6 protein-coding genes and 1 pseudogene (2 of these 7 cut by a window edge) are annotated in these 57,671 nt (G+C 75.1%); 6 read left to right on the plus strand and 1 reads right to left on the minus strand.

Translation table 11 applies throughout. From position 1 onward, the window contains the following. The 5 genes and pseudogenes from ACLJQM_RS37460 to ACLJQM_RS37480 form a co-directional block, all read left to right on the plus strand. Positions 1–5,890, plus strand: the 3' end of a protein-coding gene (locus ACLJQM_RS37460) for a type I polyketide synthase (protein WP_410635052.1). The gene continues 14,147 nt to the left of window position 1, outside the view; 5,890 of the gene's 20,037 nt are visible here — the last part of the coding sequence; the start codon falls outside the window, past its left edge; its stop codon occupies positions 5,888–5,890. A gap of 201 nt (positions 5,891–6,091) precedes the next feature. Beyond that, positions 6,092–25,660, plus strand: coding sequence for a type I polyketide synthase (locus ACLJQM_RS37465; protein ID WP_410635067.1), 19,569 nt, complete (start codon positions 6,092–6,094; stop codon positions 25,658–25,660). Positions 25,661–25,669: 9 nt separating this feature from the next. Further along, a pseudogene (locus tag ACLJQM_RS37470) lies at positions 25,670–31,789 on the plus strand (type I polyketide synthase); the annotation flags it as partial. 10 nt (positions 31,790–31,799) lie between these two features. After that, positions 31,800–32,210 carry a DUF6892 domain-containing protein gene (locus ACLJQM_RS37475; protein WP_410635054.1) on the plus strand — a complete coding sequence of 137 codons (411 nt, stop codon included), beginning with the start codon at positions 31,800–31,802 and terminating at the stop codon, positions 32,208–32,210. Position 32,211: 1 nt separating this feature from the next. Then, a complete protein-coding gene (locus tag ACLJQM_RS37480) occupies positions 32,212–32,619 on the plus strand; it encodes a hypothetical protein (protein ID WP_360784272.1) in 408 nt (135 codons plus the stop codon). A 69-nt stretch (positions 32,620–32,688) separates the two neighbouring features. On the opposite strand, the gene ACLJQM_RS37485 is transcribed toward ACLJQM_RS37480, so the two are convergent. Next, positions 32,689–33,513, minus strand: coding sequence for a DUF2306 domain-containing protein (locus tag ACLJQM_RS37485; RefSeq protein WP_247024792.1), 825 nt, complete (start codon positions 33,511–33,513; stop codon positions 32,689–32,691). 338 nt (positions 33,514–33,851) lie between these two features. Here ACLJQM_RS37485 and ACLJQM_RS37490 point away from each other — a divergent pair, with 338 nt between their 5' ends. After that, positions 33,852–57,671: the 5' portion of an SDR family NAD(P)-dependent oxidoreductase gene (locus ACLJQM_RS37490; protein WP_410635056.1), read on the plus strand. 3,657 nt of this gene lie beyond the right edge of the window; only the first 23,820 of its 27,477 coding nucleotides appear in the window; its start codon is at positions 33,852–33,854; the stop codon falls past the right edge of the window.

The raw sequence follows: 57,671 nt of genomic DNA on the forward strand, positions 1-57,671 counted from the left end.
CGAAGCACGTGAATTCGGCGACCCCGAGGGCACCGTCCTCATCACCGGCGGCACCGGCGGCCTCGGCGCGGTCTTCGCCCGCCACCTCGCCGCCGAGCACGGGATGCGGCGGCTGCTGCTGGTCAGCCGCAGCGGGGGAGACCCCGCCGAAGTCGCCACCCTCGTCGCCGAACTCGCCGCGCACGGCACCGAAGTCACCACCGCCGCCTGCGACGTCGCCGACCGGGACGCGCTGCGGGCCCTCATCGACGGGCTCGAGCACCCGCTGACCGCCGTCGTGCACAGCGCCGGTGTCCTCGACGACGGCGTCCTGGCTTCCCAGACGCCGGACAGCCTCGGCCGCGTCCTCACCCCGAAGGCCGCCGGCGCCTGGAACCTGCACGAACTGACCCGCGACCTCCGGTCGTTCGTCGTGTTCTCCTCGGTCGCCGGCACCGTCGGCACCGCGGGCCAGGCCAACTACGCCGCCGCCAACGCGTTCCTCGACGCCCTGGCGCGGCATCGCCACGCCGAAGGCCTGCCCGCCACCTCGCTCGGCTGGGGTCCGTGGGCGACCGGCAGCGGCATGACCAGCGACCTGTCCGACGCCGACCTCGCCCGGATGGCCCGCGCCGGCACCCCGGCCATCCCCGCCGAACTGGGCACGAGCCTGTTCGACGCCGCGCTCGCCGCGGGCGTCCCCGACGTCGCGCCGGTCCGGCTCGACCTGCCGGTCCTGCGGGCGATGGGCGACGTCCCACCGGTGCTGCGCGGCCTCATCCGCGTCCCGCTCAAGCGGTCCGCGGCGGGTGCCGAAGCGGCCGTCGGGCTGGTCCAGCGGCTCGGCGCGCTCGACGCCGCCGGGCGCACCCGCGCCGTCCGCGAGCTGATCACCACCCAGGTCGCGCAGGTGCTCGGGCACGCCGACGGCGGCGCGATCGACGCCGGCCAGACGTTCCAGCAGCTCGGGTTCGACTCCCTGACCGCCCTCGAACTGCGCAACCGGCTCGACGGCGCGACCGGCGTCCGGCTCGGCGCCACCGCCGTGTTCGACTACCCGACCGTCGCCGCGCTGGGCGAGCACCTCCTGGAGGCGCTGCTCGGCTCCGGCGCGGTCGCCGACGCGGCCCCGACGCCCGCCGCGGTGGCCGGCGACCCGATCGTCATCGTCGGCATGAGCTGCCGCTTCCCGGGCGGCGTGGCGTCGCCCGAGGACCTCTGGCGGCTGCTCACCGAGGAACGCGACGCCATCACGGCGTTCCCGGCCAACCGCGGCTGGGACGTCGCCTCGCTCTACCACCCGGACCCGGACCACCCGGGCACGACCTACACCCGCGAAGGCGGTTTCCTGCACGACGCGGGCGAGTTCGACCCCGAGTTCTTCGGGATGAACCCGCGCGAAGCCCTCGCCACCGACGCCCAGCAGCGCCTCCTGCTGGAGACCGGCTGGGAGGCCGTCGAGCGCGCCGGGATCGACCCGGTGAGCCTGCGCGGCAGCCGCACCGGCGTGTACGTCGGCGTGATGTACAACGACTACGGCCTGACGCTCAACCACCTCGCCGACACCGACGGCTACGAGAGCAACGGCAGCTCCCCGAGCGTCGCCTCGGGCCGCGTCGCCTACACCTTCGGCTTCGAAGGCCCGACGCTGACCGTCGACACGGCGTGCTCGTCGTCGCTGGTCACCCTGCACCTGGCCGCGCAGGCGCTGCGCAGCGGGGAATGCGAGCTGGCACTGGCCGGCGGCGCGACCGTGATGGCCACGCCGGGCACCTTCATCGGCTTCAGCCGCCAGCGCGGGCTCGCCGCGGACGGGCGCTGCAAGGCGTTCTCCGACGACGCCGACGGGCTGGGCTTCGCCGAGGGCGTCGGCATGCTGGTGCTGGAACGGCAGTCCGACGCGATCCGCAACGGCCACGAGATCCTCGCCGTCGTGCGCGGTTCCGCGGTCAACTCCGACGGCGCGTCCAACGGCCTGACCGCGCCGAACGGCCCGTCGCAGCAACGCGTGATCCGCCAGGCCCTCGCCGCGTCCGGACTGTCCACGAAGGACATCGACGCGGTCGAGGCGCACGGCACCGGCACCGCGCTCGGCGACCCGATCGAAGCGCAAGCCCTCATCGCCACCTACGGCCGCGACCGCGGCGCCCCGCTGCCGATCGGCTCGGTCAAGTCCAACATCGGGCACACCCAGGCCGCCGCGGGCGTCGCCGGGATCATCAAGATGGTCCTCGCGATGCGCCACGGCGTGCTGCCCCGGTCGCTGCACACGGAAACGCGATCGTCCCACGTGGATTGGGACGACAGCGGCGTCGAGGTGCTGGCGAACGCCCGCCCGTGGCCGGAAACCGGTCGCGTGCGGCGGGCCGCGGTGTCGTCGTTCGGCATCAGCGGCACCAACGCCCACGCCGTGCTCGAAGCCGGCCCGGCACCGGTGCCCGCGCCCGAACCGGCGCAGCCGCCGTCGATCGTGCCGTGGGTGCTGTCCGGCCGGACCGCCGGCGCCCTGCGCGGCCAGGCCGAACGGCTGCTGACGCACCTCGACGGCCAGGACGTTCCCGCCGTCGGCCGCGCGCTGGCGGGCCGGACCTCGTTCGCGCACCGGGCCGTCGTCGTCGGCGAGGACCGGGCCGGGCTCACCGCCGCGCTCACCGCGGTCGCGGCGGGCGAGGCCGCCCCGGACGTCGTGACCGGCCGGGCGTTCGGCACGCGCACCCCGGCGTTCGTCTTCCCCGGCCAGGGTTCGCAGTGGGCCGGCATGGCCAAGGACCTCCTGGCCGCGTCCCCGGTGTTCGCCGCGACGATGGCCGAGTGCGCCGCCGCGCTGAGCGAGTTCGTCGACTGGTCCCTCTTCGACGTCCTCGACGACGCCGAAGCCCTCGAAGAGGTCGACATCGTCCAGCCCGCGCTGTGGGCGGTGATGGTGTCGCTCGCCGCGCTGTGGCGGGAGTTCGGCGTCGAACCGGCCGCGGTCGCCGGGCATTCGCAGGGCGAGATCGCCGCCGCGTGCGTCGCGGGTGGACTGTCCCTTCAGGACGGTGCCCGGGTGGTCGCGTTGCGCAGCCGCCTGATCCGGCAGAAGCTGGCCCGCACCGGCGTGATGCTGTCGGTGGTGGCGCCGGTCGACGACGTCCGCGCGCTCGTCGGCGACGACGTCTCGATCGCCGCGGTGAACGGGCCCAAGCTGGTCACCGTCTCCGCCGACGAAACCGCCATGGCGAAGCTGGAAAAGCGGCTCTCGGCGGCAGGCATGATGCGCTGGCGCCTGGCCGGGGTGAACTTCGCCGCGCACTCGCCGCAGGTCGAGCTCCTCGAGGACGACCTCCTGGAGCTGCTCGCCCCGGTGTCCCCGCGCAGTTCGGCGGTGCCGTTCTACTCGTCGGTGACCGGCGGGCTGCTCGATACCGCGGAGCTGGACGCCGCGTACTGGTACCGGAACCTGCGCCAGACCGTGCTGTTCGGCGAAGCGGCCGACGCGATGGTGGCCGGCGGCGCGAGCGCGTTCGTCGAACCCAGCCCGAACCCGGTGCTGAAGATGGCCCTCGAACAGACCATGGACCGCACCGGCGAACCCCTGGTGTTCCAGGAAACGCTGCACACCGGCGAAGGAGACTGGCGCCGGGTGGTCACCGCGGTCGCCGGGGCGCACGCCCAGGGCGTCACGATCGACTGGACCGCCTTCTACGAGCGGGCCGGCGTCACGGCGCGGGTGCCGCTGCCGACGTACGCCTTCCAGCGCAAGAACTACTGGCCCGAGCCGGCCCCGCAGGCCGTCTCCGCGGGCGGCGAGAGCACGGCGGACGCGCGGCTGTGGGGCATGGTCGCGGCGACCGACGGCGGGGTACTGGCCTCGGCGCTGGAAGTCGACCGGGCCGCGCTGGACGCCGTCCTGCCCGCGCTGACGTCGTGGCGGGAGAAGCTGCGCACCGAGGCCGCCGTCGACCGCTGGTGGTACCGCATCGACTGGACGCCGCTGAAGCCCCCGGCGGGGGCCGCCGGGCCGGGCCGCTGGCTGGCCGTCGTCCCCGAGGACACCGGCGACTGGGGCACCCGGGTGCTGGGCGCGCTGCCCGGCGACGTCACCGTCGTCACGGTGACCGACCCCGACCCGGCCGCCCTCGCCGCCCGGCTCGGCGAGCTGCCGGGGACGTTCGACGCCGTCGTCTCGCTGCTCGCGCTGAGCACGCGGCCGATCGACGCGGCCCCGACCGCGCCGCCGGGCGTCGTGCTCACCGCGGTGCTGGTCCAGGCCCTCGCCCGGGCCGAGGTCGAAGCCAAGCTGTGGTGCCTGACCCGCGAAGCGCTGCCGGTCGAGGGCAAGCACGCGGCCGTGGACACGGTCGGCCAGGCGGCGGTCTGGGGCTTCGGCCGCACGGTGGCGCTGGAACGCGCGGCGGCCTGGGGTGGCCTGGTCGAGCTGCCCGCCGAACCCGGCGAAGCCGACCTGCGGAACCTGCCGCACGTGCTGGCCGGGCTCGGCGGCGAAGACCAGATCGCCCTGCGCGACGGCCGACTGCTGGGCCGCCGCCTGCGGCGCACCACGGCGGCGGAGACGCCGTCGGTCACCCCGGCGCTGGCCGGGCCGGGCACGGTGCTCATCACCGGCGGCACGGGCGCGCTCGGCGTCGAGACGGCCCGCTGGCTGGCCGACGCCGGCGTCCGGCGGCTGGTGCTGACCAGTCGCCGCGGCCCCGACGCGCCGGGCGCGGCCGAGCTGGCCGAGGAGCTGACCGGGCGCGGGGCCGAGGTGTCGGTGGTGGCGTGCGACGTCGCCGACCGCGCCCAGCTGGCCGCGGTGCTGGCGGCCATCCCGGCGTCGGATCCGCTGCGCGGGGTCGTCCACGCCGCCGGCGTCGCCCAGGACGGCGCCGACGTCGTCGCGCTGACCCTGGAGGAGGTCGAAGGCGTCCTGCGGTCCAAAGTGGAGGGTGCGCGGCACCTGGACGAGCTCGTCGGCGACCGGCAGCTGGACTTCTTCGTGCTGTACTCGTCGGTGTCGGGCATGCTCGGCAGCGGCAAGCTCAGCGCGTACGCGGCCGCGAACGCCTACCTGAACGCGCTGGCCGAGGACCGCGAACGCCGCGGCCTGGTGGGCGTGTCGATCGGCTGGGGCGTGTGGGGCGAGGCCGGCATGGCCCTGCAGGGCGACATGCTCGAACACATGCAGCGCCACGGCCTGGTGCCGCTGGTCCCGGAAGAGGCGATGGTGGCGTTCGGGCGCGCCCTCGGCGTCCGCGGCTCGGTGCTCGCGGCGGACTTCGACTGGAACCGCTTCGCGCAGACGTTCACGCTGCCCCGCGAAAGCCCGCTGCTCAGCGAGCTGCCGGAGGTCCGCCAAGCGCTGTCGGCGGCGGACACCGAACGCGACGCGGTGGTGGCCGAGGCGACCCTGCACGAGGAACTGGCCGGCTTGGACCCGGCGGAGCGGCGCGACGCGCTGCTCGAGCTGGTCCGCACGGTGGCGGCCGAGCTCCTCGGCTACGGCGAACCGGGCGACATCGAGCCGTCCCAGGCGTTCCGCGACATGGGCGTGGACTCCCTGGCCGCGGTCGAGGTCCGCAACGTCCTGGGCGAGCGCACGGGCCTGCGGCTGCCGTCGACCCTGGTGTTCGACCACCCGACGTCCCAGGCGGTGGCGGCCCACCTGCACCGCGAGCTGTTCGGCGCCGAGGACGACGTCCCGGCGTCGGCGGAGGAGGCCAGGGTCCGGAAGTTCCTGGCGTCGGTGTCGTTCGACCAGCTGCGTTCGCTGGGCCTGATGGACCTGCTCTCGGAGGCGGCGGAACGTTCGGAGCGCCCGGGAGCGCCCGGAGGAGTCCCGGGCGGAGGAGGACGGCGACGTGGGCGACATGGACGCGGACGACCTGGTCCGCTTCGTCCTGGGCGGCGACCAGGACTGACCCGCGCCTGACCGAGGCGACCGGAGGCGGCACTTTCCCTACGAAAGTGCCGCCTCCGGCATGCCCCCGATGTGGCGCTCGGGGCGGGGGCAAGTCTGGGGGTTTCCGGGCTGGGCGTGCGGTTGACTCCCCGGCAAGTGGACGTTCGCTCGGCGCCGGTCCGGAGAGGAACGCCGTCGCGGTGGCGTCACCCGGGTAAGAAAACGCTCACCCTGGAGATGTCTATGCCGGCCGGGTCGGATCGAGTCGTCGAAGCACTGCGCGTCGCCGTGCAGGAGAACAAGCAGCTGCGGCGGCAGAACACCACGCTGCTCGCCGCGGCGGCCGAGCCCGTCGCGGTCGTCGCCATGAGCTGCCGGTACCCGGGTGGCGTGCAGTCGCCCGAGGACCTCTGGCAGCTCGTCGCCGACGGGGTGGACGCGGTCACCGGGTTCCCCGAGGGCCGCGGCTGGCCGGAATCGCGGCACCAGGGCGGGTTCCTGCACCGCGCCGGGGACTTCGACCCCGCCTTCTTCGGGATCTCGCCGCGCGAAGCGCTGGCCATGGACCCGCAGCAGCGGATCGTCCTCGAGCTGGCCTGGGAGGCCTTCGAACGCGCGGGCATCGACCCGCGCGAGGTCGAGGGCGGCACCGGCGGGGTCTTCGTCGGGGCCGGGTCCATGGGGTACGGCCGCGGGCTCGCCGCGCTGCCCGACGGCGTCGAGGGCTACCTCGTCACCGGCACCGAATCCTCGGTCATCTCCGGCCGGATCGCCTACTTCTACGGCCTGGAAGGGCCCGCCGTCACCGTCGACACGGCGTGCTCGTCGTCGCTGGTCGCGCTGCACTGGGCCGCCCGCTCGCTGCGGGCCCGTGAGTGCTCCTTCGCCCTCGCCGGCGGCGTCGCCGTGATGGCCACCCCCGGCCTCTACGGCGAGTTCGACCGCCAAGGCGGCCTGGCCTCCGACGGCCGCTGCAAGTCCTTCGCCGAGGCCGCCGACGGTGCCGGGTTCTCCGAAGGCGCCGGGCTCCTGCTGCTGGAACGGCTCTCCGACGCGCGCCGCAACGGCCACGAGGTGCTCGCCGTCATCCGCGGCTCCGCGGTCAACTCCGACGGCGCCTCCAACGGCCTCACCGCGCCCAACGGGCCGTCCCAGCAGCGCGTGATCCGCCAGGCCCTCGAGAACGCCGGGCTGACCACCGACGACATCGACACCGTCGAGGCCCACGGCACCGGCACCGTGCTGGGCGACCCCATCGAAGCCCAGGCGCTGCTGGCCACCTACGGCCGCGAGCGCACGGGCGACCCGCTGTGGCTCGGGTCGTTCAAGTCGAACGTCGGGCACACGCAGTCCGCCGCCGGCGTCGGCGGCGTCATCAAGACCATCCAGGCCATGCGCCACGGCGTCCTCCCGCGGACCCTGCACGTCGACGCGCCGACGTCCCACGTGGACTGGACCGCCGGCCGCGTCTCGCTGCTGACCGAGCCGCGTCCGTGGCCGGACACCGGGAAACCGCGCCGCGCCGCCGTTTCGTCGTTCGGCATCAGCGGCACCAACGCGCACCTGATCCTCGAACAGCCGATCCCCGAACCGGTCGAAGCCGCCGGGCGCCGTGAGCCCGCCGGGTACCTCTGGCCGGTGTCCGGCCGCACCCCGGACGCGCTGCGCGAGCAGGCCGCCCGCCTGCTCGCCCACCTCGACGCCCGCCCGGAGCACACCCCGCTCGACGTCGCGCACTCCCTCGCGAGCACGCGCGTCGCCTTCCCGCACCGGGCCGTCGTCACCGGCGCCGGCCGCGACGAGCTGCTGGCCGCCCTGCACGCGCTCGCCACCTCGGCCGCCGCACCCGGCGTGCACACCGGCTCGGCCGGGCACCCCGGCGCGTCGGCGTTCCTGTTCACCGGCCAGGGTTCCCAGCGCGCCGACATGGGGCGGACACTGGCCTTCCCGGCTTTCGTGCGGGCCCGGGACGAGATCCTCGCGCTGCTCGACCTGCCCGAAGACGCCACTGTGGACGAAACCGGCGTCGCGCAGCCCGCGTTGTTCGCCTTCGAAGTCGCGCTCTTCCGCCTCCTCGAATCCCTGGGCGTGCGCCCGGACTTCGTCGCCGGGCACTCCGTCGGCGAGATCGCCGCGGCCCACGTGGCCGGGGTGCTGTCGCTGGCGGACGCGGTCAAGCTCGTCGAGGCCCGCGGCCGCCTGATGCAGGCGCTGCCCGCCGGGGGCGCGATGGTCGCGATCCAGGCGACCGAGGCCGAGCTCCTCCCGCTGCTCACCGAAGACGTCTCGATCGCCGCCGTCAACGGCCCGGCCGCCGTCGTCGTGTCCGGCGCCGAAGACGCGGTGCTCGCCATCGCCGCGCGGTTCGAGAAGACCAAGCGGCTCACCGTGAGCCACGCGTTCCACTCGCCGCTGATGGACCCGATGCTCGACGACTTCCGCGCGGTGCTGGACACCCTGACCTTCGCCGAGCCCTCGATCCCGGTCGTCGCGGCCGGTGACGTGTCCACTGTGGACTACTGGGTGCGGCACGTGCGCGACGCCGTCCGGTACGCCGACACCGTCGCCGACCTGGTTTCCCGCGGGGTCACCACGTTCCTCGAAGTCGGCCCGGACGCCACGCTCTCGGCGATGACCGCCGAGCTGACCGGCCCGGACAGCGACTGCATCCCCACCGCCCGCCGCGGCCGCGACGAGACCACGACCCTGCTCTCGGCGCTCGCCCGCTGGCAGGTCCGCGGCGGCGGCTTCGACTGGACGGCCTGGCACGAGGGCACCGGCGCCCGCGTCGTCGACCTGCCCACCTACGCCTTCCAGCGCCGCACCTACTGGCTCGACGGCGGCACCGGCGGCGACCTCGGCCAGGTCGGCCTCGACCCGGCCGGGCACCCGCTGCTCGGCGCGGCCGTCGAACTGCCCGAATCCGGCGGCTTCCTGTTCGCCGGCGAGCTGTCCGTGCGCCGGCAGGCCTGGCTCGGCCAGCACGAGATCCTCGGCACCAAACTCCTGCCCGGCACGGCGTTCCTCGAACTGGCCGGCCGCGCGGGGGCGCAGGTCGGCTGCGCCCGCGTCGACGAACTGACGTTCGCCGCGCCGCTCGTGCTGCCCGCCTCCGGTGGCGTGCGCGTGCAGGTCGTCGCCGGTCCGGCCGCCGAAGACGGCAGCCGCTCGGTCAGCGTCTACTCCCAGCAGGACGACACCTGGGTGCGGCACGCCTTCGGCCGCCTCGCCGTCGGCGGCGCACCCGCCGCCGTCCTGCCGGGGGAGTGGCCGCCCGCCGGCGCCGAACCCCTGGACCTGGACGGTTTCTACGAGGGCCTGGCCGGGCAAGGACTCGGCTACGGCCCGGCGTTCCAGGGGCTGCGCGCGGCCTGGCGGCTCGGCGACGAGGTGCTGGCCGAAGTCGCGCTGCCGCCCGAGCACGAGACCGAAGCCGCGTCGTTCGGCCTGCACCCGGCGCTGCTCGACGCCGTCCTGCACGCCTCGGCGCACGTCGAGGGCCGCGAGGGCCTGCCGTTCTCGTGGGCCGGCGTCGGCGTCCAGCCCACGCACGCGACGACCCTGCGCGCCCGGCTCAGCCCGGTGGGGGACAACGCCGTCGCCCTCGCCGTCACCGACCCCGCGGGCACGCCGGTGCTGGCCGCCGACGCGCTGACGTTCCGCCCGGTCGCCGCCGGGGACCTGCGCGCGAGCAGGCACGAGTCGCTGTTCCGTCCCGTGTGGACACCCGCACCCGCGGTTTCCGTCACGCAGCCCGCCGACGATGCGGACTGGGTCGTCCTCGGCACCGGGCTCGGGTTCGCCACCCCGGCGGTCTTCCCCGACCTCGCGACCGTCCGGATCGGCGGGGTCCCCTCCGTCGTCCTCGCCCCGGTGCCGCCGGGCGCGGGCGACGCGGCAGCCGCGCACACGGCCACCTCGTGGGCGCTCGAACTGCTGCAGACCTGGGTCGCCGAGCCGGAGTTCGCCCGGTCGCGCCTGGTCTTCGTCACCTCGCACGCCGTCCCGGCCGCCGAGGGCGACCTCGTCGACCCGGCCGCCGCCGCGGTCTGGGGTCTCGTCCGCTCCGCGCAGGCCGAGCACCCCGATCGGTTCGTGCTCGTCGACGTCGACGAGCCCGAGAGCCTCACCGCGCCACTGCAGCGCGTCCTCGACGCCGGGGAAGCCCAGGCCGCCGTGCGCGACGGCGGGATCGTCCTGCCGCGGCTGGCGCGCCTCCCGGTCGGCGACGGCCCGGCCGCGCACTTCCCCGACGGCGCGACCGTCCTGGTCACCGGCGGCACCGGCGGGCTCGGTGGCCTGGTCGCGAAGCACCTGGTCACCACGCACGGCGTCCGGAAGCTGCTGCTGGCCGGCCGCCGCGGTCCCGGCGCCCCCGGCGCGCCCGAACTCCGCGAGGAGCTGGCCGCGCTCGGCGCCGACGTCACCATCGCCGCGTGCGACGCCGCCGACCGCGACGCCCTCGCCGCGCTGCTGGCCGAGCACCCGGTCGGTGCCGTCGTGCACGCCGCCGGTGTCCTCGACGACGGCGTCGTCGAAACCCTGACGCCCGACCGCATCGCGACCGTGTTCCGCGCGAAGGCCGACGCGGCCTGGAACCTGCACGAGCTGACCGGCGACCTCGGTGCGTTCGTCCTGTTCTCCTCGGCCGCCGGCGTGCTCGGCAGCCCCGGGCAGGCCAACTACGCCGCCGCCAACGCCTTCCTCGACGCGCTCGCCCAGCGCCGGCGGGCCGAGGGCCTGCCCGGCCAGTCCCTGGCCTGGGGTGCCTGGGCCGGCGACGCCGGGATGGCGGCCCGGCTGTCCGACGCCGACCACCGCCGGCTCGCCGCGGCCGGTCTGCCCCCGCTCGACCCGGCCGAAGGCCTGGCGCTGTTCGACGCCGCGCTGGCCGAGGCCGAACCGGCTGTCCTGCCGATGCGCCTGGACGCCGGCGCGCTGCGCGGCCGCCCGGGCGTGCCCGCGCTGCTGCGCTCGCTCGTGCCCGGGGGTGCCGCGCCGGGCACGAGCCGCCCCGCGTCCGCGCTGGCCGACCGGCTCGGTGGGCTCACCGAGGCCGACCGCGCCCGGGCGCTCGAGGACCTGGTGCGCACCGAGGCCGGGCTCGTGCTCGGCTACGCGGCCACCGACACCGTCGACGGCCGGAGCGCGTTCAAGGACCTCGGCTTCGACTCGCTGACCGCCGTCGAACTGCGCAACCGGCTCGACGCGACGACCGGCCTGCGCCTGCCCGCCACGCTCGTCTTCGACTACCCGACCCCGGAAGCGCTCGCCGCGCACCTCGGCCGCGAGCTGTCCGGCGCGGCCGCCGACGAGACCCCGGTGACCGCGCGCCCGGTGTCCGACGACCCGATCGTCATCGTCGGCATGGGCTGCCGCTACCCGGGCGGCGTCGGCTCGCCCGAAGACCTGTGGAACCTGGTCGATTCCGGCGTCGACGCGGTGTCCGGCTTCCCGGTCAACCGCGGCTGGGACGTCGAGAACCTGTACCACCCGGACCCCGACCACCCCGGCACGTCGTACACGCGCCACGGCGGGTTCCTGCACGAGGCGGGCGAGTTCGACCCGGCGTTCTTCGGGATGAGCCCGCGCGAAGCACTGGCCACCGACTCCCAGCAGCGGTTGCTGCTCGAAGTGTCGTGGGAAGCGGTGGAGCGCGCGGGCGTCGACCCGGTGTCGCTGCGCGGCTCCCGGACCGGCGTGTTCGTCGGCGTGATGTACTCCGACTACGGGATGCTGCTGCAGGGCAGCCCGGAAGCCGAGGCCTACCAGGGCAACGGCAGCGCGCCGAGTGTCGCTTCCGGACGGATCGCCTACACGATGGGCCTCGAAGGCCCGACCGTCACCGTCGACACCGCGTGCTCGTCGTCGCTGGTCGCGTTGCACTGGGCGGCGCAGGCGCTGCGGCAGGGGGAGTGCTCGCTGGCGCTGGCCGGCGGTGTCACGGTCATGTCGACGCCCGGCTCGTTCGTCGCCTCCAGCCGCCAGCGCGGCATCGCCGCAGACGGCCGCTGCAAGTCCTTTTCGGACACCGCAGACGGCGTCGGCTGGTCCGAAGGCGCCGGGATCCTGGTCCTGGAACGGATGTCGGACGCCCGCCGCAACGGCCACGAGATCCTCGCCGTGCTGCGCGGGTCCGCCGTCAACTCCGACGGCGCGTCGAACGGCCTCACCGCGCCGAACGGCCCCTCGCAGCAGCGCGTGATCCGCCAGGCCCTCGCCGCGTCCGGACTGTCCACTTCGGACGTCGACGTCGTCGAGGCGCACGGCACCGGGACCACCCTCGGGGACCCGATCGAAGCCCAGGCGCTGCTCGCCACCTACGGCCAGGACCGTTCGACGCCGTTGCTGCTCGGGTCGATCAAGTCGAACATCGGGCACGCGCAGGCCGCGGCCGGGGTCGCCGGGATCATCAAGGTCGTCCAGGCGATGCGCAACGGCACCCTGCCGCGCACGCTGCACGTCACCGAGCCGTCGACGCACGTCGAGTGGGCCGCCGGGAACGTCGAGCTGCTCACCGACGCGCGGCCGTGGCCTGCGGAGGCCGGCCGCCCGCGCCGAGCGGGCGTGTCGTCGTTCGGTATCAGCGGCACCAACGCCCACGCGATCATCGAGGAACCGCCCGTCGTCATCCGCGCCCGGGACGAGGCCGAGCGCGAACTGCCGTGCGTCCCGCTGGTGCTCAGCGGCCGCACGCCGGAAGCCTTGCGCGACCAGGCCGCCCGGCTCCGGGACACCACCGCGGACCTGCTCGACCTCGGGTATTCGCTGGCCACGACGCGCTCGACGTTCGACCACCGCGCCGTCGTCCGCACCACCGAAGGGCTGGCCACGCTCGCCGAGGGCCGTCCGTCGCCGCTGGTCACCACCGGCGAGGCGAAGGGCGCGCCGAAGGTCGCGTTCGTCTTCACCGGCCAGGGTGCGCAGCGGCCCGGGATGACCCGCGGCCTCTACGACAGCTTCCCGGCGTTCGCCACCGCGCTCGACGCCGTGCTCGACCGCCTCGACCCGCAGGTGCGCGAAGTCCTGTGGGGCGACGACGCCGAAGCGTTGTCCCGCACCGGGTTCGCGCAGCCGGCGTTGTTCGCGGTCGAGGTCGCGCTCGTGCGGCTGCTGTCCGCGTGGGGCGTCCGGCCGGACTTCGTCGGCGGCCACTCGGTCGGCGAGATCGCCGCCGCGCACGTCGCCGGGGTGCTGTCCCTGGACGACGCGTGCGCGCTGGTCACGGCCCGCGCGTCGCTGATGCAGGACCTCGAGCCGGGTGGCGCGATGGTCGCCGTCCGCGCCACCGAAGCCGAGGTCGCGCCCCACCTGAGCGACGAAGTGGCGCTCGCCGCGGTCAACGGCCCGGCGTCGGTCGTGCTGTCCGGGGTGGAGTCCGCGGTGCTCGCCGCGGCGGGCCACTTCGCCGACACCAAGCGGCTCACGGTGTCGCACGCGTTCCACTCGCCGCTGATGGACCCGATGCTGCCCGCGTTCCGGGACGCCATCGCCGGGCTCGCCTTCGAAGCGCCCGCCGTGCCGATGGTCGCCGAGGGTGACGTCACCGACCCGGACCGCTGGGTCGCCCACGTCCGGGAACCGGTCCGGTTCGCCGGCACCGCCGAGCAGCTGCGGGAAGCCGGCCTGGTCGTCGAGATCGGCCCGGACGCGGTCCTGTCCGCGATGACCGACGGCATCCCGCTGGCCCGCCGCGGCCGCGACGACGTCGAGACCCTGGTCGGCGCCCTCGGGCAGCTGCACGTGTCCGGCGTCCGGATCGACTGGTCCGCGTTCTTCGCCGGGACCGGCGCCCGCCGGGTGGCCTTGCCCACGTACGCGTTCCAGCACGAGTGGTTCTGGCCCTCCGCCGCGGCCCCCGCCGCGAACACGGCCGACGCGGAGTTCTGGGCCGCTGTCGACCGGGGTGACGCCGCCGGCCTGGCCGCCCGCCTCGACGTCGACGACGCGACCCTCGGGGCGCTCTTGCCCGCGCTGTCGTCGTACCGCCGTTCGCGCCACGAAGAGTCCGTTGTGGACAGATGGCGCTACAAGGCGACCTGGGTCCCGGTCACCGCGGCCCGCCCCGGCACCGGCTCCTGGCTCGTGGTCGTCCCGGCCGCTCTGGCCGACGACCCGTGGGTCACCACGGTCGCCGGGTACTTCGACGGCGAGCCCGTGGTCTTCGACGACACCATCGCCGACCGCCTGCGCGACCGCGAGTTCGACCACGTGCTTTCCCTGCTGGCCCTGGACGAAACCGGCTTCCCGGGCGTCCCGGCCGGGCTCACCGCCACGGCCACCCTGCTGCAGACCCTCGGCGACACGCCGCTGTGGTGCGTGACCCGCGAAGCCGTGGCGGTCGCCCCGGGCGACCCGGTAGCGCGGCCCGCGCAGGCCGCCGTGTGGGGCCTCGGCCGCGCCGCGGCGCTGGAACAGCCGCAGCGCTGGGGCGGTCTCGTCGACCTGCCCGCCGACCTGGACGCCGAAGTGCCGCGACGGCTCGCCGCCGCGCTCACCGGCGCCGACGGAGAAGACCAGCTGGCGATCCGCGCGGCGGGGCTGTTCGGCCGCCGGATCATCGCCGCGTCCCCGACGCGGACCCGCGCCCCCGAGCCCGGCGACGGAACCACCCTCATCACCGGCGGCACCGGCGCCCTCGGCGCCGAAATCGCCCGTCGGCTCGCGAAGACCGGGCGCAGCCTGGTGCTCGTCAGCCGCCGCGGTCCCGATGCCCCCGGCGCGCCCGGACTCCGCGAAGAACTCACCGCCCTCGGCGCCGACGTCACGATCACCGCGTGCGACGTCGCCGACCGGGACGCCCTCGCCGCCGTGCTGGCCGGGATCCCCGACCTCACCGAGGTCGTGCACACCGCCGGCGTCCTCGACGACGGCGTCCTCGAAAGCCTCACCCCCGACCGCTTCGATGCCGGCTACCGCGCCAAGGCCGAAGCCGCGTGGAACCTGCACGAACTGACCGCCGACCTGCGGAACTTCGTCCTGTTCTCGTCCGTCGCGGGCACCTTCGGCTCGGCCGGTCAAGCCGCCTACGGGGCGGCGAACGCCACCCTCGACGCCCTCGCCGAGCACCGTCGTGGCCTCGGCCTGCCCGCGACGTCCATCGCCTGGGGCCCGTGGGCGGGCGGCGGCATGCTCGCCGCCGACGCCACCGTCGCCGACCGGGCTCGCCGCGGCGGCCTGAATCCCCTCGACCCCGAGCGGGCGAGCGCCGCGCTGGAGCGGGCACTGGCCGACACCACCGTCGTCGTCGCCGACATCGACTGGACCCGCTACCCGCACGTCCTGCGCCCGAGCCCGCTGCTCAGCGGCATCCCCGCCGCCGCGCGCGCCGAGGCCCCGCGCGGCGACGAGGAACTGCGCGCCCGGCTCGCCGCCGTCCCCGAGGACGACCGGTTCGACTTCCTGCTCGGACTGCTGCTGGAGCAGGTCGCCCTCGTCCTCGGCCACAGCGGCACCGGGGGAGTGGCCCCCGACCGCGCGTTCCGCGACCTCGGCTTCGACTCGCTCACCGCCGTCGAACTGCGCAACGTCGTCGCGCTGGCGACCGGGCTCGACCTGCCGCCGTCGCTGGTGTTCGACCACCCGACGCCGGAGATCCTCACCCGCCACCTGCTCGGCGAACTCGCCGGCACCCTGGCCGAGACCGCCGCGCCGGCCCGCGCGGCCGCCGACGACGACCCGATCGTCATCGTCGGCATCGGCTGCCGGTTCCCCGGCGGCGTCCGCGGCCCCGAAGACTTCTGGCGCCTGCTCGCGGGCGGCGAAGACGGCATCACCGGCTTCCCCGAAGACCGCGGCTGGGACCTCGCGACCCTCGCCTCGGGCTACGAATACGCGCTCACCGGCGGTTTCCTCGACGGCGTCACCGACTTCGACGCCGACTTCTTCGGCATCTCGCCCCGCGAGGCGATGGCCATGGACCCGCAGCAGCGCCTGCTGCTCGAAGTGTCCTGGGAAGCCCTCGAACGCGCGGGGATCGACCCGGCGACGCTGCACGGCGGCGACACCGGCGTCTTCGTCGGCACCAACGGCCAGGACTACGTGAACCTCCTCGCCACCTCCGGTGAGGACGTCCAGGGCCACTTGGCCACCGGCACCACCGCCAGTGTCCTTTCCGGACGGTTGTCCTACACGCTCGGGCTGGAAGGCCCGTCGGTCACCGTCGACACCGCGTGCTCGTCGTCGATGGTCGCACTGCACTGGGCCGCGCAGGCCCTGCGCCGCGGCGAGTGCACGACCGCGCTCGCCGGCGGCGTCACGATCATGACCACGCCCAGCTCCTTCGCCGAGTTCGCCCGCCAGGGCGGCCTCGCCGCCGACGGCCGCTGCAAGCCCTTCGCCGACGGTGCCGACGGCACCGGCTGGTCCGAAGGCGCCGGCGTCCTCGTCGTCGAGCGGCTTTCGACCGCCCGCGAGCAGGGCCACCCGGTGCTCGCCGTGGTCCGCGGCACCGCCGTCAACTCCGACGGCGCGTCCAACGGCCTCACCGCTCCCAACGGCCCCGCCCAGCAACGCGTGATCCGCCAGGCACTCGCGGACGCCGGACTGTCCACAACGGACGTCGACGCCGTGGAGGCGCACGGCACCGGCACCGTCCTGGGCGACCCGATCGAAGCCCAGGCCCTGCTGGCCACCTACGGCCGCGACCGCGAAGAGCCGCTGTGGCTCGGCGCCGTCAAGTCCAACCTCGGGCACACCCAGGCCGCCGCCGGCGTCGCCGGGATCATCAAGATGGTCCTCGCCCTGCGCCACGGCGAGCTGCCGAAGACCCTGCACGTCGACGAGCCGTCGAGCCGCGTCGACTGGACCGCGGGCGACGTCCGCGTCGTCACCGAGCACCGCGCCTGGCCGGAGTCCGGGCGGCCGCGCCGAGCCGGTGTCTCGTCGTTCGGGCTGTCCGGCACCAACGCGCACGCGATCCTCGAGCAGGCACCGGTTTTCGACGACGTCGTCGCCGACGAGCCGCCGGTCGCGCCGCTGCTGCTGTCCGCGCGCACCCCGCAGGCGCTGTCGGCGCAGGCCGCTCAGCTGCACGCGCTGCTGTCCGACCGCGCGCCCGCCGGCGTCGCCCGGGCGCTCGCCACCACGCGCACGGCGTTCCCGTACCGCGCGGCCCTCGTCGGCGACCCCCTCGGACAACTCGCCGCGCTCGCCGAAACACCCGTCGCGACCCCGGCGCGGACCCGCGCCAGGAGCGCGTTCGTCTTCGCCGGGCAGGGCGCGCAACGGCCGGGCATGGGCGCCGGGCTGTACCGGCGCTTCCCCGTCTTCGCCGAAGCTTTCGACGCTGTGTGCGCGCACCTCGGCGAGGAGCTGCGGGACGTCGTCTTCGCCGAATCCGGCACGCTGCTGGACCGCACCGACCGGACGCAACCGGCGACCTTCGCGCTGGGTGTCGCGCAGTACCGGCTGCTGGAGTCCTTCGGGGTCAAGCCGTCCTGGCTCGCCGGGCACTCGGTCGGCGAGATCGCCGCCGCGCACGTCGCCGGAGTGCTGTCCCTCGAGGACGCGTGCACGCTCGTCGCCGCCCGCGGCCGCCTGATGGCCGCGCTCCCGGCCGGCGGCGCGATGGCCGCGGTCCGTGCCCCCGAAGCCGAAGTCCGCGGCTTCCTCGTGGACGGCGTGACGATCGCCGCGGTCAACGGGCCCGCCGCGGTCGTGGTCGCCGGCCCCGAAGCCGCCGTCACCCGGACCACCGACGCGCTGGCCGCGGCCGGGCACCACGTCCGGCGCCTCGCGGTCAGCCACGCGTTCCACTCGCCGCTGATGGACCCGGTGCTCGACGACTTCGCCGAAGTCCTGGCGGGCCTGGAGTTCGGCGAAGCCCGGCTGCCCATCGTGTCCACCGTGACCGGTGAGCTCGCCGGCCTGAACACGCCGGAGTACTGGGTCGCGCACGTCCGCGAGCCGGTCCGCTTCGCCGACGCCGTGCGCGTGCTCGGCGAGCAGGGTGCCGCCGCCGTCGTCGAACTGGGCCCGGACGGGTCCCTGTCCGCCGCCGCGAGCGAAGTCCTCGGTTCCGACGTCGCCTGCGTCCCGCTGCTGCGCCGCGACCAGGCCGAGGAGACCGCGTTCGTGACGGCGCTGGGCCGCCTGCACGTCGCCGGGGTGCGGGTCGGCTGGCCCGTGTTCTTCGGCCCGGCCGGCGGCCCCGGCCCGGCCCTGCCGACCTACCCGTTCCAACGCGAACGCCACTGGCCGCGCACCTCCGGCGCGGTTCCCGGCGACCTCGGTTCCGTGGGTCTCGACGCCGCCCGGCACCCGCTGCTCGGCGCGGGCGTCGAACTCCCGGACTCCGGCGGGTTCCTGTTCACCGCCCAGCTTTCGCTGCGCACGCAGCCGTGGCTGGCCGACCACTTCGTGCTCGGCGCGGCCCTGCTGCCCGGCACCGCCTACCTCGACCTCGCGATTCGCGCCGCCGACCGGGCGGGCTGCGACCGCGTCGACGAGCTGACCCTCGAAGTCCCGCTGGTCCTGCCGCCCGGGAGCGCGGTCCGGCTGCAGGTCGTCGTCGGCCCGGCCGGTCCCGCGGGCGAGCGCGCCCTGGCCGTGTACTCCAGCCCGGCCGGGGGCGGCGAGCAGCCGTGGACGCGGCACGCGAGCGGCCGCCTCGGCACCGGCACGGCCACTCCGGACGACTCGGCCGCCTGGCCGCCGCCGGAAGCCGAAGCCGTTGCCCTGGAAGGGTTCTACGAGCGGCTCGCCTCGGGCGGGTTCGGCTACGGGCCGCTGTTCCGCGGGCTCAAGGCTGTCTGGCGCACCCCCGAGGCGGTGTACGCCGACGTCGTGCTGCCGGAAGAGGCCGAGCGGGACGCGGCCGCGTTCGGGCTGCACCCGGCGCTGCTGGACGCGGTCCTGCACGCCGCCGAACACGCCGGGCTGACCGAGGTGGACGGGGGACGGCTCCCGTTCGCCTGGAGCGGCGTCACGCTGCACGCGGGTGGCGCGGCGGTCGTGCGGGCCAAGCTGACCCGCCTCGGCGAGGACTCCGTCGCCATCGAGCTGCGCGACGCGGCCGGCGACCCGGTCGCGTCGGTCGGCTCGCTCGTGCTGCGGCCCGCCGCCCCGGCCCGGACCCAGCCCGTCGACTCGCTCTACCACCTGGACTGGGTCCCGGTCCCGCGGCCGGCCGGGGAAGCCGAGTTCGTCGTCCACCACGTCACGACGGGCGACCCCGATCTCGGCGGGGTGCGCGCCGCGGCCGCCGACGCGCTCGCCGTGCTGCAGTCCGCGGAGGACTCCCGGCTGGTGTTCGTCACGTCCGGAATGGACGATCCCGCCGCCGCGGCCGTCTGGGGCCTCGTGCGCTCGGCGCAGCGCGAACACCCGGGCCGGTTCTTCCTGTCCGATGTGGACGATCACCCCGAGTCCCTCGCCGCGCTGCCCGCCGTCGTGGCGTCCGGCGAACCGCAGACGATCGTGCGCGGCGGCGAGATCAGCGTCGCCCGGATCGCCCGCGTGCCCTACACCGACGACGTCGTCCCGCCGAGGTGGGACGAGGGCACCGTGCTGATCACCGGCGGCACCGGCGGGCTCGGCGCCACGCTCGCCCGCCACCTCGTGACCACCCACGGCGCCCGGCGGCTCCTGCTGGTCAGCCGCCGCGGTCCCGACGCCCCCGGCGCGGACGAGCTGGTCGCCGACCTGACCGCGGCCGGTGCCGAGGTCGACGTCGTGGCGGCCGACGTCGCCGACCGCGCCGAACTGGCCCGCGTGCTGGACGGCGCCGACCTGTCCGCCGTCGTGCACACCGCCGGTGTCCTCGACGACGGCGTCCTCGGCTCGCTCACCCCCGAGCGGCTCGACACCGTGCTGGCGCCCAAGTTCGACGCCGCCTGGCACCTCGACGAGCTGACCCGCCACCTCGACCTGGCCGCGTTCGTCGTCTACTCCTCGGTCGCGGGCACCTTCGGCGCGGCCGGGCAGGCCAACTACTCCGCGGCCAACGCGGCCGCCGACGCGCTCGTCCGGCGCCGCCGGGCCCGCGGGCAGCAGGCGCTTTCCCTCGGCTGGGGCGCGTGGTCGCGGGCCGGCGGCATGACCGCCACCCTCACCGACGCCGACCTGCGGCGGATGGCCGCCACCGGCATGCCCGCGCTCGAGCCGGACCACGCCCTCGCACTGTTCGACGCGGCCTGCGCCGCCGGCCTCGACACCGTCCTGCCGGTCCGCCTCGACTTCGCCGCGCTCAGCACGCAGCCCGAGGTCACGCACCTGCTGCGCGGCCTGGTCCGCACCCCCGTCCGGCAGGCGGCGGCCCACCTGCCGCGCCTGGACGGCCCGCTCCTCGGCCTCACCGGGGCCGAGCGGTCCCGCGCGGTGCTCGACCTCGTCCGCGCGCAGGTCGCCGCGGTGCTCGGGCACACCGGCACCGCGGGGGTCGCCGCCGACCGGCCGTTCCGCGAGCTGGGCTTCGACTCGCTCACCGCGGTCGAGCTGCGCAACCGGCTCGACGCGGCGACCGGGCTGCGGCTGCCCGCCACCCTCACGTTCGACTACCCGACCCCGGCCGAGCTGGCCGCGTTCCTGCTCGGCGAGGTCGACGTCCCCGAGCCGGTCACCCCGGCGGCCGCGGTGGACGGCGACCCGATCGTCATCGTCGGCATGGGCTGCCGCTACCCCGGCGGCGTCGGCTCGCCGGAAGACCTCTGGACCCTCGTCGAGCAGGGCGTGGACGCGGTCACCGACTTCCCGGCCAACCGCGGCTGGGACGTCGACGGCCTCTACCACCCGGACCCCGACCACCCGGGCACGTCGTACACGCGCAGCGGCGGTTTCCTGCACGAGGCCGGCGAATTCGACCCGGCGTTCTTCGGGATGAGCCCCCGCGAGGCCCTCGCGACCGACTCCCAGCAGCGGCTGCTGCTGGAGGTCTCCTGGGAAGCCGTCGAGCGGACCGGCGTCGACCCGCGCTCGCTGCGCGGCTCCCGCACCGGCGTGTTCGTCGGCGTCATGTACTCCGACTACGGCCTGCTGCTGCAGGGCAGCCCGGACACCGAGGGCTACCAGGGCAACGGCAGCGCCCCGAGCGTCGCCTCCGGCCGCGTCGCCTACGCGTTCGGGCTGGAAGGCCCGACGCTGACCGTCGACACGGCGTGCTCGTCCTCGCTCGTCGCCCTGCACCTGGCGGCCCGTGCCCTGCAGAACGGGGAGTGCTCGCTCGCGCTCGCCGGCGGCGTCACGGTGATGTCCACGCCCAGCACGTTCATCGGCTTCAGCCGCCAGCGCGGCCTGTCCGCCGACGGCCGCTGCAAGTCCTTTTCGGACACCGCCGACGGCGTCGGCTGGTCCGAAGGCGCCGGGATCCTCGTGCTGGAACGGATGTCCGACGCGAAGCGCAACGGCCACGAGATCCTCGCCGTGGTCCGCGGCAGCGCGGTGAACTCCGACGGCGCGTCCAACGGCCTCACGGCACCGAACGGGCCGGCCCAGCAACGCGTGATCCGCCAGGCGCTCGCCGCGTCCGGACTGTCCACTGAGGACATCGACGTCGTCGAGGCGCACGGCACCGGCACCACCCTCGGCGACCCGATCGAAGCCCAGGCGCTGCTGGCCACCTACGGCCGCGACCGGGAAACCCCGCTGCTGCTCGGGTCGATCAAGTCGAACCTCGGCCACACCCAGGCCGCCTCCGGCGTCGCCGGGATCATCAAGATGGTGCAGGCCATGCGGACCGGCACCGTGCCGCGCACCCTGCACGTCACCGAGCCGTCCACGCACGTCGACTGGTCGGGCGGCGCGATCGAGCTGCTCACCGAACCGCGGGCCTGGCCCGACCACGGCCGCCCGCGCCGCGCCGCGGTGTCGTCGTTCGGCATCAGCGGCACCAACGCCCACACCGTGCTCGAAGCGCCGCCGGTCGTCCCGGAGCCGCCGCGAGCGGAGCCGGCGCCGTCGCTGGTGGCCTGGCCGCTGTCCGGCCGCACGCCGGAAGCGTTGCGGGAGCAGGCTTCCCGGCTGCTCGCGCACCTCGCCGGGCACCGCGACGCGAGCGCGGCCGACATCGGCTTCGCGCTGGCCACCACCCGGACGCAGTTCACCGAACGCGCGGTCGTCACCGGCGGGACCCGGACCGACCTCGAGACCCGCCTGGAGGTGCTGGCCCGCGGTGGCAGCGTCGCCGGGCTGGTCACCGGCACGGCGGGGGAGCAGGTGCCCGCGTTCCTCTTCGCCGGGCAGGGCAGCCAGCGCGCCGGCATGGGCCGTGACCTCGCCGAGCGCTTCCCGGTCTTCGCCGAAGCACTCGACACCGTGCTCGCGCGGCTCGACCGGGAACTGGACCGCCCGCTGCGTGAACTGCTCTTCGCCGAGGAGGCTGGCGCGCTCGACGAGACGCAGTACGCGCAGCCCGCGCTGTTCGCGTTCGAAGTCGCGCTGTACCACCTGGTCCGGTCGTGGGGGCTCACGCCGGAGTACCTGGCCGGGCACTCGATCGGCGAGATCGCCGCCGCGCACGTCGCCGGGGTGCTCACCCTCGACGACGCCTGCACGCTGGTCGCGGCGCGCGGCCGGCTCATGCAGCAGCTGCCCGAGGGCGGCGCGATGATCGCCGTGCAGGCCACCGAAGCCGAGGTCCGGCCGCTGCTGGCGGGCCGCGAGGACGAGGTCGCGCTGGCCGCGGTCAACGGCCCGGCCTCGGTCGTCGTGTCCGGCGCCGCCGGCCGCGTCGAGGAGATCGCCGCGCACTTCGCCGCCGACGGCCGCAAGACCCGGCGGCTGCGCGTCAGCCACGCCTTCCACTCGCCGCTGATGACGCCGATGCTCGACGACTTCCGCAAGGTCGTCGCCGGGATCACCTTCTCGGCGCCGTCGCTGCCGATCGTCTCGACCGTCACCGGCGAGCTGGTCACCGCCGAAACCCTGGCTTCGGCCGAGCACTGGGCCGAGCAGGTCTGGCGGCCCGTGCTGTTCGGTCCGGCCGTGCGGCGGCTGGCCGAGCTGGGCGTCACCGCGTTCGCCGAGATCGGCCCGGACGCCACGGTGTCGGCGATGGCGGCGGAATCCCTCGACGCCGGCCGGGTCGCCGTCCCGTTCCTGCGCCGCGACCGGGCCGAAGCCGACGCCGTCGTCGAAGCCCTCGGCCGGCTGCACGTGGCCGGGGTCGCCCTCGACTGGCCGGCGGTGGCCGGGCCGGGTGCCCGGGTCGTGCCGCTGCCCACCTACGCCTTCCAGCACCAGTGGATCTGGCCGGGCGGCGGCCTTTCCCAGGCCGGCGACGTCTCCGCGGCCGGGCTCTGGGCGGCCGGGCACCCGCTGGTCGGCGCCGCGGTCGAGCTGCCGGACTCCGGTGGCCTGCTCTTCACCGGACGCCTTTCGCTCGCCGCGCAGCCGTGGCTGGCCGGGCACACCGTCGGTGGCGCCGTGGTGGTCCCCGGCACCGCGCTGCTGGAGCTGGCCGTGCGCGCCGGCGACCAGGCCGGCTGCCCGCGCGTCGACGAACTCACCCTCGAAGCCCCGCTGGTCGTCCCGGACGGCGGCCGGGTCGTCGTCCAGGTCGCCGTCAGCGGCGCCGACGACAACGGTGCCCGGACCCTGCGCGTCTACTCGCGCGACGACGGCGAACCGGGCGCGGCCTGGACCCGCAACGCGAGCGGCACGCTCGTGCCCGCCGTGGACGAACCGGCCGGCACCTGGTCCGAGTGGCCGCCCGCCGGGGCGGAAGCCCTTGCACTGGAGGGCTTCTACGACTCGATGGCCGACCGCGGCCTCGGGTACGGCCCGATGTTCCAGGGCCTGACCCGGGCCTGGCGGCTCGGCGACGACGTCTACGCCGAGGTCGCACTGGCCGAGGACGACCACGAAGCCGCCGCGCAGTTCGTCGTGCACCCCGCGCTGCTCGATGCGGCGCTGCACGCGGCGTCGCTGCTGGAAATCGGCGGCGGGCTGCCGTTCAGCTGGTCGGGCACCTCGTTCCTGGCCGCCGGGGCGACGAGCCTGCGGGTCCGGCTCACCCCGGTCGACGGCGCGGTCGAGGTCACCGCGACCACACCGGACGGCACCCCGGTCGTCTCGGTCCGCTCGCTCGCGCTGCGGGCGGTGCCCACGCTGACCACCCCGGCCCCGACCGGCTACCGGCTCACGTGGCCGGCGCTGCCCGAAGCCTCCGCGATCCCGGACGCACCACCGGTCACCCTCCTCCGGGTGCCGTCCGCGCCGGGACCGGTCCCGGCCGCCGTCCGCGAGGTGACCGCCCGGGTGCTGGCGGACGTCCAGCGCGGGCTCGCCGAGGAGCCCACCCTCGTCGTGGTCACCCGCCACGGCGTCGCCGTCGAGCCCGCCGACCACGTCGACCTCGCCCACGCGGCCGTCTGGGGCCTGCTGCGCGCGGCCCAGCTGGAGAACCCGGGCCGGATCGTCCTCGTCGACTCCGACGAAGACGACGTCCCGGAGACGGCCGTCGCGGGCGCCCTCGCAGCCGGCGAACCCCAGGTCGCCCTGCGCGCCGGCCACCTCCACACCGCCCGCCTGACCCCCGCACTTTCACGTGAAAGTGCCCACCAGGGGCCCGCACTTTCACGTGAAAGTGCGGACTGGGGGGATTCCGTGCTCATCACCGGTGGCACCGGGGGGCTGGGTGCCACCTTCGCCCGGCACCTGGCCGGGCGCGGGGTGCGGCACCTGCTGCTGCTCGGGCGCCGCGGCGAGGACACGCCCGGTGTCGGTGACCTCGTCGCCGAGCTGGCCGAGCTGGGCGCGGAAGCCCAGGTCGTCGCCTGCGACGTCAGCGACCGCGACGCACTCGTCAAGGTGCTGGCAGAGGTCGAACTGACCGCCGTCGTGCACGCGGCGGGTGTGCTCGACGACGGCGTCCTCGGGGCCCTGACCCCGGACCGCCTCGACACCGTCTTCGCGCCCAAGGTCGACGCCGCCTGGCACCTGCACGAACTCACCGCACCCGGCACCCGGCTGGTCTTCTTCTCCTCGATCGCGGGCACCCTCGGGGCGGCCGGGCAGGCCAACTACGCCGCCGCCAACGCCTTCCTCGACGCGCTCGCCCACCAGCGAGCCGCCGAGGGCAAGGCCGGGGTCTCGATCGCCTGGGGCGCCTGGAACGCCGGCAGCGGCATGACCGGCACGCTCTCCGACGCCGAACTGGCCCGGATGCACCGTTCCGGCTTGCCCCCGCTGTCCACAGAGGACGGTGTCGCGCTGTTCGACGCCGCGCTGGACGCCGGCTCGCCCGCGGTCGCGGCCCTGCGGCTCGACCTCGCCGTGCTGCGCGGCCAGGACCCGCTCCTGCCCGCTCTGCGCGGCCTGGTCACCGCGGCGCCGAAGCGGGCCGCGGCCGTCGAACCCGGGGGCGACCTGGCCGCCCGGCTGGCGCCGCTGCCGTCCGAAGAACGGCTGCCCGTCACGATCGCCCTGGTCGGCAAGCAGGTCGAGGCCGTGCTCGGGCACGACGGCGCGGTCGGGCCCGCCGTCAGCTTCACCGACCTCGGCTTCGACTCGCTGACCTCGGTCGAGCTGCGCAACCGCCTGGAAGCCCGCACCGGCTTGCGGCTGCCGGCGACGCTGGTCTTCGACCACCCGACGATCACCCGGGTCGCCGAATTCCTCGTCGCCGCCGCGCTCGGGGACGGCGCCGCCGCCCGCCCGGCGCTGGCCGAGATCGAGAAGCTGGAAAGCCTGCTGTCCGCCGTCGCCGCCGCCGACGACGCCCGCGCCGCGATCACCGTGCGGCTGCAAGCCCTGCTCGTCAAGTGGACCGGCCCCGGCGACCCGGGGGAGACCCCGGCCGCCGGCGCGCTGGGCGCCGACGAGCTCCTCGCGTTCATCGACAACGATCTGGGGGTGAAGTGACCCGTGGCGACCGAAGCCGAGCTGCTCGACTACCTCCGCCGGGTGACCGCCGACCTGCAGCGCACCCGCGAGCGCCTGGTCGCCGCGGAGTCCGCGGGTGACGAGCCGATCGCCGTGGTCGGCATGAGCTGCCGCTACCCCGGCGACGTCGACACCCCCGAAGCCCTGTGGCGGCTGGTCGACGACGGCACCGACGCGATCTCCGGCTTCCCGGACGACCGCGGCTGGCCCTTGGCCGACCTGCTCGGCGACGTCGGCGGGCCCGGCACGTCGGCGACCGCCGAGGGCGGCTTCCTGCACGGCGCGGGCGGGTTCGACGCCGCGTTCTTCGGGATGAGCCCGCGCGAGGCGCTGGCCACCGACCCGCAACAGCGGCTGCTGCTCGAAACCGCATGGGAGGCCTGCGAAAGCGCGGGCATCGACCCGCTTTCCCTGCGCGGCAGCGACACCGGCGTGTTCGTCGGCGTGATGTACAACGACTACGCGATCGCGTTGCAGGGCGTCACCGAGGACCTGGAGGGCTACCAGAGCAACGGCAGCGCCGGCAGTGTCGCTTCGGGACGCATCTCCTACACCTTCGGCTTCGAAGGCCCGACCGTCAGCGTCGACACGGCCTGCTCGTCGTCGCTGGTCACGATGCACCTCGCCGCACAGGCCCTGCGCCGCGGCGAATGTTCGCTCGCGCTCGCCGGCGGGGTCGCGATCATGTCGACGCCGATGGTGTTCATCGAGTACAGCCGTCAGGGCGCGCTCTCGCCGACCGGCCGCTCGCGCGCGTTCGCCGAGGGTGCCGACGGCACCGGCTGGTCCGAGGGCGTCGGCATGCTGGCGCTGGAAAAGCTGTCCGACGCGCGGCGCAACGGCCACGAGGTCCTCGCCGTGCTGCGCGGGTCCGCGGTCAACTCCGACGGCGCGTCCAACGGCCTCACCGCGCCCAACGGCCCGTCGCAGCAACGCGTGATCCGCGCCGCGCTGGCCGACGCGAAACTCTCACCGTCCGATGTGGACGTCGTGGAGGCGCACGGCACCGGCACGTCGCTCGGTGACCCGATCGAAGCACAGGCGCTGATCTCGGTGTACGGCCAGGACCGGCCCGAGCACCGTCCACTGTGGCTCGGCTCGCTGAAGTCGAACATCGGGCACACCCAGGCCGCGGCCGGCGTCGGCGGGGTGCTGAAGATGATCCTCGCCATGCGCAACGGCGTCCTGCCGCGCACCCTGCACGCCGACCAGCCGTCCACCAAGATCGACTGGACGGCCGGCGACGTCGAGCTGCTCACCGAACCCCGGCCGTGGCCGCGGACCGGGGCGCCGCGCCGGGCCGCCGTCTCGTCGTTCGGCGTCAGCGGGACCAACGCGCACGTCGTCCTCGAACAGGCCCCGCCCGCCGAGCCCGCCCCGGCGGGCGCGGAACCGGCCGCGATCCCGTGGGTGCTGTCGGCGAAGTCGCCGGAAGCCCTGGCCGCACAGGCGTCCCGGTTGCTGGCGCACCTCGACGAGCACCCTGCCCAGCCGCTGTCCGGCATCGCCCGCGCGTTGCTGGCCCGCAGCCGCTTCGACCACCGGGCCGTCGTGGCCGGGACCGATCACGCCACCTTCCGCGAAGGACTGTCCGCGCTCGCGGCCGGCGTGCCGGCGCCGACCGTGGCCACCGGCACGGTGACCACCGCGCCCGGCCCGGTGTTCGTGTTCCCCGGCCAGGGTTCGCAGTGGCCGGAGATGGCGATGGGGCTGCTGGCCACCCAGCCGGCCTTCCGCGCCCGGATCGAAGAGTGCGCCGAAGCCCTGAAGCCGTACGTCGAGTGGTCGCTGCTGGACGTCCTGACCGGCGTCGAGGGCGCGCCTTCGGTCGACCGGGTCGACGTCGTGCAGCCGGTGCTGTTCTCGGTGATGGTGTCGCTCGCGCACCTCTGGCGCTCCTACGGTGTCCAGCCCGCCGCCGTGCTCGGGCATTCGCAGGGCGAGATCGCCGCCGCCTGCTTCGCCGGCGTGCTCTCCCTGCCCGAAGCCGCGCGGATCGTGACCCTGCGCAGCCGCCTGATCGGCGAGCGGCTGGCCGGCCACGGCGGCCTGCTGTCGGTGATGGCGTCGGAAGCCGAAGTCGGCGAACTGCTCGGCGACTTCGAAGGCACATTGTCGATCGCCGCGGTCAACGGGCCGCGCACGGTCACCGTCGCCGGCGAACCGGAAGCGCTGACCACGCTGGAAAAGCGCCTGTCGGCGGCCGGGCTGATGCGCTGGCGCGTCGAGGGCGTCGACTTCGCCGCGCACAGCCCCCAGGTGCGCGTGCTGCACGACGAACTCCTCGACGTCCTGGGCGAACTGCACCCGGCCGAGTCGGCGATCCCGTTCTACTCCACCGCCGACCAGCGCTGGCTCGACGGCCCCGAGCTGGACGGCGAATACTGGTACCGCAACCTGGAACGCACCGTACGGTTCGACGCCGGCGTACTCGCCGCGCTCGACCGCGGCGCCCGTCACTTCGTCGAGATCAGCCCGCAGCCGGTGCTCAGCCTCGGCCTGCAGGCGCTGCTGGAGCAGTCGGGCACCGGCGCGACGGCGTCGGCGACCCTGCTGCTCGGCCACGGCGGCCCCGACCGGTTCCTGGCCGCGCTCGGCGCCGCCTTCGCCCGCGGCGCCGACGTCGGCTGGCAGCTCCCCGACGGTGCGCGCGTCGCACTTCCGACGTACCCCTTCCAGCGCACGGACTTCTGGCCGCGCGGCACGATGCAGGCGACCGGCGACATCACCGCGCTCGGTCTCGCCTCCGCCGAGCACCCGCTGCTCGGCGCCGTGACGGCGTTGCCCGACACCGAAGGTTTCCTGTTCACCTCGAGGCTTTCGGTCCCGACACACCCGTGGCTGGCCGAGCACACCTTCGGCGGCGCGGTCCTGCTGCCCGGCACCGCGTTCCTGGAGCTGGCCGTCCGCGCCGGCGACGAGGCCGGCTGCCCGGTCGTCGACGAGCTGACCCTGGCCGTGCCGCTGGTGGTCCCGCCCGGGCAGGCCGTGCGGACCCAGGTCGTGCTCGGCCCGCTGACCCCGGCCGGCCGCCGCACGCTGTCGGTCTACGCGCGACCGGACGCCGGTGACGAGCCGTGGACGTGCCACGCCACCGGCGTCCTGCGCGCCGGAGATGTGCCGGAGGCGGGGGAGTTCCCCGCCGAGTGGCCGCCGGCCGGTGCCGAACCGATCGACCTGACCGGCTTCTACGAAACGGCCGCCGGGAACGGGTTCGGGTACGGCAAGCTCTTCCGCGGCCTCGAAAAGGCCTGGCGGCACGGCGAAGAGGTCTACGCCGAAGTGGCGCTGCCGGAGGCCAACCGGCCCGAGGCGGCCGCGTGCGCCCTGCACCCCGCGCTGCTCGACGCGGCTCTGCACGCGGCGTCGTTCACCGGCGAGGGCCGCAGCCGGCTGCCGTTCTCGTGGACCGACGTCGAGCTGTACGCGGTCGGCGCGTCCCGGGCCCGGGTGCGGATCAGCCCGACCGGGGCGGACAGCGTCCGCGTCGACCTCGCCGACACCACCGGCACCCCGATCGTCTCGGTCGGTTCGCTGCTGCTGCGGGCGGCCGGCGCCATCGAGACTGCCCCGGCGCACGGCGACAGCCTCTTCCGCTGGGAGTGGCAGCCGGTGCCGGCCCCCGAGCCCGGCCGGCTCGCCGACGGCACGTGGGTCGTCGCCGGCGCCGACGAGTTCGGGCTGACCGGCGCCGTCTACACCCTCGGCCGCGCGGTCGAGACGTTCCTCGGCATCGGGGCGCTGTCCCGGGCCCTCGACGACGGCCTGCCCGCACCCCAGGTGATCCTCATGCCGCTGGTGCCGGTGCGGCCGGAGAACGACCGCGACGCGGCCCGCGACCTGACGAAGTGGGTGCTGGGCGAGGTCCAGGCGTTCCTCGAGGAGGACCGGCTGCGCACCACGCGGCTGGTGTTCGTCACCCGCGGCGCGACGGAAGACGCGCTCGCCGGCGCGACCGCGTGGGGCCTGCTGCGCTCGGCGCAGACGGAGAACCCCGGCCGGATCGTGCTGGCCGACCTCGAACGCGAGGGCGACCAGTCCATCCGCGACCTGCTGCCGCTGCTGCCCGGCCTGCTCGCCTCGGGCGAACCGCAGGTCGTGCTGCGTGACGGCGTCCCGCACGTCGGCCGCCTGACCCGGGTCCGCGGTGAGGAATCCACTGTGGACTGGACGGCGGGCAAGGTCCTCGTCACCGGCGGGACGGGGGCGCTGGCCAAGGCGGTCGCCCGGCACCTGGTCGCCGAGCACGGCGTCCGCGAACTGCTGCTGGTCAGCCGCAGCGGCCCGGACGCGCCCGGTGCGGCGGAGTTCGCGCTCGAGCTCGACGCCACTGTGGACATCCGCGCGTGCGACGTGTCCGATCGGGACGCTCTCGCCCGGCTGCTCGACGCGGAACCTTCGGTGCGGGCGGTCGTCCACACCGCGGGCGCGCTGGAGGACGGCGTCCTCGGCTCGCTGACCCCGAAGAAGCTCGACACGGTGTTCGCGCCGAAGCTCGACGCGGCCTGGCACCTGCACGAACTGACCCGCGACCGCGAGCTGACGGCGTTCGTGCTGTTCTCGTCGTTCGCCGGGCTGGCGGGCAACGCGGGCCAGGCCAACTACGCGGCCGCAAACGCTTTCCTCGACGCGCTCGCCCACCACCGGCGGGCGCTCGGCCTGCCGGCGACGTCGATCGCGTGGGGCACCTGGGCCGGGGACAGCAGCGTGATGGCGGCGCGGCTGGACGAGGCCGGCCGCCGCCGTCAGGAACGCGGGGGAGCGCTGGCGCTTTCGGCCGAGCAGGGGGTCGCCCTGTTCGACGCCGCGCTGGCCCGCCCGGAGCCGGTGCTCGCCGCCATCCGCCTCGACCTGGCCGCGATGCGCGCGGCCGGCGAGGTGCCGCGGATGATGTACGCGCTCCTCCCGCCGCCGTCGCGCCGCTCGGCTGCCACGGCCGAGCAGGACACGGGCTCGTTCGCGCGGACGTACGCGCAGCTGCCCGAAGGCGACCGGCCCAAAGCGGTGCTGGAGCTGGTCCGCGGCCTGGCCGCCGCGGTACTCGGGCACCCGAGTGCGGCCGCCGTGCCGGTCGACGGCAGCTTCCCGGAGCTGGGCTTCGACTCGCTGACCGCGATGGACCTGCGCAACCGCCTCCAGACCGCGACCGACCTGATCCTGCAGGTCGGCGTGGTGTTCGACCACCCGACGCCGGAAGAGCTGGCGGGCCACCTGGCCGCCGAGCTGGCGGCCGAACCGACGTCCGGGGAGATCACCACGACGGTGTCCGTGCAGGCCCCGGAGACGATCGCGGGCCTGTTCACCGACGCGCTCAAGGCCGGGCAGCAGGCGGACGCGATCGCGTTCCTGCGCGCGGCGGCGAGGTTGCGCCCGAAGTTCCGCACGTCGGCGGAGCTGACCCGCCCGATCCGCCCGCTGCGGCTGGCCCGCCGCGACCCGGACGCGGCACCCGGCCCGCACCTGATCTGCGTCCCGGCGCTGGTGGCGATGGCGGGGGTGCAGCAGTACTCGCTGTTCGCGGCGTCCTGCCGCGGCCGCCACGACGTCTCGGCGGTCCCGATCCCGGGCTTCACCGACGGCGAAGCCCTCCCGGCCGACCGCCAGTCCCTGGTCGCGGCGGAGGCCGACGCGATCTCGGCGTACACCGGCGGCGAACCGGCGATCGTGCTCGGCGTCTCCACCGGCGGCCTGCTGGTGCACGCGATCGCGACGGAGCTCTGCCGCCGCGGCACACCCCCCGCCGGCGTCGCGCTGCTGGACCCGTACGCGGTGGACAGCGAGTTCGTCGCGAGCGCGGGTGGCGGGCTGATGCAGGGGCTGTACAAGCGCAACCAGCAGTACACCGAGGTGACGAGCGCGGGGCTGTCGGCGATGGCCTGGTGCTTCGACCTGATGGAGGGCTGGGAGCTGGGGCCGCTGCCGTGCCCGACGCTGCTGGTCCGCGCGTCGGAGCCGATCGTCGCGGAGCAGGAGTCGGTGGACTGGCGCTCGTCGTGGCCCCACGCGGACACGGTGACGGACGTGCCGGGCAACCACTTCACGATCGTGGAGGAGCACATCGCGGACGCGGTGGCGGCGGTCCAGGCCTGGCTGCCCCCGGTCGGCTAGGTTGCGGGGTGTGTTCCAGGACTTCAACTTCAAGCTGGTCGTCGTCGAGAAACTGATGTACGGCGACCGCACGCTGACCCCGGCGTTCGACATCGCCGAGGCGCTGCCGGCGGCCGACCCGTGGCAGTACGCGTACGACCGCGGGCTGGCCTACCAGGTCTTGCCGGAGGCCCGCGCGTACTTCACGGCGCTGGAGATCGCCCCGGACCTGCTGGCGACGGTGGAGGAGCTGGTGCTGGACGGTGGCTTGACCGTCTACCAGCACTGCGCCCCGGTCTGGGACGGCGAGGACGACCTGTTCGACGTCGGGTCCCTGGCCGACCTGCCGCTGCTGCCGAACCTGCGCCGGGTGCCCGGGTCGGAGTTCCTGAGCGGCTCGCTGCAAGCGGAACTGACGTCGCGCGGCATCGAAGCGGACTGAAGTGCTGGACTTCCTCCGCGAGTTCCCCGGGGCGGCGGTCACCGACGAGAACGGCGCGTCGTCGAAGTGGCGGCTGAGCGGCTCGACGTGGCAGGCGACGGTGGTCGTCGAGCCGGGGCAGTGGCTCGGCCTGGAGTTCTCGGCGCGCGACCCGGCGACCGGCCGGCACGCCACCTACGACATCTCGCTCGACGGCCAGCGCGACCACGCGGCGGAAGTCGAACGCGACATCGTCGAATTCCTCGGCAACCTGCGCGACGGCCTCGTGCTGTGCGGGCACGCCGGACGGAAGTTCGTGCTGGTCTTCCCGCTGGACGGCGCCTACGTCCGCGTCGTGCGCGGGCGTTTCCTGACGAGCGCCTCGACGCACGCGACCCGCCCCGGCGGCGAGTACGTCCCGCTGACCTGAGCGCGCGAAGAAACCCCGGCACCTGGGGTAGTGCCGGGGTTTCCCCGCCGCGGGAAGGCAGCCGCGAGACTAGGGGACGGGGTCGGGGGCCGGCCGCTCGAGGACCGGGGTCTTCGTGTTCGGCGCCAATGCGGGTTCCGGGGCTGCGTGGTGCACGGGCTCGACCGCGACGGCCGGCGCGGGTGCGGCCGCTGTCACCTTCGCCGCCGCGCGCTTGGCCGCCTGGCGGCCCAGTGCCTTGTAGCGGGCGCGGTGGTTGAACCACTCCGCGATCAGCAGGTTGACCACCCACGGGATCCACGACGTCAGCGTGGACACCTGGTCCTGCACCGCCGCCGGGCCGTCGACGCCCATCGTGAAGACCTCGGGCTCCAGCCACAGGATGGCCGGGCCCAGCCAGAACCGGGACGCCAGGATCGAGAAGCACAGCGCGAAGCTGCGCAGCATCCACTCCCGGTGCTCGACGATCCGCCCCTGCCGCGCCCGCCGGAACCCGACGATCGTCGTACCCAGCCACAGCAGGCCCAGCAGCGCGTTGCCCGCCTTCTGCCCGGCGCCGTGGGTGAGGAACGGCGTGATGGTGAGGATCGCGAGCCCGGCCGGCAGCGCGCCACCCAGGACGTAGACGCGCCCCGAGATCCGGTGCAGCTTCGGGTACCGGTTGCGCAGCCACGGCCACACCTGGATCGACGCGGTCACGAACGCGACCGAGCCGAACACGATGTGCGCGACCAGCAACGGGTAGTAGAACGGCAGGTCGAGCCGCGTGGCGGCGGTCGACTTGCTCGGGTCGAAGCCCAGGTAGTTGGGCAGCCGGAACGCGAGGAACCCGAACACCAGGAAGTAGAAGGGGACGATCCAGGGGCGTCTCAACGCCCGTCCGATGCTTGCCATGGCCTGCCTTCCTTCGGGTCATCCGGCGCGAAGAGCATGGCGCCGGGAAACCACGGAAAACCGCAGACTTCGTCTCGGCCGGTTTGCGCGGCCCTTCGGCTCAAGTCCTGCCAGAGGGGGCGTGACCGACGTCATGAACGGGTCGTTCACCTCACCGGACGCGGTGAAAGGGTCGTTCATGACGTCCGGACCAGGACCCGGACCAGGCCCGCCTCGATCTCTGGGGAAAAACCGGCCCCACCCCCGGCATAGTCGCCTTCGACCTGAACCCCGGCGGTGGCTCCGGCGTCGCGAGGCGGCCGGGCGGCCGCTCGAACCGGATCACTGGGAGCGCCGCGGTGGATCGAGCCGAGCACGTTGTCCGCGAAGGTGCCGTCGCGATCGTCGGCCTGGCCTGCCGGCTGCCCGCGGCGCCCGCGCCCGGTGCCTTCTGGACCCTGCTGCGCGACGGTGCCGACGGCACCAGCGACGTCCCGCCGAACCGCCGCGCCGACGTCCCGCCCGGAACCCGGCGCGGGGGGTTCCTGTCCGAAGTGGACACCTTCGACGCCGCGTTCTTCGGCATCCCGGCCCGCGAGGCCGCGACCATGGATCCGCAGCAGCGCCTCGCCCTCGAACTCGGCTGGGAGGCCCTCGAAGACGCGCGGATCGTCCCGAAGACCCTCGAAGGTTCCTCGACCGGCGTCTTCGTCGGCGCCGGCGCGGACGACTACGCCACCCTGCTGAAGCAGCGCGGCGCGGACGCGATCGGGCACCACACGCTCACCGGGCAGAGCCGCGCGGTCGTCGCCAACCGCATCTCCTACGCCTTCGGCCTGCGCGGGCCGAGCCTGTCGGTGGACACCGGGCAGTCGTCGTCGCTGGTCGCCGTGCACCTCGCCTGCGAAGCCCTGCGCAGCGGCGAAGCCGAGCTGGCACTCGCCGGCGGCGTGCAGCTGAACCTGGCCCCGGAGAGCACGATCGCCGCCGACCGGTTCGGCGGGCTCTCGCCCGACGGGCGCTGCTACACCTTCGACGCACGCGCCAACGGCTACGTCCGCGGCGAAGGCGGCGGCTTCGTCGTCCTCAAGCCCCTCGCCGCCGCACTGGCCGACGGCGATCGCATCCACTGCGTCATCGAAGGCGGCGCGGTCAACAACGACGGCTTCAGCGAAACCCTCACCACACCCAGCGCCGAGGCCCAGGAAGCGGTCATCCGGGCCGCGTTGCGCCGCGCGGACGTCTCCGCCGACGCCGTCCGGTACGTCGAACTGCACGGCACCGGCACCCGCGTCGGCGATCCGCTCGAAGCCGCCGCGCTCGGTGCCGTCTTCGCGCCCGGCCGCGGCGAAGACCCGCTGTGGGTCGGCTCGGTCAAGACCAACATCGGCCACCTCGAAGGCGCCGCGGGCATCGCGGGCCTCCTCAAGGTCGCGCTTTCGCTGTCCCACGGCGAAGTCCCGCCCAGCCGCAACCACGAGCACCCGAACCCGGCCATCCGGTTCGACGACTGGCGCCTGCGCGTCGCCCTCGAAGCGGTTCCCTGGCCCGAAGCCGCCTACGCCGGCGTTTCCTCGTTCGGCATGGGCGGCACCAACTGCCACCTCGTCCTCTCCGCCGCGCCCCCGGCGCCGGAGCCGCCCCCGCGCACCCCGAACGAAGCCCCCTGGGTGCTGTCGGCCCGCACCCCGGGCGCCCTCCGCGGCCAGGCCGGCGCCCTCGCCGGACGCGACGCCGACCCGCTCGACGTCGCGCATTCCCTGGCCACCACCCGCAGCGCGTTCCCGCACCGGGCCGTCGTGCTCGACCCCGCCGCCCTGCCCGCGCTCGCCGCCGGCGAACCGTCGGCCGACGTCGTCACCGGGACGGCGGGGGAGCACCGCCTCGCGATCCTGTTCCCCGGCCAGGGTTCTCAACGCCCCGGGATGGGCCGCGAGCTGTACGAACGGTTCCCCGTCTTCGCCGAAGCGCTCGACGAGATCTGCGCGCGCTGCGACACCGAACGCCCGCTGCGGGACGTGCTGTTCGCCGAGCCGGGGTCGGCCGACGCCGCCGTGCTCGCCGAGACCGGGCACACCCAGCCCGCGCTCTTCGCCTACGAAGTCGCGCTGTACCAGCTGTTCACCTCCTGGGGCGTCGAGCCGGCGTACGTCGCCGGGCACTCGGTCGGCGAGATCGCCGCCGCCCACGTCGCCGGCGTGCTGTCCCTCGACGACGCCTGCGTGCTGGTCACCGCCCGCGGCCGGCTGATGGGCTCCCTGCCGCCGGGCGGCGCGATGGTGTCGGTCCGCGCCGCCGCCGCCGAGGTCGAGCCGTTGCTGGGCGACGACGTCGTGCTCGCCGCGGTCAACGGGCCCGCCGCTGTCGTGCTCGCCGGGCCCGAGGAGCCGGTGCTGGCGCTGGCCGCCCGGCTCGAGGCCGACGGCCGCAAGGTCAGCCGCCTCGACGTCTCGCACGCCTTCCACTCGCCGCTGATGGACCCGATGCTGGCCGAGTACCGCCGGGTCGTCGAGCAGCTCGACCTGCGCCCGCCGCGGCTGCCGGTGGTCTCGACGGTGACCGGCCGCGAGATCCGCCGCGCGCAGCTGTGCACCCCCGAGCACTGGGTCCGCCAGGTGCGCGACACCGTCCGCTTCGCCGACGCCGTCACCACGTTGTCCCGCCAGGGGATCACGGCGTTCCTCGAGCTGGGACCGGACGGCACGCTCACCTCGCTGGTGCGGGGCTGCGTCGAGGGCGACGCGGTGACCGTGCGGTCGTCCCGCTCCCGCCGCCCGGAGGACTTCGGCGCCGTCGCGGCGCTGGCCGAGCTGCACGTCCACGGCATCGACGTCGACTGGACGAAGCTCACCGACGGCGGCCGCGCGCTCGACCTGCCGACCTACGCCTTCGACCGCGAACGCCACTGGTTCGACGCCCCCCGGCCGGACCCCGTCACGACCCCGGCCGTCGACCGCGACCTGCTGAAGCTCGTCCGCGCCGAAGCCGCCGCCGTGCTCGGCGCCGAAGTCGACCCGGGGACGTCGTTCCGCGAGCTGGGTTTCGACTCGGCGATGAACGTCGACCTGGCGGTCCGCCTCGGCGCCGCCACCGGCCGCACGCTGGCCACGACGGAGCTGTTCGACCACCCCACCGCCCGCGCGCTCGCCGAGCACCTCGCCGGTACCGCGCCGGTGAGCGCACCCGAGCTCGTCTCCTCCGGTGACGCCGATCCCGTCGTCATCGTCGGCCTCGGCTGCCGGTACCCGGGCGGAGCCGGTTCCCCCGAACAACTCTGGCGGCTCGTCGAGTCCGAAGTGGACGCCATCACCGCGATGCCCGCCGACCGCGGCTGGCCCGCGTCGGTGCTCGGCACCGGGCGGCCGGGCGGGTTCCTCGCCGACGTCGCCGGGTTCGACGCCGGCCTGTTCGGCATCTCGCCGCGGGAAGCCCAGGCGATGGAACCCCAGCAGCGGCTGGTGCTCGAAGTCGTCTGGGAGACCTTGGAAAGCGCCGGTATCGCGCCGTCGTCGCTGCGCGGCACCCGGACCGGCGTGTTCGTCGGCGCCACCGCGCAGGACTACGGCCCGCGACTGGCCGAAGGCACCGGCGAAGCCGAGGGGTACGTGCTCACCGGCACCTCGCCGAGCCTGGTCTCCGGCCGGGTCGCCTACGTGCTCGGCACCGGCGGCCCCGCCGTCACCGTGGACACGGCGTGCTCGTCGTCGCTGGTCGCGCTGCACCTGGCCGTCCGCTCGGTGCGCTCGGGGGAGACGTCGCTGGCCATCGCCGGCGGGGTCACCGTGATGGCCGAGCCGGGCATCTTCGTCGAGTTCGCCAAGCAGGGCGGCCTGTCGGAAGACGGCCGCTGCAAGGCTTTCGGCGACGGCGCGGACGGCACCGGCTGGGCCGAGGGCGTCGGCATGGTCGTCGTCGAACGGCTTTCGCGCGCCCGCGAACTCGGCCACGACGTTCTCGCGATCGTGCGCGGCTCCGCGGTCAACTCCGACGGCGCGTCCAACGGCCTCACCGCGCCCAGCGGCCCGGCCCAGCAGCGCGTGATCCGCGAGGCGCTCGGCGACGCGGGCCTCGCGCCCGCCGACGTCGACGTGCTCGAAGCGCACGGCACCGGCACCCGGCTCGGCGACCCCATCGAAGCGCGCGCCGCGCTCGCCGTGTACGGCCAGGACCGGGAAACGCCGCTGCTGCTGGGATCGGTGAAGTCGAACATCGGGCACACCCAGGCCGCGGCCGGGATCGCCGGCGTCATCAAGATGGTCGCCGCGATGCGGCACGGCGTCGTGCCGCGGACGCTGCACGCCGAAACGCCATCGTCCCACGTGGACTGGACGGCGGGCGCGATCGACCTGGTCACCGCGGCCCGCGAGTGGCCCGAGGCCGGCCGTCCGCGTCGCGCGGCCGTGTCGTCGTTCGGCATCAGCGGCACGAACGCGCACCTGATCCTGGAGCAGGCCCCGGCGGAAACCGCCGCCGAACCCGCTCGCGAAGTCACCGCCACCGCCGTTCCGTGGGTGGTCTCGGCGCAGTCCGAAGCGGCGCTGCGGGCGGCCGTGGACCGCATCCGGACGCTCGACGCCGACCCGGTCGACGTCGGCCATTCCCTGCTCACCACCCGTTCTTCGTTCGACCGCCGCGCCGTGCTGCTGGGCGGGGCCGAGATCGCGAGCGGCACCGCGCCCGCGGTCGAACCGGCCGTGGCCGCGGTGTTCGCCGGGCAGGGCACCCAACGGCCCGGCATGGGCCGCGAACTGGCCGCGCGGTTCCCCGTCTTCGCCGCCGCGTACGACGACGTTCGCGCGCACTTCCCGGCCGAGGTGGCGGCGGCGATCGCCACCGGTGACCCGGCGGTGCTCGACCGCACCGGCGTCGCCCAGCCCGCGCTGTTCGCCCTCGAAGTCGCGCTGTTCCGGCTCGCCGAGTCGCTCGGCGTGCGCGCCGACCGGGTCGCCGGGCACTCGATCGGCGAGCTGGCCGCGGCGCACGTCGCCGGCGTGCTGGACCTGCCGGACGCGTGCGCGCTCGTCGTCGCGCGCGGCCGCCTGATGGAGGCGCTGCCCGAAGGCGGCGCGATGATCGCGTTGCAGGCCACCGAAGACGAGGTCCGGCCGCTGCTCACCGGCGGCGTCGCGATCGCCGCCGTCAACGCGCCCGAGTCGCTCGTGGTCTCCGGCGAGGAGGACGCGCTGCTGCGGCTCGCGGCGTCGTTCGAGGAAGCCCGGCGGCTCTCGGTGTCGCACGCGTTCCACTCGCCGCTGATGACGCCGATGCTCGACGACTTCCGGCGCGTGGCCGAAGGGCTGACGTTCCACGAGCCCGCGCTGCCGGTCGTCTCGACGGTCACCGGGCGCCCGGCCGGACCCGGCGAACTGACCGATCCCGGCTACTGGGTCGCCCAGGTCGTCGCGACCGTGCGCTTCGCCGACGCGCTGGAGTCGTTGCGGGACGACGGCATCGGGACGTTCGTCGAGATCGGCCCGGACAGCACCCTGTCCGGACTGGTCGCGCGCACGCTGCCGGACGCGTCCCCGGTGCCGCTGCTGCGCTCGGACCGCCCGGAAGAAACCGCTTTCGCGACCGCGCTCGGCCGCCTGCACGTCCTCGGCGCCGACCTCGACTGGACGGCGTTCTACGCCGGCACCGGCGCCCGCCGCGTCGCCCTGCCCACCTACGCCTTCCAGCACGAACGCTTCTGGGTCACCGCGCGGCCCGCGGCCCGCCCGTTCGAGCGCTCGGACCACCCGCTGCTCGGCGCGGCCGTCGAACTGCCCGGCGAGGACGGCGTCGTGCTCACCGGGCACGTTTCGCCGGACGCGCTGCCGTGGCCCGCCGATCACGTCGTCGAAGGCCGGATCCTGTTCCCCGGCACCGGGTTCGTCGAACTCGCGTTGCGCGCGGGTGCCGAACTCGGGTGCGGCGCGCTCGCCGAGCTGACGCTGACCGCGCCGCTGCCCCTGCCGGCCGACGGCGTGACCGTGCAGGTCCGCGTCGGCGCCGACGACGGCGGCCGCCCGGTCACCGTGCACTCCCGCGCCGCCGGCGGCCCGTGGACCGAGCACGCGACCGGCCGCCTGGTCCCGGCCGTCGCGGCGCCGGTGCTCCCGGCCGCCGAGCGCGGCGAAGCGCTCGACGTCGACGAGCTGTACCCGACGCTGGCCGCGGCCGGGCTCGCCTACGGGCCGGCGTTCCGCGGGGTGCGCGCGGCCTGGCACGAAGGCGACGACCTGTGCGCGGACCTCGTGCTGCCCCAGGAGGCGGGCGATCCGGCGGGCTACCTGCTGCACCCGGCGCTGTTCGACGCCGCCCTGCACCTGGTGCCGTTCCTCGGGCTCGACCCGCGCCCGCGCGCCCGGCTGCCGTTCGTCTTCTCCGGCGTCGGCCTGCACGCGGTCGGCGCGTCCGCCCTGCGGCTGCGGATCCGCCGGCTCGGCCCGGACACCGTGACGCTGTCCGTGACCGATCCCGAAGGCGCGCCGGTCGCCACCGTCGGCTCCCTCGTGCTGCGGCCGCCGGCCGACGCGGCCCCGGCCGCGCCACCGCTGCTGCACGTCGAGTGGACGCCCAAGGACCTCGGCGCCCCGGCCGAGCTGACCTGGGCCGTCGTCGGCGCCGACGAAGACGGCTTCGGTGCGCTGCTGGCCGGGCGGCACGCCGTGCCGTCGTCGGCCGACGTGCTGCTCGTCCCCGTCCCGGAGCCGGTGGGCGTGCCCGTCCCGGCGGGCGTCCGCCTGGCGACGTCGACGGTGCTGAGCCACCTGCGCGGGCACCTCGAGGACGACAAGCGGCTGGTGTTCGTCACCCGCGGCGGCCCGGTCGCCGCGGCGGTCGAGGGGCTCGTCCGCTCGGCGCAGGCCGAACGGCCGGGCCGGTTCTTCCTGCTGTCCGGCGTGCCCACGGCGGCGGAGCTGGTCGCGCTCCCGACGTCCGGCGAGACCGAGGTCCGCGTCCGCGACGGCCGGGTCGAGGTGCCGCGCCTCGCGCCGGTGACCGCCGCCGAGCCCGGCCCGGCCCACTGGGGCGACGGCGCCGTCCTGATCACCGGCGGCACCGGGGGCCTCGGCGGGCACGTCGCCCGGCACCTGGTGACGACCCACGGCGTCACGCGGCTGGTCCTCGCCGGCCGCCGGGGTGCCGACGCCCCCGGTGCCCGCGAGCTGGCCGGGGAGCTGACCGCGCTCGGCGCTTCGGTCGAGCTGGCCGCCTGCGACGTCTCCGACCGCGACGCCGTCGCCGCCCTGCTCGCCGCGCACGACGTCACCGGCGTGGTGCACGCGGCCGGGGTGCTGGACGACGGCGTGCTCGACGCCTTGACCCCCGCCCGGCTCGCCCGCGTCCTCGCCCCGAAGGTCGACGCGGCCTGGCACCTGCACGAGCTGGCACCGGAGCTGTCCGCGTTCGTCGTGTTCACGTCGGTGTTCGGCGTGCTCGGCAACGGCGGCCAAGGCGCCTACACCGCGGCGAACGCGGCCCTCGACGACCTCGTCCGCACCCGTGCCGCGGCCGGGCTGCCCGCCCGTGCGATCGCGTGGGGTCCGTGGGCGCGCGAAAGCGGGATGACGGGCACGCTGTCCGAAGCGGCCGTGCGGCGGATGGCCCGCGCCGGGCTGCCGGCGCACACCGTAGAGGAAGGCCTGGCCTGGTTCGACGCGGCGCTCGCCGGGGCCGAACCCGCGGTCGTCGCGGCGCACGTCGACCGCGCCGCCGTGCGCGCGCTCGACGTCGTGCCGCCGGTGTTCCACCGCCTGGCCCCGCCGCGCCCGCGCCGTGCGGCCGCGGCGGCGACCGACTTCGGCGCGCTGGTCGTGGCGACGGTGGCGAACGTCCTCGGGCACGCGTCCGCGGCGTCGGTGGACTCGTCGCTGACCTTCCGCGAGCTGGGCCTGGACTCCCTGACGTCGGTGGAACTGCGCAACCGCCTCGCCGAAGCGACCGGGCGCCGGCTGCCCGCGACGCTCGTGTTCGACCACCCGACCCCGGACGCCGTCACCGCGTTCCTCGAAGACGGCCCTTCGCTGCGCCCGACGCGGGCCGCCGCGCCGCGCGGCGACGACCCGATCGTCGTCGTCGGCATGGCCTGCCGCTACCCGGGCGGGGTGGCGTCGCCGGAGGACTTCTGGGAGCTGCTGACCGAGGGCCGCGACGGCATCACCCCGTTCCCGGCCGACCGCGGCTGGCACGTGCCGGACGCCGGCTTCACCCGCGCGGGCGGCTTCCTGCACGAGGCCACCGGGTTCGACGCGGACTTCTTCGGCATCTCACCGCGCGACGCGCTCAGCGCCGACCCGCAGCAGCGGCTGCTGCTGGAAGTCTCGTGGGAGGCGTTCGAGCGGGCGGGCATCGACCCGACGTCGCTGAAGGGCTCGGACACCGGCGTGTTCGCCGGGGTCATGTACCACGACTACGCGGCCATCGCGCGGGATCCGGAGACGCGCGGCTTCGACGTCAACGGCACCGCGGGCAGCGTCGCGTCCGGCCGGGTCGCCTACGCGCTCGGCCTGGAAGGCCCCGCGGTCACGATCGACACGGCGTGTTCGTCGTCGCTGGTCGCCGTGCACTGGGCGGCACAGGCGCTGAACTCGGGGGAGTGCTCGCTGGCGCTGGCCGGCGGGGTCACGGTGATGTCGACCCCCGCGACGTTCCTCGATTTCGCGCGCCAAGGCGGTCTCGCGGGCGATGGCCGTTGCAAGTCCTTTTCGGACGATGCCGACGGCACCGGGTGGTCCGAGGGCGTCGGCCTGCTCGTGCTGGAACGGCAGTCCGACGCGGTCCGCAACGGACATCGCATTTTGGCGGTGCTGCGCGGTTCCGCGGTCAACCAGGACGGGGCTTCGAACGGCCTGACGGCGCCGAACGGCCCGTCGCAGCAACGGGTGATCCGCGCCGCGCTCGCCACCGCCGGTCTGTCCACTTCGGACGTCGACGTGGTCGAGGCGCACGGTACCGGGACGACGCTGGGCGATCCGATCGAGGCGCAGGCGCTGCTGGCGACGTACGGGCAGGACCGTGAGACGCCGTTGCTGCTGGGGTCGGTGAAGTCGAACATCGGGCACACCCAGGCCGCCGCCGGGGTCGCCGGGATCATCAAGGTGATCCTCGCCATGCGCCACGGCGTCGTGCCGAAGTCGTTGTGGGCGGGTACGCCGTCGTCCCACGTGGACTGGTCGGCCGGGTCCGTCGAGCTGCTCGCCGACGCGCGCGAGTGGCCGGCGCTCGACCGGCCGCGGCGGGCCGGTGTCTCGTCGTTCGGGATCAGCGGGACCAATGCCCACGTCGTCCTCGAGGCCCCGGTCGTCGTCGCTGAGCCGGCCGCCGGGCGTCCGGTGGTGCCGTGGGTGTTCTCGGCGCGGTCCGAGGAGGCGCTGACCGAGCAGATCACGCGCGTCACCTCAGGCGATTTCTCCGCGCTCGACACCGGATTCACCCTGGCGACCGCCCGGGCCCGGTTCGCGCACCGCGCCGCGCTGGTGGCCGGTGCCGACGGCGTGCGCGAGGTCGCTCGCGGGGTCGCGGCGCCGGGACCGCGGGCGTTCCTGTTCACCGGACAGGGCGCCCAGCGGATCGGCATGGGCCGCGAACTGGCCGCGGAGTACCCGGTGTTCGCGGACGCCTTCGACGAAGTGCTGGCGGCGTTCGATCCCGCGGTGCGTTCGGTGGTGTGGGGTACCGACGCCGAAGCGCTGGCCGAAACGGGCGTCGCGCAACCGGCGTTGTTCGCGATCGAAGTGGCACTGGCCCGGCTGCTGGCGTCATGGGGCGTCCGCCCGGACTTCGTCGCCGGGCACTCGGTGGGGGAGATCGCGGCCGCGCACGTGGCCGGCGTGCTGTCCCTCGCCGACGCGTGCACCCTGGTTTCCGCGCGCGGAAACCTGATGCAGGCCCTGCCGCGCGGCGGGGCGATGGTGGCGATCGAAGCGTCCGAAGTGGACGTCCGCGCGGCGCTGGTCGACGGCGTCGATCTGGCGGCGGTGAACGGCCCGCGGTCCGTGGTGGTCTCCGGCACCGAGGCCGCGGTCCTCGAAGTGGCGTCCCGCTTCGGCAAGTCCAAGCGGCTGGCGGTCTCGCACGCGTTCCACTCGCACCTGATGGACCCGATGCTGGCCGACTTCCGCGCGGTCGTGGAGCAGCTTTCCTTCGCGCCGCCGGAGATCCCGCTGATCGCGGCCGGCGACGTCACGTCCCCGGAGTACTGGGTCGGCCACGTGCGCTCGACGGTCCGGTTCGCCGACGCGCTCGGCTCGCTGGGTGCAGCGGGCGTGACGACGTACGTCGAGATCGGCCCGGACGCGGTGCTGTCCGGCCTGGTCGACGACCCGGCCGCGGTGGTGACGCCGGTCCTGCGCCGCGACCGTTCCGAGCCGGTCGCGCTCCTCGAGGCCCTGGGTCGCCTGCACGTGTCGGGGTCCACTGTGGACTGGACCGCGTGGTTCGCCGGTTCCGGCGCGCGGCTGGTCGAACTGCCGACGTACCCGTTCCGGCACCAGCGTTTCTGGCCGTCCGCCCCGGGCCACCCGCTGCTGGGAACTTCGTTGGACCTGACCGACGGCGGCACGGTCCTGACCGGCCTCCTGACGACGGCGACCCAGCCGTGGCTGGCCGACCACACGGTCCACGGCACCCCGGTCCTGCCCGGCACGGCGTTCGTGGAGCTGGCGTTGGCGGCGGCTCCGGACCTGGGCGTCGAGGAGCTGACGATCGAGTCGCCCCTCGCCTTGACCGCGGACCACCGGCTGCAGGTCCGGGTGAGCGCCGCGGACGGCGAAGGTGCCCGCGAGTTCACGGTGTCGTCGCGCCCGGAAAGCACGGACGAGCCGTGGATCCGGCACGCGACCGGCCGCCTGGTCCCGGAGACCGCGCTCGTCGACGGCGCCGCGACGGACGTCTGGCCCCCCGCCGATGCCGAACCCCTCGACCTCACCGGCCTCACCGGCCGCCTCGCCGCGGACGGCCTCGGCTACGGTCCCGCTTTCCCCAACCCCACCACCGCCTGGCGCCGCGACCACGAGATCTTCGCCGAAGTCGCCCTCGCCGAGCCGCAACGCGCCGACGCCACCGCGTACGGCCTCCACCCCGCCCTCTTCGACGCGACCCTCCGGCTCGTCTCCCTCCTCGACCCCGGCCTCGCCGGCAGCGTCCCGTTCTCCTGGCACGGCATCACCCTCCACGCCACCGGCGCCGCGGCCCTCCGCGTCCGGCTGACCCCGGCCGACGGCGGCCTCCGCGTCACCGCCACCGACCCCGCCGGCACCCCCGTCGTCGACGTCGACCGCCTCGTCCTGCGCCGTCCCGGCACCACCAAAGCCCCGCAGCCGCTCCTGCGCCTCGACTGGATCCCCGTCACACCCCAGCCGGCCCGGGCCGACATCCTCACCGTCACCGGCGACCTCACCGACGTCCCGCGATCCCTGCGCGAAGTCACCACCCGCGTCCTGACCCAGCTTCAGGAGGCCGTCACCCACGACCGCACCCTGCTCGTCGTCATCCCCGCCGCCGACCCGGTCGCGGCCGCCGCCGGTGGTCTCGTGCGCGCCGCCCAAGCCGAGCACCCGGGCCGGTTCGTGCTCGTCGAAACCGACGGCTCCCTCGACCCGGCCGAAGCCGGCGACGAGCCCGTCCTGAAGATCGAGGGCGGCCGTCTCCACGCCGCCCGCCTCGCCCGCGTCACCGCACCGCCCGCCGAACCCGCCGAGCGCGACGGCACCGTCCTCATCACCGGCGGCACCGGCGGGCTGGGCAGCGCCGTCGCCCGCCACCTGGCCGCCCGCGGCCGTGACCTGCTGCTCGTCAGCCGCTCCGGCGTCGCCGACCCCGCCCTCCTCGCCGAGCTCGGCGACCGCGTCGAGGTGGCCGCCTGCGACGTCGGCGACCGCGACGCCCTCGCGCGGCTCCTCGACGGCCGCGAGATCACCACCGTCGTCCACGCCGCCGGCGTCCTCGACGACGGCACCCTCGCCGCCCTCACCCCGGAGCGCTTCGAGAACGTCCTGCGCGCCAAGGCCGACGCCGCCTGGCACCTCCACGAACTGACCGCGCCCGGCACCGAACTGGTCTTCTTCTCCTCGGTCGTCGGCACGTACGGCGGTGCCGGGCAAGCGAACTACGCCGCCGCAAACGCTTTCCTCGACGCGCTCGCCCGCCACCGCCCGCACACCGTGTCCCTCGGCTGGGGGCCGTGGGAATCCGGCAGCGGCATGACGTCGACCCTGTCCGAAGTGGACCTGCGACGGCTCGCCGAAGCCGGGATGCCGCCGCTTGCCGTGGAAGCCGGGCTCGCTCTGTTCGACGCCGCCCGCGGCGCCGGCGAGCCCGCGCTCCTCCCGCTCCCGCTCGACCTCGCCGCGATCCGGCGGCAGCCGGAGATCCCGCACGTCCTGCGCGGCCTGGTCCGGCCGGGTCGCCGTCGCGCCGCCGCCGGGTCCGCGCAGGCCGGCGACCTGACCCGCACCCTCGCGCCGCTGCCCCCGGCCGAGCGCGCCGAAGCCCTCGCCGGGCTGGTCGCCACGCACGTCGCGCTCGCCCTCGGCCACGCCCACGCCGCCGCGATCGACCCCGCCCGCGCCTTCTCCGACCTCGGCTTCGACTCGCTCAGCGGCGTCGACCTGCGCAACCGCCTCGCCGCCGCCACCGGGCTGCGCCTGCCGAGCACGCTGGTGTTCGACCACCCGACCGTCACCGCGCTCGCCACGCACCTGCTCGCCGAGCTCTTCGACGCCGACGCCCCGGCCGCCGAGGTCCGCCGTCCGGCCGCGGCCACCGGCGACCCGGTCGTCATCGTCGGCATGGCCTGCCGCTACCCGGGCGGGGTCCGCACGCCGGAGGGGCTCTGGGACCTGGTCCGCGAAGGCCGCGACGCCGTCTCGGAGTTCCCCGCCGACCGCGGCTGGGACCTCGACGCACTCTACGACCCGGACCCCGCGCACCCCGGCACGTCCTACACGCGCCACGGCGGGTTCCTGCACGACGCGGCGGAGTTCGACGCCGAGTTCTTCGGCATGAGCCCCCGCGAAGCCCTCGCCACCGACGCCCAGCAGCGGCTGCTGCTCGAGACGTCGTGGGAGGCCGTCGAGCGCGCGGGCATCGACCCGGCGAGCCTGCGCGGCACCGCGACCGGCGTCTTCGCCGGCGTGATGTACCACGACTACAGCAGTCTGCTCAGCGGCAGCGAGGACGCCGAGGGCTACCTGACCAGCGGTAGCGCGGGCAGCGTCGCGTCCGGCCGGGTGTCCTACGTGCTCGGTCTCGAAGGTCCGGCGGTCACCGTGGACACGGCGTGTTCGTCGTCGCTGGTGTCGCTGCACCTCGCCGCGCAGGCCCTGCGCTCGGGGGAGTGCGACCTCGCGCTCGCCGGCGGTGTGACGGTGATGGCGACGCCGTCGACGTTCATCGAGTTCTCCCGCCAGCGCGGCCTGTCGGCGGACGGCCGCTGCCGCTCCTTCGGTGACGGCGCGGACGGCACCGGCTGGGCGGAAGGAGCCGGAATGCTCTTGCTGGAACGGCTTTCCGACGCCGAGCGCAACGGGCACCGGGTCCTGGCCGTGGTCCGGGGCAGTGCGCTCAACCAGGACGGCGCGTCGAACGGCCTCACCGCACCGAACGGCCCCTCGCAGCAACGCGTCATCCGCGCCGCGCTGGCCGACGCCGGGCTGTCCACTTCGGACGTCGACGCGGTGGACGGCCACGGCACCGGCACCCCGCTGGGCGACCCGATCGAGGCGCAGGCGCTCATCGCGACCTACGGCCGCGACCGGGAGACCCCGCTGCTGCTGGGTTCGGTGAAGTCCAACATCGGGCACACGCAAGCCGCCGCGGGTGTCGCGAGCGTGATCAAGATGGTCCTCGCGATGCGGCACGGCGTGCTGCCGCGCACCCTGCACGCGGACACCCCGTCGTCACGCATCGACTGGGCGGACGGCGGCGTCACACTGCTCGGCGAACCGGCCGAGTGGCCCGAAAGCGGCCGGCCGCGGCGCGCGGCGGTCTCGTCGTTCGGGATCAGCGGCACCAACGCCCACGTCGTCCTCGAACAACCCCCGGCCGGCCCCGACCGGTCACCGGTGCCCACGCCCGCGGTCGTACCGTGGCCGCTGTCGGCGAAGTCCGAGACGGCGTTGCACGCGCAGGCGGCAGCCCTGGCCGCGTTCGCGGACGCGCCTCTCGACACCGGGCACACCCTGGCCGCCCGGTCGCGGTTCGCGCACCGGGCCGTGGTGCTCGCCACCGACCCGGCGACCACCCGAGAGGCCTTGACGCTCGACCACCCGGCCGCCGTCACGGGCGCCGCCGTGCCCGGGAAGACCGCGTTCGTGTTCAGCGGCCAAGGCGGCCAGCGCACCGGCATGGGCCGCGAACTGGCCCGCCGGTTCCCGGTCTTCGCGGCGGCGTACGACGCCGTGCTCGCGGAGTTCGGCCCCGAGGTCGTGGCCGTCGTGCGTGGCGACGACCAGACCCGGCTGGACCGCACGGAATTCGCGCAACCGGCGTTGTTCGCCCTGCAGGTCGCATTGGTGCGGCTGGCCGAGTCATGGGGCATCGCGCCCGACGTCGTCGCCGGGCATTCGATCGGGGAGATCGCGGCCGCGCACGCCGCCGGGGTGTTCTCGCTGTCCGACGCGTGCCGCCTGGTCGTCGCGCGCGGCGCGCTGATGCAGGCACTGCCCGGCGGCGGCGCGATGGTCGCGGTGGTGGCGAGCGAGGAGGAGGTCCGGCCGCTGCTCGGCCCGGACGTCGCGATCGCCGCCGTCAACGGGCCCCGATCGATCGTCCTTTCCGGAACGACCTCGGCGGTCGGCGTGGTGGCCTCCCGGTTCGAGAAGACGCGTCGGCTTGCGGTGTCGCACGCGTTCCACTCGCCGTTGATGGAGCCGATGCTCGCGGAGTTCGCCGAAGTCCTTCGTGGATTGACTTTTTCTTCTCCGCGAATTCCCTTCGTCTCCACTGTGGATTCCACGGTGGAACCGACCACTGTGGACTACTGGGTGCGGCACGCGCGGGAGGCGGTCCGGTTCGCCGACGCCGTCACGACGTTGACCGGATCCGGCGCGACGAGGTTCGTCGAGGCGGGGCCGGACGGCGTGCTGTCCGCGCTGGTGCCCGAGGGTCTCGCGGTGCCGCTGATGCGGCGCGACCGCGGCGAGGAAGCCGCGTTCACCGAGGCCGCGGCCCGGCTGTTCGTGGCCGGGGTCGACGTCGACTGGCGATCCGCGACGGCGCCCGGCCGGCCGGTGGAGCTGCCCACGTACCCGTTCCAGCGCGAGCGGTTCTGGCCCGCGCCGCGACCGGTCCGCGCACCGGGGACGAGGGCGCACCCGCTGCTCGACGACGTCGTCGCACTGGCCGGCTCGGACGAACTCGTCCTGACGGGCCGGCTGTCGGTGGCCGCACAGCCGTGGCTGGCGGAGCACGTGGTGGCGGGCACGACGCTCCTGCCGGGCACGGCCCTGGCCGAACTGGCGATCCGCGCGGGCGACGAGTGCGGCTGCCCGCGGCTCGACGAGCTGACGATGGCCGTCCCGCTGGTGGTGCCCGCGCGGGTGCAGGTGCGCGTCGGAGAGCCGGGGGAGGGCGGTGCCCGTGTGGTAGCCATCCACTCGCGACAGTCCGAAGAGGACTCCTGGACCGAGCACGCGACCGGCACCCTGAGCCCGGCGTCACCTTCTCCCGCTCCCGGCCCCGAGGAGTGGCCGCCCGCGGACGCGGAGCCGGTCGCCCTGGAGGACTTCTACCCGGACTTCGCGGCGGACGGCTTCGAGTACGGCCCCCGGTTCCGCGGCCTGCGCGCGGCTTGGCGCCGTGGTGGCGAGGTGTTCGCCGAGGTGGAGCTGGACGCCGAGCACCACGAGGAGGCGGCGGAGTTCGGCGTGCACCCGGCCCTGCTGGACGCGGCCCTGCACGCCCTCACTTTGCGCCCCGGCACACCCACCCGGGTGCTCCCGTTCTCGTGGCGCGGCGTGTCCCTGCACGCGTCGGGCGCGGTGGCGCTGAGGGTCCACGTACGCGGCGACGCCCTGTCACTGACGGCCCCCGACGGCACCCCAGTGGCCACAATCGACGCCCTCGACCTGCGAGAACACCGCACGGCGGCGGCGCAGCGCTCGGACGCGTTGTTCACGCTGGACTGGACCCCCGTACCGTCCCCCGCACAGACGCCCTCGGCGCTCCTCTGGGGCGACAACCCGTTCGGGCTGGCGCTGCCCACCACCGCGGACCTCACCGGAGCGCCGCTGGTGGTGACGTGCCTCGCCGGTGAGGCGGACGTCCCGGCTTCAGCGCACGACCTGACTTGCCGGGCGCTGGAGCTGGCCCAGCGCTGGGTCGCGGAGTCGGAGACGGGCAAGCTGGTCTTCCTGACCCGCGGCGCAACGGACGGAACAGACATCCCAGCGGCCGCGGCATGGGGCCTGATCCGCGCGGCACAGTCTGAGCACCCGGGCCGCTTCGGCCTGGTGGACTTGCCAAGCCAGCCGGCCCCGGCCCCGCAGCTGACAGCCTCGACCGCGGTCGAGCCGCAGCCGGGCGACGTGGGTGCGGCCGAGTCGCTGCCGGTTTCTGCGGGTGAGCTGCTGCCGGGTGACGTGGGTGCGGCCGAGTCGCTGCCGGTTTCCGCGGGTGAGCTGCTGCCGGGTGACGTGGGTGCGGCCGAGTCCCTGCCGGTTTCCGCGGGCGAGCTGCTGCCGGGCGCCTTCTCCGAGGCCGACCCACTGCCGGTCTCCGCTGGCGATCCGCAGCCGGGTGACCTCGCCGAGGCCAAGCGCCAGCCGGCCGAGCCGCAGCTGGCCAAGCCACCGTCGGGAGACCTTGGCGCGGGCGACCTCGCTTCGGCCGACCCGCAGCCGATGGACCTTGCCGCGGGCCACCTCCCTTCGACCGAGCCGCCGCTCGTCTCCGGCGATCTCCTCCTCGCCGCCCTCGCGAGCGAAGAACCCCAGCTCGCCCTCCGCGGCAAATCCCTCCTCGCCGCCCGCCTGACCCCGGCACTTTCACGTGAAAGTGCCGCCTCCTGGGACCCCGACGGCACCGTCCTCATCACCGGCGGCACCGGCGGACTCGGTGCCGTCATCGCCCGGCACCTGGTCACCGAGCGGGGGACGCGCCGTCTGCTCCTCGTCAGCCGCCGCGGACCCGACAGCCCCGACGCCGCCGAACTGGCGGCCGAACTCACCGAAGCCGGCGCCGAAGTCACCATCGCCGCCTGTGACGTCGCCGACCGGAACGCGCTCCGAAAACTCCTCCACGGCCGAGACGTCACCGCGGTCGTCCACGCCGCCGGGGTTCTCGACGACGCCCTCCTCGCCGACCTCACCCCCGAGCGCCTGGCCGCCGTCCACCGGCCCAAGGCCGAAGCCGCCTGGTACCTGCACGAACTCGTCGGCGAAACCACCACCCTCGTCCTCTTCTCCTCCGTCTCCGGCACCCTCGGCCTCCCCGGCCAGGGCAACTACGCCGCCGCCAACGCGTTCCTCGACGCCCTCGCCCGCCACCGCCCGCACACCGTGAGCCTCGCCTGGGGCCCATGGGTCCCCACCTCCGGCATGACCGCCGACCTCGGCGACAGCGGCGTGAACCGGCTCGCCCGCGCCGGCTACCCGCCGCTCACGATCGAGCAGGGCACCGCGCTCTTCGACGCCGCGCTCGCCGACGGCGCGCCCGTGGTGCTGCCCGTCCGCCTGGACAAGGCCGTCCTGCGCCGAAGGGAAGAGCTCCCGTACCCCTTGCTCGGTCTCGTGCGCGTCACCGCGCGCCGAGTGGCGGAACGGCGGCTGCGTGGCCGGGCCGAGGCCGCGGTCGTCGTCGCGAACGAGGTCGCGCGCGTCCTCGGCCACCACGGTACCGAGCGGATCACCCCCGCCAAGTCGTTCTCCGAACTCGGGTTCGACTCGCTCACCGCCGTCGAGCTGCGCAACCGGCTCACCGCCGCCACCGGGCTGCGGCTGCCCGCGACGCTCGTCTTCGACTACCCGACCGTCGGCGCGCTCGCCGACCACCTCGCCGGCGACGCACCGGCCGAAGCGGCACCCACCGCGAGGGCCGTCGACGGCGACCCGATCGTCATCGTCGGCATGGCCTGCCGCTACCCGGGCGGGGTCGAATCGCCCGAGGACCTGTGGCGGCTGGTCCGCGCCGGCGGCGACGCCGTCACCGGCTTCCCGGCCGACCGCGGCTGGGACCTCGACGCCCTCTACGACCCCGACCCGGCCCACCCCGGCACGTCCTACACCCGCCACGGCGGTTTCCTGCACGACGCCGCCGGCTTCGACGCCGGGTTCTTCGGCATGAGCCCGCGCGAAGCCGTCGCGACCGACGTCCAGCAGCGCTTGCTGCTCGAAACCTCCTGGGCCGCGGTGGAAAGCGCGGGCGTCGACCCGTCATCGTTGCGCGGCTCCGCCACCGGTGTGTTCGCCGGAGTCATGTACGGCGACTACAGCCGCCTGCTCGACGGCGGCGAAGACGCCGAGGGCTACAAGACCAGCGGCAGCGCGGGCAGCGTCGCCTCCGGCCGGGTCGCCTACACCCTCGGCCTCGAAGGCCCGGCAGTCACCGTGGACACGGCGTGCTCGTCGTCGCTGGTCGCCTTGCACTGGGCCGCGCAGGCCCTGCGCTCCGGGGACTGCGACCTCGCCCTCGCCGGCGGCGTCACGGTGATGTCGACGCCGACCGCGTTCGTCGAGTTCTCCCGCCAGCGCGGCCTCGCGACCGACGGCCGCTGCAAGCCGTTCTCGGACAGCGCGGACGGCGTCGGCTGGTCCGAGGGCGTCGGCATCCTCGTCCTGGAACGGCTTTCCGACGCCGAGCGCCACGGCCACGAGATCCTCGCCGTGGTCAAGGGTTCCGCGGTGAACCAGGACGGCGCGTCCAACGGCCTCACCGCCCCCAACGGACCGTCGCAGCAGCGGGTCATCCGCGCCGCGCTCGCCGGCGCCGGTCTGTCCACTTCGGACGTCGACGTCGTCGAGGCGCACGGCACCGGCACCACCCTCGGCGACCCGATCGAAGCCCAAGCTCTCCTTGCGACCTACGGCCAGGACCGCGAAACGCCGTTGCTGCTGGGGTCGGTGAAGTCGAACCTCGGGCACACGCAAGCCGCGTCCGGGGTCGCCGGGATCATCAAGGTGGTCCAGGCGATGCGCCACGGCGTCGTGCCGCGGACCCTGCACGTCACCGAACCGTCCGGGCACGTCGACTGGACCGCGGGCGCCGTCGAGCTGGCCACCGCGGAAACGGCCTGGCCCGACGCCGGACGTCCCCGCCGGGCCGGCGTGTCGTCGTTCGGGATCAGCGGCACGAACGCCCACGTCATCCTGGAACAGCCCGCGCCGCGCCCGGCACCCGAGCGCTCACCGGCGCCCGAGGTGCCGTGGCTGGTCAGTGCCAAAACGCCGGAAGCACTGAGTGCGCAGGCAAAGCGGCTCGGCGTCCACATCGGACACCACGACCCGCGCGACGCCGCGTGGACCCTCGCCCGCGGCCGCGCCCGCTTCGACGAGCGGGCCGTCGTCTTCGGCGAGGACGCACTGACCGCGCTCGCCGAGGGTATCGACCACCCGGACGTCGTCACCGGCGCGCCCGCGCCCGGCAAGACCGCGTTCCTGTTCTCCGGTCAGGGTTCCCAACGCCTCGGCATGGGCCGCGAGCTGGCCGCCGACCCCGACTTCGCGGCCGCGCTCGACACCGTGCTCGCCGAACTCGACCCGGCGGTCCGCGACGTCATGTGGGGTGAAGACGCGGCCGCGCTGGAGCGGACCGAGTACGCCCAGGCGGCGTTGTTCGCCGTCGAAGTCGCGCTGTTCCACACCTTGACCGCGCGGGGCGTCCGCCCGGACTACGTCGCCGGGCACTCGATCGGCGAGCTCGCGGCCGCGCACGTCGCCGGGGTGTTCTCCCTGGCCGACGCGGCCCGGCTGGTCACCGCCCGCGGCCGGCTGATGCAGGCCCTGCCGCCCGGCGGGGCGATGGTCGCCGTGCGAGCCGCCGAGGACGACGTCCGGCCGCTGCTCACCGGCGGGGTCGGCCTCGCCGCCGTCAACGGCCCGCGCTCGGTCGTGCTCTCCGGCCCCGAGGATGCCGTCACGGCGATCGCGGCGCACTTCGGGGACACCAAACAGCTTTCCGTCTCGCACGCCTTCCACTCGTCCATGATGGACCCGATGCTCGCCGAGTTCGGCGAAGCCGCGGCCGGGGTGACCTACCGCGAACCCGCGATTCCCGTGGTGGCGAACGGAAGCGTCACCGATCCGGCGTACTGGGTGCGGCAGGTCCGCGACACGGTCCGCTTCGCCGACGCCTTGGGTGCGCTGCGGGCGTGGCACGTCGACAAGTTCGTCGAAGTCGGCCCGGACGCCGTCCTCGCCGGGCTCGCCGCGGACGACGACGCCGTGGTCGTGCCCTTGCTGCGCCGCGACCGCGACGAACCCCGCACCTTCCGCACCGCGCTCGCCCGCCTCTTCGCGGCCGGCCTGCCGGTCGAGTGGCCCGGCCTCGCCGACGGCCGCGCGGTTCCGTTGCCGGGCTACGCGTTCCAGCACGAACGCTTCTGGCCCGCGCCCCGCCACGGCGCCGGCGACCCCGCGGGACTCGGGCTCGGCGCGACCGGCCACCCGCTGCTCGGCGGCGCGGTCGACCTCGCCGACGGCACCGGCCGCCTGCTCACCGGCCGGCTATCCCTGGCCGCGCAGCCGTGGCTGGCCGACCACACCGTGCGGGGCTCGACCGTCCTGCCCGGCGCGGCCTTCACCGAGCTGGCCCTGACGATGGGCGCCGTGCGCGAGCTGGCCGTCCTCGAACCGCTCGTCATCCCGCCGGACGCGGCCGTGCACCTGCAGGTCCGCGTGGCCGAACCGGGCGCCGACGAGCTGCGCGACTTCGGCGTGTACTCCCGCCCCGAAGGCGGCGACGGTGCCTGGACCCGGCACGCGACCGGTGTCCTCGAACCGGAAACCTCGGCGGTGCGACGGGACGCCACCCTTCCCGGTGACGCCGAGCCCCTGGACCTCACCGACGCCTACGACCGCCTCGCTGCGCTCGGCCTCGGCTACGGGCCCGCGTTCCAGTGCCTGCGCCGCGCCTGGCGTCACGGCGACGACGTCTTCGCCGAACTGAGCCTCGGCGACGAGCCGGCCGCGGCGTTCGGGCTGCACCCGGCCCTGCTCGACGCCGCCCTGCACGCGGTCGCGCTCACCGCCGGGCATGACCGGCCGCACGTCCCGTTCAGCTGGCGCGGGGTCCGCCGGTACACCACGGGCAAGCCGGTCCTGCGCGTCCGCATCACCCCGGCCGGCGAGAACGCTGTTGCGCTGTCCTTTGTGGACATGGATGGCAATCCGGTCGCCGAGGTCGACGCGGTGACGTTCCGGCCCGCGACGGCAACCCGCACCCGGGACGCGCTGTTCCGGCTCGACTGGGTCCCGGCCACCCCGGCCCGCGGCGAGCGGCCGGAGCGGGTCGTCGTCACGGCCGAGGGTCCCGCGCGGGCTCTGGACCTGGTCCGCGACTGGCTCGCCGAGCCCCGCGACGCCGAACTCGTCTTCCACACCACCGGCGCCACCGACGGCACCGACCTCGACGCCGCCGCGGTGTGGGGCCTGGTCCGCGCTGCGCAGTCCGAGCACCCGGGCCGGTTCGCCCTCGTCGACAGCGCCGATCCGGCCGACGTCGCCCTGGTCTCGGGGGAGCCGCAGGCCCGCGTGCGGGACGGCGTCGTCGAAGTCCCGCGGCTCGCGAAGGCGCCCGCGGAACCGGCGCCGCTCGGCTGGGACCCCGACGGCACCGTCCTGATCACCGGCGGCACCGGCGGCCTGGGCCGCCTCCTGGCGAAGCACCTGGTCACCGAGCACGGCATGCGCCACCTCCTGCTGCTGAGCCGCAGCGGACAGGCCGACGTCGCCGAGCTGACCGAGGCCGGGGCCGAGGTGACCGTCGCCGCCTGCGACGTCACCGATCGCGCCGCCCTCGCCGCGGTCCTCGACGGCCACCGCCTGACCGCCGTCGTGCACGCGGCCGGCGTCCTCGACGACGGCACGGTCGAAACGATGACCGGCGAGCGGTTCGAGCGCGTGTGGCGCCCGAAGGCCGAAGCCGCGTGGCTGCTGCACGAGCTGACCGCGGACCTCGACGGGTTCGTGCTGTTCTCCTCGGTCGCGGGCACGATCGGCGGCGCGGGACAGGCGAACTACGCCGCCGCCAACGCCTACCTCGACGCCCTCGCCGAGCACCGTGTCGCTCGCGGGCTGCCCGCGGTGTCGCTCGCCTGGGGCCCGTGGGCCGGGGTCGGCGGCATGACGGCCGAGCTGAGCGGCGCCGAAGTCGCGCGGATGGCCCGGGCCGGCATCACGGCCCTGACCGCCGAAGACGGCCTCGCCCTGTTCGACGCGGCCGTCGGTGCCGGGACGCCGGCGCTGGTGCCGGTCCGGCTCGCCGCGACCGCGTCCGGCGAGATCGCGGCTCCGCTGCGCGGGCTGGTCCGCGCGACCACCCGCCGGGCCGCCACCGGCGGGCTCGCCGAGCGGTTGCGCGGACTGCCGGAAGCCGAGCGTCACGAAGTCGTCGCCGACGTCGTCACCGCGCAGGTCGCGGCCGTGCTCGGGCACGCCGACCACGCGGCCGTCGAGCCGTCCCGCGCGTTCTCCGCGCTGGGCTTCGACTCGCTCACCGGCGTCGAACTGCGCAACCGGCTCGCCACCGCGACCGGCCTGCGGCTGCCCACGACGCTCGTGTTCGACCACCCGAACAGCGCGGCGCTCACCGCGTTCCTGCTGGCCGAGCTGACCGGCGCCGACGCACCGGCCGCCGGGACCCGCCCGGTCCGCGCCCGCGACGACGACCCGATCGTCGTGGTCGGCATGGGCTGCCGCTACCCGGGCGGTGCCGCGTCGCCGGACGAGTTCTGGGAGCTGGTCGCGGCCGGGCGCGACGCCGTCGGCCCGTTCCCCGCCGACCGCGGCTGGGACCTGTCCGCGCTCTACGACCCCGACCCCGACCACCCGGGCACGACCTACGCGCGGGCGGGCGGGTTCCTGGCCGGCGCCGCGGACTTCGACGCCGCGTTCTTCGGCATGAGCCCGCGGGAGGCCGTCGCGACCGACGCCCAGCAGCGGCTGCTGCTCGAGACGTCGTGGGAGGCGCTGGAACACGCGGGCATCGACCCGGCGACCCTGCGCGGGTCCGCGACCGGCGTGTTCGCCGGCGTGATGTACAGCGACTACGGCGGCCTGCTCGCCGGCAGCGACTACGAAGGCCAGCAAGGGAACGGCAGCGCGCCGAGCGTCGCATCCGGGCGCGTCGCCTACACGCTCGGCCTGGAAGGCCCGGCGGTCACCGTGGACACGGCGTGCTCGTCGTCGCTGGTGGCGCTGCACTGGGCGAGCCAGGCGCTGCGGTCGGGGGAGTGCACCCTGGCGCTGGCCGGCGGGGTCACCGTGATGGCGACCCCGGCGACGTTCGTCGAATTCGCCCGTCAGCGCGGGCTTTCGCCGGACGGGCGCTGCAAGGCGTTCTCCGACGACGCCGACGGCACCGGCTGGGCCGAAGGCGTCGGCCTGCTGGTCCTGGAACGGCAGTCCGACGCGCTCCGCAACGGCCACCGGATCCTCGCCGTGGTCAAGGGTTCCGCGGTGAACCAGGACGGCGCGTCCAACGGCCTCACCGCCCCGAACGGCCCGTCGCAGCAGCGGGTCATCCGGGCCGCGCTCGCGGGCGCCGGTCTGTCCACTTCGGACGTCGACGTCGTCGAGGCGCACGGCACCGGGACCGCGCTGGGTGACCCGATCGAGGCCCAGGCGCTCCTGGCGACCTACGGCCAGGACCGGGAAACCCCGCTGCTGCTGGGCTCGGTGAAGTCGAACATCGGCCACACCCAGGCCGCGGCCGGCGTCGCGGGCATCATCAAGATGATCCAGGCGATGCGGCACGGCGTCGTCCCGGCGAGCCTGCACGCGGGCACTCCGTCGTCCCATGTGGACTGGGCGGCGGGCGCGGTCGAGGTCGTCACCGAGAGCCGGGCCTGGCCGTCGGCGGCCCGGCCGCGGCGAGCCGGGATCTCGTCGTTCGGGATCAGCGGCACGAACGCGCACGTGATCATCGAACAGGCGCCCGAGGTGGCCGCCCCGGCCGAAGAGCTCGAGGGGCCGGCGATCTGGCCGCTGTCCGCGCGCTCGGCCGCGGCGCTGCGCGCCCAAGCGATCCGCCTGACGTCC

Source organism: Amycolatopsis sp. cmx-4-83, from assembly GCF_046548815.1.
Taxonomy (GTDB): Bacteria; Actinomycetota; Actinomycetes; order Mycobacteriales; family Pseudonocardiaceae; genus Amycolatopsis; species Amycolatopsis pretoriensis_A.

Coding starts and splice junctions, on each gene's coding strand:
- ACLJQM_RS37485 (WP_247024792.1), bottom strand. CDS start 33,513: ATGGCAAGCATCGGACGGGCGTTGAGACGCCCCTGGATCGTCCCCTTC.